The organism is Serratia sp. LTN-2, assembly GCF_059740205.1.
The window spans coordinates 520422-575628 of record NZ_JCAXDO010000002.1 but is presented as its reverse complement, the minus strand read 5'-3'; the positions used below and the strand labels follow the sequence as shown (position 1 = coordinate 575628).

The window sequence follows — 55207 nt, the reverse complement described above, 5'->3', positions numbered from 1 at the left end:
TGCGATCGGCGGCGGTGAACCACTCGTGCCATCCCGGCAGAAACTGGCTCTCCTTGCCCCAGTCAACGTGGAGAAGCGGCTGCTGCGTCCAGTCGCCGCGATCGCGCAGCGCCGGGCTGCACACCGGCTGTACCCGATCCTGAAACAGCCGCGCCTTTTCCAGCAGCGGGTAATCCTGATCGCCGAAGCACAGGGCGAAGTCCGCCGCCGAATGGGCGAAATCGACCGCCGCATGGGTGGCGTGCAGCCGCAGATCGCCGTCGGGGTATTGCGCCAGCCAGGCGTCCAGCGCCGGGTTCAGCCACTTGGAGGCCAACGCCGGCAGGGCGAACACCGTCAGCGCCTGCTTGCCGCGCTGGCGTTCGACGTGCTGCTGCGCTACGCGCAGCGTTTCAAACGCTTCCTGAACATATGCCAGGTAGTCCGCGCCCTGTTCGGTCAGCGTGACGCCGCTTTTGGCGCGGATGAACAGCGTGATGCCCAGATGCTGTTCGAGCTGGCGGATCTGCTGGCTGACGGCGGCGGCGGTCAATGCCAGCGCATCCGCCGCGCGGGCCAGGCTGCCGGTGCGGGCGGCGGTTTCGAACGCCAGAATGGCGCTCAGTTTGGGCAGGCGAGCGCGAGACGGTGAGTGCATGGGCAGGGTTATCGCTAAGAATTGGTTAACTTATCCATAACGTATTTTTGTTATGGCGGCAATGCGCCATTCGCTACAGTGAGAGGCATCCGGCTATCGCACTCGAGGGGAACGTCATGCCGCAACTTGCCGATATTATCGATCTGTCCGCCCATCCCATTGGCGACGCCGTGTTTCGCGCCCGCTGCAGGCAAACGCTGGAGAGCGCAGGCGCGCTGGTGCTGCCGGGATTTTTGCGCGACGCCGCGCTGGCGACGGTGCGGCTGGAAGGCGCCGAACAGCACCACGCGGCGTTTTACGCCACCAGCAAGCACAACGTGTATCTGCGGCCGCAGGACGACGCGCTGCCGGCCGATCACGCGCGCAACCGGCTGGTGGTGTCGTCCAAGGGCTGCATTACCGACGAGGATATTCCGCCGCAGTCGCCGCTGCGCGCGCTGTACGACGCCCCGGCGTTTCGCGAGTTCCTTTGTGCGGTGCTGGATGAGGCGCAGCTCTATCCCTACGCCGATCGGCTGTCGTCGATCAACCTGCATTACGCGCGCGCCGGCCAGGAGCTGGGCTGGCACTTCGATAACTCGTCGTTCGCCATCACGCTGCTGATCCAGAAACCGGCGGCGGGCGGGCGTTTCGAATATGTGGAGAAGCTGCGCGACGCCGACCGCGGCGAGATGAACTATGCCGGGGTTGCGCAGGTGCTGGACGGTAAACGGGAGGCCAAGCGGCTGGCGATCGAGGAGGGGGATCTGGTGCTGTTTCGCGGGCGTAATGCCCTGCACCGGGTGACGCCGACCGAAGGCGACGCTACGCGCATGCTGGTGGTGCTGGCCTACAATGCGCAGCCGGACGTGATGCTGTCGGAAAGCGCCCGAATGACGTTTTACGGCCGGTTATAACGGATAAAAAAACCGCCCCGGAGGGCGGCTTGTCGATTCAGCGTTGGCTCTGTTCTTCGTGAGCCTGCTGTTCCAGTTTCACTTCCTGCGCCCGTTTGCGCAGGCCGAACCAGCCCAGCGTCAGCAGCACCGCCAACACCGGAATGGTGGCGATGGTCCAGGTACCGTTCGGGTAGTCGAACGCCATCATCACCACCACGGTCAACAGGAACGCCAGCGTCAGCCAGGAGGTGAACGGCGCGCCCGGCATTCTGAACGAGACAGGCTGAGCGCGGCCTTCGCGGATGGCTTTGCGCAGGCGCATCTGGCAGACGATGATAAACGCCCAGGAAGCGATAATGCCCAGCGAAGCGATGTTCAGCACGATCTCGAATACCCGCGACGGCACCAGATAGTTGAGCACCACGCCGATCACGTAGATGCCGCAGGTGACCAGAATGCCGGCGTAAGGCACCTGTTGGCTGCTCATCTTGGCCATCAGCTTCGGCGCGGAGCCGCCCATCGCCAGCGAGCGCAGGATGCGGCCGGTGGAGTAGAGGCCGGAGTTGAGGCTGGAGAGCGCGGCGGTCAATACCACGATGTTCATCACGGTGCCGATATAAGGCACGCCCAGCTTGCTGAAGAAAGTGACGAACGGGCTTTGGCCGGCCTGATAGGCATTCCACGGCAGCAGCAGCACCAGCAGCACCACGGAGCCGACGTAGAACAGACCGATGCGCCAGATCACGCTGTTGATCGCTTTGGGCATCATTTTGGCCGGATCCTTACACTCGCCGGCGGCAGTGCCGATCAGCTCAATGCCGGCGAAGGCGAAGATCACCCCTTGCACCAGCACCAGCGCGGGCAGCAGGCCGTGCGGGAACATGCCGCCGTTTTCGGTGATCAGATGCAGACCGGTGGTATTGCCCGCCACCGGAGTGCCGGTACCGAGGAACACCACACCCACAATCAGGAACAGCGCGATGGCGGCCACTTTGATCAGCGCGAACCAGAACTCCATTTCGGCGAACCATTTCACGCCGATCATGTTCATGGTGGCGACGATGCCGAGCGCGCCGAGGGCGAACAGCCATTGCGGCACGTCGGCGAAGGTGCCCCAGTAGTGCATGTACAGCGCCACCGCGGTGATGTCGACAATGCCGGTCATCGCCCAGTTGAGGAAGTACATCCAGCCGGCGACGTAAGAGGCTTTTTCGCCGAGAAACTCGCGGGCGTAAGAAACGAAGCTGCCGCTGGAAGGCCGATGCAGCACCAGTTCGCCCAACGCGCGCAGAATGAAGAAAGAGAAGATCCCGCAGACCAGATAGACCAGCGCCAGGGCCGGCCCGGCCAGCTCGAGACGGCCGCCGGTACCGAGGAACAACCCGGTGCCGATCGAACCGCCGATGGCTATCATTTGGATCTGCCGCTTACCCATGCTTTTGTGGTAACCGGATTCATGGGAGTCCAGCCAGCGTCTTCTGGCGGCGTGTTTGTCATCCGCCGACTTGTTTTGTGAGTGCATTATCCGTCCTGTTTACCTGTCTGTGATTAACTCCGCCCTGAGCTGCAGAGCAATCGATTGCCATCAGCAATCGTAATGAGAATGAGGTCGTGGCATCATTCCGCTGTTTATTGTGTATACAGCCGCCGTTAAATAACGGCGTGGCATGCTACCGTTTCCCGTTAAATGTGGCAAAAAAACCTGTGTGCAAATAGTGATCAAGTGTGTTTGTTTTTTAAACTGAAAACAAAAGCGCATATTATTCAGTAAGATGAGTCTCATTATCAACACGGAAATATCGAACGATAAAAGTGATTGAAATCACAGAATAATAATTACCTCGCAAATTAAAGGGATTTGGCGGTTATTTGGCACGGAGGAGAAGGGGGGCGAAAAATAAAGCGGTGGCGCCTGCGCAGCGATGGGCGTGCGCAGGCGAATAGGACGAGGGTTATTCTCAGGCGGATTCACCGGCCGGCAAAGCCGAAGCCGGCAGGCCGAATAGCTTGTCGAACGCCCAGTTAAACAGGAAGGTGTAGCAAGGAATGATGACGATCAGCGCCATATCCAGCAGCAGCGCTTGCCACAGCGTGATGCCCATCCACCAGGCGATCAGCGGGATCAGATACACCACCAGCGTCAGCTGAAACCCGACCGCGTGCAAAATGCGGCGCTTGAGGGTGCGGGCGCGCGATGCCTGGCGGCTCTCCCACCACTCGAATAAGTAGTTGTAAATGAAGTTCCAGCTGACGGCGATAGTGGTGATCACCACCGCCAGCGGTCCGGTGCTGGTCGGCGCGTGGCCCGACAGCAGCGCCAGCCCCAGCGCCGAGATCGTCATGCCGATGATTTCATAAGCGGTGACATACACCAGTTTGCGTTTGACGCCCTGCATTGTTTTCTCCCGATCTGTTTTTAGTTGCCTCTGCGGCGACGGCGGCTAAGATAACGTCAATCACATTGATAGAAAAAGTCAGGAGCTATCAGTTTTACTGATAGATTGAACGATGAATTTTTCCAGCGACAACATCGAGCTGTTTCTGGCGGTGCTCGATCGCGGTTCGTTTTCCGCCGCCGCCCGCGCGCTGCGGCGCGTGCCTTCCGCCGTCAGCATGGGCATCGCCAACATGGAGGCGGAGCTCGGTTTTGCCTTGTTCGACCGTTCTCACCGCGAACCGACGCCGACCGCGCTGGCCCTGGCCCTGGCGCCGCATGCCCGACTGATCGCCGGGCAGCTCAAGCAGCTGCAGGTGCACGCCATCGAACTGTCCCAGGGGCTGGAGAGCACGCTTTCGATCGGCGTGGCGTCGGATATCAACGGCGCCGGGCTGCTGGCGGCGGTGAAAACGCTGTCGCAGCGTTATCCGCTGCTGAACATCGAAGTGCTCAGCGCGCCGCAGGACGACGTGTTGCACATGTTGCACCAGGGGCGCATCGGCGTTTGCCTGGCGTTCGGCGGGCTGAACGTCAACAGCGCGGAACAGTTCCACTTCGTCGGCGCGGAATCGCTGGTGGCGATGTTGTCGCCGCAGCATCCGGCGCTGGACGGCGCTGCGGGCGAGCTGTTTCTCGAGGATCTGGTCAACGTGCGGCAGATCATGGTGGCCAGCCGTGACCTGCCGATCGGCGATCTGCGTCCGCAGGTGGCGGAGGCTTACTGGCGCACCGATAGCCTGCCGATGGCGCTGAATATGGTGGAAGCGGGGCTGGGGTGGGGGAATTTCCCGCTGTCGCTGGCCGAGCCGCTGCTGGCGCAGGGCCGGCTGGTGCGGCTGAAATTCAAAAATACCAAGAACGAGCTGCGCTTGCCGATGCATTTGATCTGGCTGAAGAACCGCCCGCTGGACAAGGCGGCGCGCGAGCTGGTGGCGCTGATGCGCGAGGCGCCGCAGAAAAGCTGACGCCGGGTGCGCTTGCTCACTCCGCGTGGCGTTTGCGCCACCAGAAGCGCACCAGCAGAATGGCGGCGATCGCCAGGGCGACAAACAGCAGGCTGGAGAGTTTTTTGTCGAAGCCGGTAACGAAGCTTTCGATCGCCTGGCCGCCAAAATAGCCGAGCATGACGAAGATCGTCGCCCAGAGAATGGCGCCGAGGATGTTAAGCGGCACGAAGCGCGAGGGCGGCAGACGGCTGGCGCCGATCAGCACCGGGCCGATGATGCGGAAACCGTACATAAAGCGCACCCCGATAACGAACAGCATCGGGTGGCGGGCGATCAGCTTTCTGGCGCGCGCGATGCGCTTTTCCTGCCCTTTAAGGCGTGAGATCACCCGGCCTTCGAACCGGCGGCCGGTGAAGTACAGCAGCTGATCCCCCAGCGTGCCGCCGAGCGCCACCACCGCAATCACCCACGGCCAGTGCAGCAACCCTTCGTGGGCGGCGATGCCGCCCAGCAGCGTGATGGTCTCCCCCTCAGCCAGGCAGCCGATAAACAACGCCCAGTAGCCGTAGTCCGTAATGTAGTGGGCCAAATCGGTCATTCCTTACTCCTTATGTGACTGACGCATAAGGGCAAGTATACGCCCGATCGCTAGCCTTGGGCGATCTGGGCCACCAATGCTCTGCGCCGCTGCAGGCTTTCCGCCATCTGCGCCTGCACTCTGGCGTAAATATGCGGCGGGGCCAGCTCCGGCGTGCCGCCCGCGAACGGTGGCGCCGGGGCGTATTCCAGATAGAGCTGGATCATCTGGGCGGTGTCTTCGCCGTGCAGTTCGGCGATCAGCGCCAGCGCGAAGTCGATACCGGCGGTGACGCCGCCGCCGCTGATCACGTGGCCGTCGCGTTCCACGCGCGCTGCGCTCGGCACGGCACCGAACAGCTTCAGGCTGTCGCGCATCGACCAGTGGCAGGCGGCGCGTTTGCCTTGCAGCAGACCGGCGGCGGCCAGGATCAGCGAACCGGTGCATACCGAGGTCAGGTAGCGGGCATCGGCGCCCAGCCGACGGATCTGCTGCATGAACGCCTGATCCTGCAGCGCCTGCGTGCAGCCGCTGCCGCCCGGCACGCACAGCACGTCGCAGCGCGCGATCTCCGGCAGCGGGCGCAGCTGGGTGAAGTGCAAGCCTTCAGACTCGACATCCGCGCCGTCTACCGAGGCGACGATGATTTCCGCGCCCGGCATGTGGCGCAAAAACTGCAGCGGGCCGGTAAAGTCGAGCTGAGTGACGCCTTGATAGATGGGAAATACAATCACTAATGGTTCAGACATGATATTCGCCTCATTTTTATCGTTGGACCTGGGTCATAATAGCCGCCCTGTTTTTGGCTGATATGACAGATAACCCTCAAAAAGCGCCATCATGAAAACGATCGGTTTTGTGGTTTTTCCCGGTTTTAACCTGCTGGATTTTGCCGGGCCGCTGGCGGCGTTCGATAACGTCAACCAGTTCACTGACCCGCCGGCTTACCGCTGTGTGGCGATCTCGCCGCAGGGCGGCATGGTCGCCAGCTCGGCCGGGGTGGCGATCGCCACGCAGCCGTGCGGCGACGAGCGTTTTGATACGCTGGTGGTGGCCGGCGGCAGCGGCAATGTGATGGCGGCGCAGTCACCGGCGTTGGCGGCGTTTCTGACGGCCCACAGCCGGCGAGCGCGGCGCATCGCCAGCGTGTGCACCGGGGCGTTTATTCTGGCGGCCTGCGGTTTGCTGGACGGCAAACGCGCCACCACCCACTGGTATCACGCGGCGCGCTTGCAGCAGAACTACCCGCGCATTCGCGTCGACAGCAACCGCATTTTCATCCGTGACGGCGATATCTGGACTTCGGCGGGCATCAGCGCCGGTATCGATCTGGCGCTGGCGCTGATCGAGGACGATCTCGGCGCTACGATAGCGGCGGGCGTGGCGCGGCAGCTGGTGGTGTACCACCGTCGCCCCGGCGGGCAGTCGCAATATTCTCTGTTGCTGGCGTTGAATCCGCCGTCGGATCGCATGCGCGCCGCGCTGTCGTACGCGCGCGAGCACTTGCATCTGCCGCTGTCGGTGGCGGATCTGGCCGACGCCGCCTGCCTGAGCGAGCGGCAGTTCGGCCGGTTGTTCCGTGCTGAAACCGGGCAGACGCCGGCCAAGGTGATCGAGCAGCTGCGGGTCGAGGCGGCCAGGGTGCGCATCGAAGAGGGCGCCGAGCCGCTGGAAGCGATCGCCCGTTCGGTGGGGTTCAGCGATCCGGAACGCATGAGGCGGGCGTTTATCCGCGTATTTGGCCTGTCGCCGCAGGCGATCCGCCGGCTCGGCCGCGCGGTATAACTTTTTTGCCACGCCTGGCGGCGGGGCACACCAGAGGAGCAACGGATGTATCAGGATTTTGACAGTGAATTGAACTGGGCGATGCGCCATATGCCGCGCACCCGGGCGGCGGTGGCGGCACTGCCGGACCTGCACGGGGTGCGGCTGGCGTGCAATATGCACCTGGATCTGAAAATGGCGCCGCTGGTGGCCGGCCTGCTGGATAAGGGCGCGGCGATCTTCCTGACTACCTGCAATCCCACCACGGTGCAGAACGACGTGGTGGCCTGGCTGGAACGGCGGGGGGCGCAGGCCTATGCCTGGCGCGACATGAACGCCAGCGAGTGGTCGGAATCTTTCGATCGCGCGCTGGATTGGCAGCCGACCCACCTGTGCGAAATGGGGGCGGATCTGACCACCCGTCTGCACCAATCGCCGAACGGCCCGCAGATCGTCGCCGGGCTGGAAGCCACCGGATCGGGCATCAGCCGGTTAAACGGCGTGGCGCCGCGTTACCCGATCTTCAATTGGGACGATCTGCCGGTGAAAGAGGGGTTGCATAACCGGCACATGGTTGGGCTGACCGCCTGGCACACCTTCTTCCAGACCACCCATTTGACGCTGCACGAAAAGCGCGTGCTGGTGATCGGCTACGGCCTGGTCGGGCAGGGAACGGCGGCGGCGGCCAGGGCTTACGGCGGCCAGGTGATGGTGGCGGAAATCGACCCGGCGCGCGCGCTGCAGGCGCGTTATGACGGCTGGCAGGTGGTGGATCTGGCGAGCGCGGTCGCTCAGGCGGACGTTATCGCCACGGCGACCGGCGCGAAAAACGTGCTCTCGGCGCAGCATCTGCAACAGTCGCAGGACGGCGTGTTTATCCTCAACGTCGGCCACGTGGCGGAAGAGATCGACGTCGGCTTCCTGAAAAGCCTGCCGCACCACGAGCCGATGCCTTATGTAAATGCTTACCAACTCAATGAGAAGACGGTCTATTTGCTGGCCAATGGCTCGATGTTCAACCTGACCGCCGGCTATGGCGATAGCCTCAACGCCTTCGACGTGACGTTGGCGGTCATGGCGGCCGGCATCGGCCATATCGTCGGTGCAGGGGCGCGGCAAACGCCGGGGCTGTACCTGCTGCCGCAATCGGCGTGGCAGCCGGCGCTGTAACTTTTTCTACGCGGGCGCTCATCCCAGAGCGCCCGCGGGCTGTGCCGTTTTTCGGCCGACAGAATTTGTCACAAATCCGCCCTACAATCCCAGTGCCAAGCGCCGCACCCTCACATATAATTCGCTGAGTTCAAGCCCCCATTTCAGAGTAATGCCTGTGAAAATACGTGTTTTGGTTCTGACCCTGCTCGCTTTGCAGGCGGGCGCAGGCTTTGCGCCGCGCGCGCTGGCCAGCGACAACGCCGCCGCTCTGCACGCCACCCAGCCGGAGCTGGCTTCCGGCAGCGCGATGGTCGTCGATATGCAAACCCATAAAGTGATGTATGCGCGCAACCCGGATGAAGTGGTGCCGATCGCCTCGATTACCAAGCTGATGACCGCCATGGTCACGCTGGACGCACACCTGCCGCTCGACGAGATGTTGTCGGTGGATATCCACCAGACGCCGGAGATGAAAGGGGTCTATTCGCGGGTGCGGCTGAACAGCGAAATCAGCCGCAAGGATATGCTGCTGCTGGCGCTGATGTCGTCGGAAAACCGCGCCGCCGCCAGCCTGGCGCACCACTATCCGGGCGGCTACAACGCCTTTATCAAAGCGATGAACGCCAAGGCCAGGGCGCTCGGCATGACCAATACCCATTACGTCGAACCGACCGGGCTCTCTATCCACAACGTGTCGACGGCGCGCGATCTGACCAAGCTGCTGATCGCCACCAAGCAATATCCGTTGATCGGCCAGCTCAGCACCACCACCGAGCGCATGGCCAGCTTCAAGGATCCCAACTATACGCTGCCGTTCCGCAACACCAACCACCTGGTGTACAACCCGAAATGGAACATTCAGCTGACCAAGACCGGTTTCACCAATCAGGCGGGCCACTGCCTGGCGATGCGCACCGTGATCGGCAACCGTTCTGTGTCGCTGGTGGTGCTGGACGCCTTCGGCAAATATACCCACTTCGCCGACGCCAACCGGCTGCGCAGCTGGATTGAGACCGGCAAGGTGACGCCGATCCCGGCCGCCGCCCGCGACTATCGCCGCCAAAAAGACGCCAGCCTGGCGAAAAACGCCACCGAATGACCCCGCCTGGCGGCCTGCCCGTTGGCGGCAGGCCGCTATCGGCCCTCGGGCCGCCTGATGACAAATCCCCGCTCGCGATCGCCGTCGAACCCGGCTTTGAGATAAAGCTGATGCGCGCCGGTGCGTTGCTGCCCCGACAGCAGCATCACCTTGTAACAGCCCTTGCGCCAGGCCAGCTGCAGCGCGTATTCAATCATGGCGAGCGCCACGCCGTGGCCGCGATAGGGCTCCGCCGTCACCACGTGTTCGATGACACCGAACGGCTGTGCCTGGTGCGCCAGCCCTGGGATCAGCGCCATCATGCAGGTGGCGATCGGTTGTTCTTCCTTTGCCGCCACCACCAGACGGATCGCCGGATCGTCCAGCAGGCGCTGCAGGGCACGGCGCGCATCGTCGGTGCGCAGCGGCGCGTCCTGCGGACGCAGCTCGCGATACAGGGCCAACAGGCCGTTGAGATCGTCTGGCTGCGCCAGACGATGAATGATGCTCATGGTTGCTCCTTTCCGCCGCTTCAGCGGTAATCCGCTATCCTCCATTAATACCACAACGTTTGTCGGAGGGGATGTTATGAGTCAGGTGTCGACTTTTGTCATGTTCCAGGGAGAGGCGCAACAGGCGATCGACCTCTACAGCCAGGTGTTCGAGCGTTTTCGGCTCATGCAGGTGCAGCATTACGACCCGACGCCGGACGGCCGGCGGTTGATCAAGCATGCCACCATCGATTTCGACCGGCAGAACCTGGTGTTTATCGACAGCCCGATCAGCCATGACTTCAGCTTCACCCCGGCGGTGTCGCTGTTCATCAACTTGCCTAACGAAGAGGCGCTTGAACAGGCCTTTCACCGCCTGGCGGAAGGCGGCAAGGTGCTGATGCCGCTCGATGATTACGGCTTCAGTGCCCGTTTCGGTTGGCTGAACGATCGTTTCGGCCTCTCCTGGCAGCTCAATGTGCCGGCGGGCGATCTGCCCTGACGCCAGGGGCGTGCAAAAGGCATGGTAGTGCCTGCAGTTGTTTCATATGCTTACCCCCGTGGTGGCAGGGAATTCTGCCGTGGGCAATACCGACAACATTCATGGAAAGGTGCGCTTTGATTGATTTTGACCGCTATGTTGAGCAAGCGAAGTCTTACGGCGAGTGGCCGGGCGGGCACGTGGATATGTCGTCCGGTCGCGTTGAGGGATTGAGCTATCGCCTGTATCGGCAAACTGCCGCGAGTGAAGACGTGATGGTGGTGTATCACGGCGGCGGGGTTAACAGCGCTGCCGGGTATGACGTCCTGGCGCGCCAGTTGGCGGCCGAGCCAACGCTCGCGGTGTGCCTGGTCGATATTCGCGGACATGGCGATTCCGCCGGAGAGCGGGGAACGGTTGAGCGGCCTGAGCGTATTTGGCGCGATGTCGATGTCATCCTGGCGGAAATGCGCCTGCGTTTTCCGTTGGCGCGCAGGCACCTGCTTGGTCATTCCAGCGGCGCCGGGATGTTGCTCAACTACTTGACCCGTTATCCTTGCGAGCAGCAGGCGGATAGCCTGATCATGCTGGCGCCTGAGCTGGGGCCATTTTCCGGGATAGCCCGCGATCTGACGGCGGCGGCCCGTTTTGCTCAGGTGCGCCAATGGCCCTTTGTGGCCAATGCGCTCAGTGGTGGGCGATGGTTCGGGCAATCTCGGGCGGTCAGCCTGAATTTTCCCCCGGCCGTGCTGGCCACCTCCCCCGATTTTGTCTGCCAATACAGTGTCAATATGGCTAACGCGTTGACGCCGCGCGCCCCGGCAAAGCAATTGGCGGCGTTGCGATTACCGACTTTGCTGCTGGCGGCAGCCCAGGACGAGTTGTTCAATGCGCAATCGATGCAGCGCTTTGTCGAACAGCATGGCAGCGTGTATGTGGCATTTGGTTTGCTTGAGGGCAGTACGCATTTATCGTGCGTATTTGATGCCCATCGCCCGGTCCTTCAACATATTTCGCGTGCGTTCACGATCGCCTCCGATTGCGACGCACCTATTTAACTGCTTGTTTATTACACACTTCTTCTCCGTCATTAACTGGACGGAGGAGTAGTGATTGAGATCACGAAACTGGTTAATAAATCTTTATGATTTTGAATGCAAAATGTTAACATCCCGCCGCTTTCATTAGGCTTGCTAATGATATTCTTATTGTCAAGGAATGCTCAGGATGGATTACCAAAACGTCTTTCAATTGACGGATCAGGAACGAAACGAGTTATTTTCGGCATTAGATAAAATTGCTTACGATCCCGCTGGCGGCGATGCTTATATTCACGCCATACGCTCGACCATGATCACCCATTTGCCCCACAGATTAAGCGCCGCATTAAGCCAGCAAAAGGCGTCGATCAAACCACGGCCTTATCTTATTTTAAAAAATGTGCCGGTGGATAAAGAAGTGTTCTTTTCCCCTTGCCCGAACCAATATACGCCTTCGGCTAAATCCGGCAATATCAGCGAAAACCTGTTGGTCGGTATCTCTTCGCTCATCGGCGAACCCTATTCGATGTATTTCGAAGGGAAAGAACTGATCAATAATCTGATCCCTAAACGCGAAGCTAAAAAAGAATATACCGGTCTGGGATTCGATGTTGAACTGGACTTCCATATTGAAAATGCGGCCCTGAAACACCTGGAGCAGTTTAACGTTTCGCCGATGGGCCTGCTGTTGGCCGGCGTGCGCCGCGATCCGCACAGCCCGATGACGCGCATCTCCGACTCGCGTCTGGCGATCGCTCAACTGAGCCGCGAGGACGTCGAAACGCTGGCCAGCCCGCTGTACAGCATCAAGCTGCCGTACCGCTGGCGCCAATCCACTCAGGCCGGGCGTGAAGAAACCGCGCTGGTGCCGCTGATCTCGCAAAACCACGTGTTGCCAGATGTGAGCGCGGTCTTCTATCCCGGCATGATTGCGGCCAGCACGCCACGGGCGGAAGCCGCGCTGGAACGTTTCTATGGTCTGGTGAAAGAAAACGCCATCGGCATCGATATTTGCCCGGGCGATTTGGTTTACATCGACAATCGCTTTGCATTGCATTCGCGCGATAAGTTTACGCCTTCCTTCGATGAAAAAGATACGCCGTTGCGCTGGGTGCAACGGGTCTTCATTTCGGCAAGCTTGTGGAATCACCGCAACCTCAATCAGGTTGAAGAGCGTATTTTCTCGATTTAAGGTTATTATTCATGCTGAACGTTTTTCTTTCTATATTGCCGATTTTTTTGTTAATTGTGCTGGGCTATTTGTCAAAGCTTTATGTTAAAGATGTCGCCGTTTTTTGGGGCTTTTCTGACAAATTCGTTTATTACCTGTTTTTTCCGGCGCTGTTGATATTGGATATCAGCGAAGCGGACTTTAGCGGCGCGGACAGCTTCTATCCCGTTGTGGCGACCATTATTTCCACATTGGCCATTGCGTTGATTATTTTCGTTGGCAAGCTGTTTTTCAATACATCGGCGGATCTGTTTACCTCCATTTTTCAGGGGGGAGTCAGGTATAACTCTTATGTGTTCATCGCGCTGTCGCAATCGCTGTTCGGCAGTGAGGGGGTGGCGCTGTCCGGCTTCTTCGTGGCGTACATGATCATTCTGACCAACATCATGAGCGTGTTGGTGATGAACCACTACGGCACCGGCAGTAAGAAAAGCCTGAGCGGCGCGCTGCTGGCGCTGACGAAGAACCCGCTGATCATCGGCGCGTTGTTCGGGGTGTTGATGAATCTGTGCAACCTGCATATCACCGGTGCGCTAAAACAGCTGTTCGTTTATCTCTCCAACGCCGCCACGCCGCTGAGCCTGATGTCGGTCGGTGCAGGGTTGATCGTCAGCATGCATATCCGCAAATTGGTTTCCATCTCTTATGCGACCGTGCTGAAATTGGTGGCCATGCCGCTGATTACCATCGCGCTGGTGCACTATTTTGGCGCCACCGGCGTGCCCGCCAGCATCGCCATTCTCTATTCCGCTGTGCCTTGCGCCGGCAACGCCTATATTCTGGCGCGGCAAATGGGGGGCGACCATGAAGCGATGGCTTCCATCATCACCTGGACGACGCTGCTGTCGGTCATTACCGTCACCTTCATTCTGGGCAGCGTAGCGCTGTAACGCCGGCGCCGGGCGGCAAGCGCCCGCCCGGCGTTTCCGATATCCTCCCATATCCTTTCATCACGCTTTACCGCTATGCTAAACGGATAGTGAATGTGAAAAGGATGAATCATTTTGGCAGGAAGTAGCTTACTTACCCTTATCGACGACATCGCTTCGTTGCTGGACGATGTCTCTTTAATGACCAAGATGGCGGCCAAAAAAACCGCCGGTGTGCTGGGGGACGATCTGGCGCTCAACGCGCAGCAGGTGACCGGCGTTAAAGCCGATCGCGAGCTGCCGGTGGTGTGGAGCGTTGCCAAAGGGTCGCTGATCAACAAGGCGATCCTGGTGCCGTTGGCACTCTTGATCAGCGCCTTCGCGCCCTGGGCGATTACGCCGTTGCTGATGGTGGGCGGCGCCTACCTATGCTACGAAGGGTTCGAAAAGGTGTTCCACAGCCTGAGCCCCGGCAAGCCGGCGCAGGAGGATAAATCCGACGGGCCCGGCGCCAATGAGGACGCTGCAGCTTATGAGAAGCGCAAGGTGAAAGGGGCGATACGTACCGACTTTGTGCTCTCCGCCGAGATTATCGCCATCACGCTGGGCACCGTCGCCGGCGCCACCTTCAGCCAGCAGGTGATCGTCTTGTGCGGCATCGCCGTCGTGATGACGCTCGGCGTGTACGGCATCGTCGCCGGCATCGTCAGGCTGGACGATCTGGGGTTGTATCTGAGCCGCAAAGGCAGCGCGTTGGCGCGCTCCCTCGGCGGCGGCATCGTGCGCGCCGCGCCTTATTTGATGAAAACGCTGTCGATCGTCGGCACCGTCGCCATGTTTATGGTCGGCGGCGGCATCCTGACCCACGGTTTGCCGCCGGTACATCATCTGTTCGAAGACTGGGCCTCGTACACCACCGTGGTGCCGACGTTTGGCCATATTCTGCAGGGTGTGGTTCCGGCGCTGTTGAACGTGGCGTTCGGTCTGGTGGCCGGCGGCATAGTGCTGGCGGTGGTGTCGGCGCTGGGCGCAACGCGCGCGCGTTTCAAGGCATGATGAAAAGTCTCGCCCCGGGAGGGGCGAGGCGTTTTAAAAAATCAGTTTGAGAACGCCGGTAATCGTCAACAAACCCACGATAAAGATGATGGCGACAATCCACAGAATAATTTTCATTTGATTCTCCCTTACCCGTTAAATGTGGCGCGCGGTTGGCGCTAACTCAATGAAATCATTCTTCACTATAGACGCTATCTCCCCATCGCGCGTCGCCATGCATTCAAGGATGCTGTTTATCACCCGCGCCCAGCGCGCGCTGCATGATGTGGGTGTCGCGCCACTCCCCCAGCTTGAACCCTACCGCTTTTAACGTCCCGACGCTGGTGAAGCCGAGCGACTGGTGCAGTGCCAGCGAGCCGCGGTTGGCGGCGGAGTCGCCGACGATCGCCAGCATCTGGCGCCAGGGGCCTTGCTCGCAGCGGGCGATCAGCGCGCTCAGAAGTGTTTTGCCGACGCCTTTACCCTGTTGCCCCTCGGCGATGTATACCGAGTCTTCTACGGTAAAGCGGTAAGCCGGCCGGGGGCGATACGGCGTGGCATAGCAGTAGCCCACAATACGGCCTTCGCTTTTCGCCACCAGCCAGGGCAGGCCGGCTTCCTGCACCTTGCTCAGCCGCAGCTGCATTTCCGCCAACGTCGGCGGCTGTTCTTCAAACGAAGCCGCGCCTGTCAGCACGTGGTGGGTGTAAATACGCAGCACGGCGACCATATCGTCCGGCGTGGCGTCGAGGAGGCTGAGTGCGGGGGCTAAGAGCGTCATGGCGGGTCTGTTTACCTTGAAAATCAGCGGATAAACGGCATTATGCGCGCCGCCCGCCGTCGGGGTAAATCGGGTTTTGTTATGGTGAGATAAGACAACCCTATGGGAACGTTCGCCGCGCATCGGTCAGGGTAGAAAGGCTGAGGGGGCAAGAGCGGAAAGATAAGAAATCAGTGGGCGCTTGATAGGCAAAAGCCCAGCTTGGTGGCTGGGCTTCGCAGGTCCCTGAAAGGGAGGGTATAGCATAAGGGCCTTTATCGGCTACGGCGACAATTTCACCTGATTTGTCTGTTTTGTCAACAACAGCGTACTGGTCAGAACAGCATATTGCGGGCATTGATCGACTTAATGACGGCGCGTTGGATGTCAGCAACAAGCTCGCGTGACAGACACTGGGTAAGAAAACCTCTCTCTTTACGGGCTCTGCTCAGCCGTTGACGGCTGACTTGCTGCACCAGATCGCCCTTTGCCCAACGCGTTTGCGGATGAAAGAATCTCATATCTTCGATGAGTTCTCGTGTGATCTCTATGTGCAACCCTTGTTGGATCTTATTCGAATCTCTGGTGGTCGACAGCGGTACGATAATGCAGGCATTGCCGTTAATTTTGCCATTTAACACAACAACTAAACGGTTCTTCACCATTTCTGGCGGAATGTGGCCATCATAAAAGCCGGCTTCATGCGGTTGGCAGAGTGATAGTGGGTAGTTGCCATAGTTGCACTCAAGAATTTCCCCGACCTTGGGGGAAAATTTGATCGGCATCGATACACTCCTTTGTTGCGAACAATCCGTGTTATGGAGGAATGAGCATGCGGGCGTTTTGCGTTGAGAGAAAGGTGTGGCGTAAGGAAACGGCAAATGAAAGTGAAAAATTGCGGATTCGTACGCAGAATCCGCCTTGATGGTGGCCGAATTTACCAGCCTTTCACCGCGCCGCCGTTGAAGATTTTCTCGGCGGCCTTGGCCACTTCGTCCGACTCATAGGCCTTGATGAAGTTCTGCACGTTCGGCGCGTCCTTATTGTCTTCGCGGGTGACGATGATGTTGGTGTACGGCGAGTTTTTATCCTCGATGAAAATGCCGTCTTTGGTCGGCGTCAGGCCGGTTTGATTGATGTAGGTGGTGCTGATAACGGCGACGGTGACCTTCGGATCGTCCAGCACGTGCGGCAGCTGCGCGCCTTCCAGCTCCATGATCTGGTAATGATGCGGGTTGGCACTGATGTCCAGGGCGGTGGGCAGCAGCCCCTTGCCTTGTTTCAGGGTAATCAGGCCGGTTTTTTCCAGCAGCAGCAGGGCGCGCCCCAGGTTGGTCGGATCGAGCGGAATAGCGATCACCGCGCCGTCCGGCAGCTCTTTGAGCGATTTTATCTTTTTGGAGTAGCCGGCCATCGGGAAGACGAAGGTGTTACCGACCGCTACCAGCTTATAGCCGTGATCTTTGTTTTGCTGTTCGAGGAACGGGCGGTGCTGGAACACGTTGGCGTCCAGTTCGCCTTTGTCGGTGGCGTCGTTCGGCAGCAGCGAACCGCTAAAACCCACCAGCTCGACCTCCAGCCCGTATTTTTCTTTCGCCACCTGTCTGGCGACCTCCGCCACGTCCTGTTCCGCGCCGTTGATGACGCCGACTTTGATATGGTTTTGGTCGGTTTTTTGATCGCAGCCCTGAAGCGCCAATACGGCGGCGAAGGCCGCCGCCAGAGGGGTGATACGCCAGCGTAAGGTCATCGAAGTCTCCCTGAAAAGAACAATAAAATCAGTTGTTTTTTGTTCTTACAGCTAAGCCTGAACTGCCGATGAAGTCAAACGCTCGTTCAGCATAAACGGCTATAGCTTATAGCCGTTATGCGGCGGGGGGATTATCGGCTGAGCGAACGCAGCACCACGATGCCCGGCGTAGCCATCACGTAATCCATAAAGGGCGAATCGACCACCTGCATGTTGGCCTTGCGCGAGGAGGCGTTGCGCAGCACCGGGCCGTTGTCGGTCATCACGTAGATGCCGGTGTGGGTGACATCCAGCCCGTCCAGGTTGGTGTAAATGCCGATATAATCGCCGGTGCGCAGTTGGGCCAGCACCTTGTCGTCGATGTTGTCGCTGGGGATATAGGTCACGCTGCGCTGTACGTTGGGCAAACCGGGCAGGTAGCTGCTGCCGTCCGCCTTCTGGTTGAGGTTTTTCACGAGGGTGACGGCGTGCGGGCTGAGCTGCGCGGTGATGTCTTCGGCCACCTTGTGCGGCCGCTGCGCCCAGTCTGTGAAGAAGTGCTTGCGCTGCGGGAAGGCGATTTTGCCGTCGACGTAGCGGATGTCTATCAGCCGCTGTACGAACTCGCCCTCGCTGCGGGCGGTGCTGAGCGCTTCCACATAATCGATGTAGGTGAAGCAATCCAGCCCGCGGAAGTCGATCACCAGCTGCTCGGGCGTGTTCTGCGAGCCGACCAGGCGATTGGCGAGATAGGGGGTGGCGAGAAACTCGCGCGAAATCAAATCGACGGTGCGGCCATGTGGCTGAGCGGCGGGCCAACCGGCGCGCAGCGCGAGGATCTCACGCAGCTTGCTGCGGGTGCTGGCGTCCATCTCCGGCTGCACGCTCGGCGGCGCAACGGTGACGTCAGGCGGCGGCGTGGCCGGGGTGGGGCGCTCGGCGCATCCGCTCATGGCGATAGCTAACATCAGTAAAACAACCTTGTTCTTGTTCATACGGCCCTCCATGGGTGTCGCTGGGTTATCATAGTAAGTGATAACAGTTCTCATCCGATGGTAGGGGTTAAAAAGTAAACATAACCTCAATGAGGCCCGATAAATCAGTAACCGATTTCGTTATTGAACGGCAAATACCAGAACAGTGCGATCTCGTGATCGGCGATCTCCGGCTCGGCGCGATACAGTAAACGATCGATGCCGCCGAGGATAAACCCGTAATGCTGGTAGCAGCGGCAGGCCGCCAGATTGTTGTTCTGCGTTTCGAGCATCATACCTGAGGTTTCCTGCAGCCGTGCCCACTGTTTGGCGCAGTCCAACAGCGCCCCGGCGATGCCCTGACGGCGCGCGTGAGCGCTGACGGCGATCTCATCGATCAGGGTGTAACCGTTCCAGTTTTTGCTCAGCGTGATATGGCCAACGGCTTCGTTCTGGCGATACGCCAGAAAGGTGACGCTGTCGTCGTTGGCGAGCGGCGCCAGCGGATACTGTTTGCGAAACGGCGCGACCGGGCGGGTTGGCCAGCTGTCGACCGGGCTGTCGAACTGCGGCAGGGCGTAGCTGGCGACGGTAAAGCTGAAATCGCCGCAGGCCAAATAATCGGCGGGCAACGCCTCAATGGCCGTGATGCGGATGGCCGGGTTCATGACGGCAGCTCCCGCAGCAGGCGCGCCGGGTTGCCGGCATAGATCCCCTTGCGGGTGATATCGCGGGTCACGACCGCCCCGGCGCCGATCACCGCGCCACTGCAGATCTCCACCGCCAAGACCGTGGCGCCGGAGCCGATGGACACCCGATCGCCGATGCGCGTGCGCCCCCAGCTGGCCGGATCGGCATTGGGCGCACCGTCTTTGAACAGATCGTTGGCGAAGGTGACGCCGTGGCCGACAAAGCACTCTTCGCCGAGCGTGACGTATTCGCAGATAAAGCTGTGCGACTGAATTTTACTGCGCGCGCCAATGCTGACGTGGCGCTGGATCTCGACGAACGGGCCGACGAAGACATCGTCGCCGAGCCGGCAGCCGTACAGATTGCAGGGCTCGACAACGGTGACGTTACGCCCGGCGTCGACGTCGACGATCCCCGCCTGGCGGGTGGTGATAACGGATGGCATAACCTTCCTCACAGTCTGGATTTGATGGGGGGAGTATAAGACAAAGCGCCGCGGCGTTGCGCTTTCCGCACGTTTTTTCGCCGAAAGACTATAATTAGTACAGGGGAGAGAGCCCCGTGGCCGCAATCCTCGCACGGGTAGCTGTCCGTCGGAGGTGTGAAATTCGTTCGCCGATCGCGGCCTACGGCGAGATAGGAGGTGTCTCATGGTCAGTCATGTTTGGGGACTTCTGGCGCATCCCAGCGCCGAGTTCGAACAGATCAAAAGCGAGAATGAAAGCGTCTCGCACCTATACACCCATCACGTGTTGCTCTTGGCAGCAATCCCGGTGGTCTGCGCCTTTATCGGCACCACCCAGTTGGGCTGGCTCTCCGGCGAGGGACATGCTATCAGGCTCGACATGTTTACCGCGTTTTATACCGCCGTGGCGTTCTACCTGCTGATGCTGGCGGGCGTAGCGGCCATGGGGAAAGTCATTCACTGGATGGCGCGGCGTTATGAATCGCGCCCAAGTCTGCACCGCTGCATGGTGTTCGCCGGCTACGTGGCGACCCCGATGTTCCTCAGCGGGGTGGTGGCGCTTTATCCGGTCGTCTGGCTGTGTCTGTTTGTCGGCATTATCGGCCTGTGCTATTCGGGCTATCTGCTGAATCTGGGGATCCCGCACTTCCTGAATATCGACAGTAAGGAAGGGTTCATCTTCTCCAGCTCGACCTTCGCTATCGGCATCCTGCTGCTCGAGCTGCTGCTTGGGGTGACGGTGCTGCTGTGGGGGTACGGTTCCTGGTTGTTCTGAGTTAACGGTAGTTGTTGTCGCCCCCGCGCCGGTGGAACGGCGCGGGGGCTTTTGCTTTTATGCGCGGCGGAAAACCAGCATCACGCCGAGCACGATGCCCGCCATGCCCAGCAGGCTCAGCGCGGCTAACGCGTGGCCGAGCAGCAGGTAATCCAGCAGGGCGGTGACCGCCGGGATCAGATAGAACAGGCTGGTGACCTGCACCAGGTTGCCGCGCTGGATCAGGCGATACAGCAGGAAAGTCGCCAGCACCGAGATCACCACCGCCATCCACAGCAGCGGCAGCACGAACTCAGGCCGCCATTCGACCCGCAGCGGCTCAAACGGCAGCGCCAACGCACACATCAACAGACCGATAGCATACTGCAGCGGCAAGACCGCCAGCGGCGGCTGGGCCATGCCCTTTTGCAGCAGGGTGCCGGCGGTCATGCAGCCCAGAGCGATAAAGGCGAACAGCATGCCGCTCGGCGAGAAGTTGGCCACCATCAGGCTTTGGTACACCACCAGCGTCAGCCCGGCCAACGCCAGCGCCAACCCGCAGGCGCGCAGCCCGGCACAACGCCTTTCGGTGATGAACTGGGTGAGGATCGGCTGTACGCCGAGCAGCGTCGCCAGCACCCCGGGCGTAATGCCCTGTTCCAGCGCCAGCAGATAACAGATCTGATAGCCGCCGATCATCAGCACGCCGATCAGCGCGACGCGTCGACGGGTGCCGGGGGCGGGCAGGCACTGGCGCCGCCACAGGCCGATAGCCAACAGCACCGCCAGTGCGATGGCGCAGCGGAAGAACAGAAAAGCGAAGGCGGAGGCGTGCTCCAGCCCCCAACGGGAGAAAATAGCGCCGCTGCTCCAAAGCAGGACGAACAGCGTAGCCAGGCCGGCATTGGCCCAGAGAGAAGGTAATCGCATATCAATTTCACCTGTCGTGAAAATTACAGGCTCCGGCGCGCGCGGCGGTCTACGCCTGAACGCAACAGATCAACATAAGCCGGAGGTAAAAAGTCGGTTTGGCTTAGCGCACGACCACAATGCGTGGCGGGTAAGCGGCAACCGCTGAAACGACAGAGGAAACGGCGGGTGGAGCGGAGGAAGCACACAGCAAAACGACGGCCGGGGCGGTCGCGTTGGTGGGATCTATGCTGTGCGCAAAGTGAGTCATTTAGCTTCCTGCACATCGGGAATGAAATTAACCGTTTCAAACATAACCAAGTTCGCCGTGGGACGCAATCGTAAATCGCAGGCACTTTAATGATAATGAAAATCATTATCATTAATTAAAGGATATGTTATGTTGCTTTAACGGCGCAATTTTGACGCAAAAGCAAGCCGCAGCGGAGTGGATACCCTGTTCCGGCTTGCGCGCTGAGTGCGTATGGCAAGAGACGTTGCGATTCGCTTTTGCAGAGGGCGGGCAATCGTGATAGAAATAATGATATGTTATAATATAACAAATAATGCATGATGAACCCAATTCACGACATCCTCCACGTTGATGGGGTGAGCCTGACCGGTCACGGCGGGGCATTGATACTCGACAACATTCATTTCGCGCTCCGCCCCGGTGAGAAGCTGGCGGTGATCGGCCCTAACGGCAGCGGCAAGTCGAGCCTGTTACGCACCCTGATCGGCGAAACGCGGCCGGACAGCGGCGGCATTTACTGGCGCGGGCGCGCCTTGTCAAACTGGCCGGCGGCGGAGCGCGCCAAAAGCATCGCCTTTCTGGCGCAAAACGATCTGCCGGATTTGCGGCTGTCGGTTGAGGATTACGTGGCGTTGGGCCGTTTACCGCATGGCGAACGCTCTGCGACGGGAAAGCGCATCGTTGACCAGGCCATCGAAGAAACCGGGCTGGGGCCGCTCAGGCGCCACCCGCTGGGGCGGCTCTCGGGCGGCCAGCGTCAGCGCGCTGCGCTGGCCCGGGCGTTGGCGCAGTCTCCCGACCTGTTGCTGCTGGATGAACCGACCAATCACCTCGATCCGCCCGGGCGCTCGGCGCTGCTGTCGTTAGTAAAAAATAAAGATATTGCCGTGATTGCGGTGCTGCACGATCTGCCCGTGGCGGAGGCGTTTGCCGATCGGATCCTGGTGCTCAACGAAAGCCGCCAGGTGGCCTGCGGTTCGCCCGAGGCGGTGTTGCAAACGCCGGTGATTTTGCCGGTGTTCGGCATGCAAAGTTTCAATGTAGCGCATCCCGTCAGCGGGAAAACGCTGCGTATTTTTGACGTTCCCCATTGCGCTTGATAAACCAGAGAGAAACATGAACACACGCGTATTCATCCTGCTTATGCTGCTGGCCGCCAGGTCGGCGGCGGCCGAAAGTTTTCCCGTCACCGTAGACAGCTGCGGTACGCCGGTCACCTTTAACCAGGCACCGCAGCGCGCCGTTATCAACGATATCAACATGGCTGAGATGGCCTTTGCGCTCCACCTGCAGGATCGGATCGTCGGGCTGACCGGCATCACCGGTTGGTACAAACTGGCGCCTGGCTTCAAGGCGGCGATGGGCGCGATTCCCGAACTGGCACCGAAATATCCCGCTTTGGAAACGTTGCTGGCGGCGCAGCCGGATTTCTTCTTCGCCGGCTGGAATTACGGCATGAAGATCGGCGGCGACGTCACGCCGGAGAAGCTCGCCCCGTTCGGCATCAAAACGCTGGTGCTGAGCGAGAGCTGCGTACAGGCCGGTGGCCGGCCGCAGAAGGCAGATATGAACCTGCTGTATGACGACGAGCTGAAGCTCGGCAAGATTTTCGGCAAGCAGCGAGAGGCCGCCGCGTTGGTTGAGGGCTGGCAGCGCCGGTTAGCTGCGCTTCCCGCCAGGCCGGCGGGGCAGGCGCCGCTCAAGGTGTTCGTCTATGACTCGGGAGAGGAGAAACCTTTCACCAGCGGCAGATACGCCATGCCGACGGCGATCATCGAGGCGGCGGGGGGCCGCAACGTGATGGACGGTTTGCCGGCGAGCTGGACGACGGCGTCCTGGGAGGCGGTGGCGGCGGCAGAGCCCGACTTCATCATTCTGCTGGATTATCAGACCGGGTCAGGCGCCGATGCGCTGCGGCGTTTCCTCGAGTCTCATCCGTTGATGAAATTGACGCCCGCGGTACAGCATCATCGTTATCTGAAACTGCAGTATGCGGAGCTGACCCCGGGGCCGGCCAACATCGGCGCGGTTGAAAAGCTGGCGCGGGCGCTGTACGCGCCGGCTAGTGAATGAACTCGCCGACCGGGCGGTTTATGCTGCTCGCGCCGTTGGCGTCGTTGGCATTGTGCGGGTTAATGATCTGGAGCCTGCAGCTGGGCAGCGTCGTACTGTCATGGCGGCAAACGATGGCGGCATTGGGGCTTTCATCTGCGCCCCTCTCCGGCATGTTGGACACCATCGTCGTGCAGTTGCGCGTGCCCAGGGCCCTGTTGGCGGCGCTGACCGGCGCCGGGCTGGCGATGACCGGCGCACTGCTGCAGACCACCACCCGCAACGAACTGGCCGATCCTTTTCTGTTTGGGCTCTCCTCCGGCGCTTCCGCCGGGGCGGTGCTGGTCATCACGCGCTTCGGCGATGCGTTGGGCGCGCTGACGTTGCCGCTGTCCGCTTTCGTCGGCGGCATTCTGTCCGCGATGGCGGTGATGATCCTGTTTCGCGTCAGCCGGGTCAGGCGCGCCGATCAGCTCATCGTCTGCGGCCTGGCGGTCTCGTTTTTGTTCAGCGCGCTCACCAGCTACCTGGTGTTTTCCGGCGATCAGCGAGCGGCCGGCTCGGTGTTGTTCTGGTCGCTCGGCGGATTGGGGCTGGCGCGTTGGGATAACCTGGTCATTCCGCTGGCGAGTTTCGTGCTGCTGGCCGGGTTTACGGCGCTGCGTTGGCGGGCGCTGGACTCGCTGCTGGCGGGCGAGCAAACCGCCCACTCGATGGGGGTCAACGTGGCGCGCCTGCGCACCGAGACCTTTCTGTGCTGCGCGCTGTCTACGGCGTTCCTCGTATCGCTGACGGGGGTGATCGGTTTTGTCGGGCTGATGGTGCCTTATCTGGCCCGGCGCCTGGTGGGCGTGCGCCACCGTTTGTCCGTGCCGATGTGCGGCCTGCTGGGGGCGATGCTGCTGACCGGCGGCGACATGCTCAGCCGCAGCCTGATCCCCAATCAGGAACTGCCCATCGGCATCATTACGGCGGGGCTGGGGGGCGCGTTCATCGTCTCCTTGCTGCTGCGTGCAGAGCGGTGAGCGCCACCCTGCGCAGGTAACGTTGTTTATCGAAGGCCCGCGCCGGGTGCGGCGGCAGGCCGGGGTACGCCGTTTAGCGGGGGCCTTCGGCCCAGCCCTTGCGTTTGCTGGTTTTGCCGATGCCTGGGTTGAAGCTGTTGGTCGGATCGGCGGTGCGGTAGAACGCCTGCAGATCCGGTTTGGCGTGGTAGAGATGGCCGACGTTATGCTCCGCCGGATATTCGGCGCCGCGCCGGTTGAGGATTTCGAGCATCTTTTCTTTCAGCGCGTGGCTGTCGACGCCTTTTTTCACCACGTAATCCTGGTGGAACACGTGGCACATAAAGTGGCCGTAATACAGCTTGTGCACCAGTTGGCTATCGATCTCCGGCGGCAACGTTTCGAACCAGTCGGTGTCGTTACGGCGCAGGGCGATGTCCAGCGCCAGAATATCCTCCACCTTGTCGGCGTGCACCGCGTGGTAGCGCACGGCGGCGCCGGCGGCGGCGAAGCGGTGCAGGAAAGCCTTTTTGCCCTCGTCAGGCGTGCAGGCGAAGAAGGCGCCTTCGGCCTGGGCGAAATAGTCGGTCAGGTAGCGCTGGGCCTCTTCCACGCCGGGGCCGGCCATCTTCAGCAGCAGATGGTGTTCGAAACGTTCACGGTATTCCTTCATGCGTTTCGGCAGGTGGCTCGGCGCCAGATGGCTCAGGCCCTGCATCAGCCGGTCGGTCAGGTTGTGCGGCAGCAGCGGCAGCTTGTTGAGGCTGGCGTCCATGCGGCCTTTCAGGGTGAAGAAGCGCGGCATCTGATCGGTGCCGAGCTTGTCGATCATCATAAAGGTGTCTTTGCCGTAGACCTCGGCGATGTCGAAGATATCGCGGTGCATGTATTCACCGGCCACCGGCAGGTTGTCGAACCGGCTCAGCATGTGGCGGCGCAGTTCGGTCAGCACCGCGGTGTCGTTGGTGCCGATATAGAACACCTGCTCTTTGCCTTCCTTCTCGAAGGTGTCGAGCCGCACCGCGAACACCGCCAGCTTGCCGGCGCAGCCGGAGGCTTCGTACAGACGGCGTTTATCGGCGTTGAAGCGGGAAGGGGTGTCGGCGTCGACGTCACGCACCCGGCTGGCGTACTCGTTATCCGAGGCGCGCAGCTCGCCGAATTCGACGTCCTCCGGGCGGTAATCGCCTTTTTCCAGCCGGGTGAGGATCTCTTCAGGCGTGTCGCCGAGGCGGATGCCCAGATGGTTCACCAGGCGCAGCTGGCCGTCTTCACCCAATTGAGCGTACAGCGCCATTTCGGTATAGGCCGGGCCGCGTTTCACCAGCGAGCCGCCGGAGTTGTTGCACACGCCGCCGATCACCGACGCGCCGATACAGGAGGAGCCGATCACCGAATGCGGCTCGCGGCCGTAAGGCTTGAGCAATTTTTCGAGGTGATGCAGGGTGCTGCCGGGAAAACCAACCACCTGCTTACCGTTATCCAGCACCTGAATATGATCGAGGCGCAGGGTGCTGACGATGACGATATCGCGATCATAGTCGTTGCCGCTGGGGGTTGAACCTTCGGTCAGGCCGGTGTTGGCGGCCTGCATGATGACGATTTTGTCGGCGGCCACGCTGGCCTGCAGAATGCGCCACAGCTGCAGCAGGCTGGTGGGAAACACCACCGCCAGCGCCTGGCCTTCGCCGGAGCGGAAGCCCTTGCGATACCGTTCGGTGTTGCGATCGCCGGTCAACAGCTGCGGGCCGCCGACGATGTCTTTAAGCTGGTTGAGAAATGCCTGATTGCCTGACTGCATGCTGCCTGTCTCCCTGTCATCTCCGCTGTTTTAGCTACGGCGCCGAAGTGGCGTATGGCAATAATATGTCAATGGCGGCGCTTCAGGGGAAGCGTTTTTACTTTTGGTCGGCGGTCAGATTGCTTATCAGCAACGTTAGTTTGGCGTAGGAGAGCGGCGATATCGTTCCTGGGTGGGATCCCCGCAGGGCGTGCGCAAAATCGGGGTTCTGCGGGGAACCTGCTGCTCAAGCCTGTAACAGATTAATGAGATCTTTGGCCAAATGTGCATTTTTGGCCGTTAACAAATTACCGCTTGTTAATATTCCTTGCTGGTTGCCATTGAGATCCATAACGGTGAAGCCGGCTTCTCTGGCACAAATAATGATGGCCGCACTGTCCCAAGGTTTCATTATCGTATCAATCGCCGCATCCGACGAACCATTGAATACGGATACATGCTGGATACAATCCCCTGAGAACTTAAACAGTTTCGCACTTTCTAGCACAGCAATGAGATTCCAGGGGGTGTCGCCGTTCTCAAGCCATGTCGAGGTGCCATGGATGCCTGATGCCGTTATTGTCGCTTGTTCTACCCGTATCGCTTCGGCCCGATCCGCATCAGTGAACAATCTCCTGACACTATTGTCACCCGTATGGATAAAGCACCCTTCATTTTTACCGGCATACACTAAGGTATTGATTGCAGGTAAACCTATGGTGCCAATCACCGGCTCTCCTTCTTTGACTAAAGCAATGAGAGAGCCATATACCGGGATGCCTAACTTATACCAGGTCGTGCCGTCTATGGGATCTATCAGCCAATATAACTGACAGTCATTGGCAATCTCACAGCCTAACTCCTCGCCATAAACGGGGATATCAGGGGTTAATGCCTGTAGTCTCTCCCTTATATACGCCTCAGTTTCAATATCGGCCTCACTGACAATGCTGAAATCCTTCTTTTCAAAAAACGTCACTTCATTTTTTTTGCCTTCAATTATTGAGAAGGAGGACAAGGCGATCTCTTTAACTTTTTGTAATAAACCGCTGAATTCCAATTTGCTCACTATTCCATTCCATATCAATTAGTTAGTGGTAACGCGGCCCGTAAAAGTGCCCTCGAAAAGGCACTTGAGAAATACCACGAAAGGCGAAAAAGGGGCCTGACGCCCCAAAATATACCGATTGGCTAAGATAACAGCATGGTTTTTTCTGCCATGCGTACCACGGCAGGATCGTCGGTGATGGATTTGACTTCACTAATGGGTATCCATTCCAATTTCGTCGATTCTTTGGAAAGCGCGGTTTCGGCGTGTTTATCTGCGATCAAACACAGGGTGATATCATAATGAAGATGGGCTGCGGTTTTAGGGTTTTCAGGTATTGAATGTATGTCGATATCAATCACAAAGGCCCCATCAGCCGCTATGTTCTGGATACCGCTTTCTTCCTGCGCCTCTCTTAGGCAGGCGTCTAAAAATGTTTTATCGCTGCGCTCGATGTGCCCACCCAGTTGGAACCATCGATTTAACTTTGCATGCAGTGTCAGCAATACTTTAGTCTTATCATGATTTAATACCCAGGCGGATGCCGTAAAATGCCCAAGTTTAGAGGTTTCAAATAATACATCATCTCGGCTTTGCAGAATACTCAACATATTCAGCTTGTGCTCTTGCTCTTTCTCATAGTCGGTTTGGTAGTTTTTCAATAAACTGTAAATTTCATTTTTCATAGCGTCAAGCTCACTTTGAATTAAAATGATGTCACCAATAAAACATTAAAATGCATCATAATAGATGTCTTAAACAGGGGGAAATAGCCGATGCTTAGCGACTAAGGCGTTAACTACATGGCGGCTAGCCAGTTTTTTGCCGCTTTATGGGCCAGTGAAAATAGCTCGTCATGATTCAGGTTACTATGAGCCAGACTGACAAAGGAGTTGTGCCCCTCCATAATCAGCAAACCATTCCGCATAAGCTCACTCTTCAAGCGGCCCCTCAACATAACGTCATTGACCAGCTCTTGACTAAACACCAGATCAAAAAGGGCGTTATTGAAAAGTGGTTTAGCGATCAATAGATTATCGGTTCCGGCTTCTTTAAAGGCGGAATTCAACGTCGTCACGATGGCTCCACCGGCTTGTGAAATCAGATTATAGCCATCGCACTCTTTCATGATTTCCGCCACGGCAAGGGCCGCATGGGGGGAAAGTATTTCTTTGGTGTGTGTTCCACCAATACGCGCTTCGCGGTAGATGGCAATGCTGTCAGGTTTCCCGATCAGAACAGCAAGAGGCAAGCCATTTCCTATCGCCTTACCTAATACCACATAATCAGGATCGAAATCTGGATGGTTCGCCAAGTAACCGCCAGGGTTGGTTCTTCCCGCTGTTTTCGTTTCATCCAACAGTATTTTTATGCCATAAGTCTTGCACATTTCTATTGCAGACTTAATCTTCTCTTCGGGGAAGAACGCCAGTTGATACACGTCCAGTGCAAATATGGCAATGTCGTTTCCATGTTCCTGAAGCAGTTTATCCAACTCAGACAGGTCGCCATTAATCCAGTTGAAAACGGCCTCTTCACCAGTGACACCGCGCATGCCTTTTACATAACGTAAATCGTTTCTTTTGGCGCTGCCCAAGGCTTCATGCCAGCTCGGCGACATATAGAGCTGGGCGTCATGCCATCCCAAGAAACCGCACCTCAGGATCTTTTTACGCTCGGTTTCCATCATTGCGCAGCGGAACGATGCCGTTACGGCCTCAGAGCTGGTTTTAAATAAGGAGATAACTTTGGAGCCGACATAGACACTTTCAAACAGGTCGGATAGCAGGCTGTGTACCTCGCCGAACCCAGGGAAAGACAATCCCAAACAGAGAGCATCACTCAATTTTTTATTAAAACCAGGATGGCTGTGTCCCAATATAACGGGGCCTATGCCTAAAACGAAATCCAGATACTCATTGCCGCGAGTATCTTCGATTCGGTATCCTTTTCCCTTTCTAAATTGAATAGGGTGCCCGTTTGCATCTAAAAGTCTGTCACTGCCCACTAATGGTGAAAACATTCTAATTAATCCTTATCAATCAAGCCAAAACAACGTGTTGTTTTTCCGGGAGGTGTTTGAGTTTTTTCCACGAATTATGTGAAAAACCATACATTCTAATCAACCAGCGATCATTCCCGTCATAATTTGCCGAACCGGAAAGGTTATCTCTCCCATGCAGGGCGATTCTGTTGTTGATGATGAGGATGTCCCCAGGCTGCAAAACAACTTTGTTGATATATTGAGGATCAGACAGGTGCTTTCTTAGTTTTTCCAATGCTTCATTAGCAGCATCGTTGATCCCGACAAGTTTAGAATTGCTGTATCTAATCACCAGTCTGCCGTTGATATCACCAATAACACTGACATTCTCTATTTTTGAGTCAACGTCAAAACTGGATTGGCTATTGGCGATATATTCAGGGCGCATTAGTTGTTCTATGGTCGCATAACTTAAATTGTTAAGAATGTCATCCAATGACCAAATTGTTGTTGCCGCTTGAATCGGGTTTCTCAAACACGCCAGTGCAAACACCTCAGGAGCAATAATCTGATTTTGGGTATCGTCAGGCAGCATTTCCGACCAGTGGCCATTGACGACCTCAGTATGTGGAGATAACGACTTTGTGGAGCGAACCCAAGACTTTTCGTTGTTTTTTGCAGGCATAACCATATGCGCCAACCGGCCTTGCATTTCATTCAGGTAAGAAGAAACGGTGTGTCCAGTAACACCTAGCATGGCCATTAACGTTGACGCGGGTTCAATCCATAAACTTGTATCAGGTGCTTCATCATTGCATGGGGTAGGGGGAAGTGCTTCGGTCGAAAAACAATTACGCATTAATAAATATCCGTATTTTTGTCTTTCAGAAAACCATGACAATTCGGAGTAAACATTGTAGTCATTGGCTAGCTGCTTGCGAATATTTTCCTCTGCGATGCTTTTTACTATATACGGACTGATTTCTTGATTGTAAATCGTGAACTTACTTTTTGTGATTATATCTTTAAGGTTAAAATTAGATAAATCAAGCGTTAGCCCTAACGATGACAATTTGACATTCCGTGATAAATGCCTCACACATTATCTCCTTTGAGGTGACTTAACAATAAAAATATTTATGCACTATTATTTAACACCATATAAATTCTGTATTATAAAAACTGTACTGCATTGAATATGCGTACTTTGAATTGCCATGCGAGATTGATAGCCGGTTATATATTCAATGACGAAAATAAAAAAAGATGGTTTGCAGTAAAAGCCATGAGGCAGATAATTCCCCTCACACAGTCAAAGCCATCATCCATCCTGGCATAACAATATCCCTATCTCGCTTAAGAGCACGGTAAATTGTAAATAAAATGATTTTTTTAATTACAAATCACGAAAAAATTATACAAATACATAACGTAATGTAAAGTTATTTTTTATATTCATACTTAACCATAGTGATGGATATAATTTACAAATCAATAATACCTGCATGTAATTAAAAAGCCCTTGATTTATCTTGTAAATAAAACCATGCTCACTACCGCGATGGATCTTGCACAAATCAAAAAAACTTCAGGTGATCATATGGCTATGATTTTTATCATAAAAATAAAAAACACACCGCTGTCAGGGGAGTGATACAACAAGGTATGCGTAGTCTTTAATTGGGCTTTTCTGGTTTAGTGACTCTTTCTTAATTAGTTTTATTTATATTTTTATGCTCTGGAACTGTCAGGAACTCTGTATGCGTAAATGTCTTACATGCTGTCTTATGTTAATTTTAATTTATCCTTTGGGTGTGGACTTATATCTTGTAGGCTTACCTGATATTGCCAGGGATCTGAATGCTTCTGCCGTCGACCTGCATACCGCATTTTCAATTTATTTGGCGGGTATGGCATCAACCATGATTATCGCGGGGATAGTCTCCGATCGGTTTGGTCGAAAACCCATTGCGTTATTGGGTGCGCTTATTTTTTCCTGTGCTTCATATGGCGCAGCCTTGACTATCACGGCCGATCAGTTTCTTTTTGCTCGGTTTTGGCAAGGCGTCGGTGCCGGTTTCTGTTATGTCGTCACTTTTGCTATTCTGAGGGATGCTCTGGACGATGATAAGCGTTCAAAAGTGCTCTCCGTGATTAACGGCATTACCTGCATTGTTCCCGTTATCGCCCCAGTGCTGGGGTATTTACTGTTAATGAATTTCAAATGGCCAAGCCTCTTCACCGGTATGGCCATTTTCGCCGGAATATCATGTTTTGTCTGTTTAGTCTGGCTTGATGAAACCTACCATAAGAATAAAGACGCACATCAAACAACAGACCTCAGTGGTGAAAGTCTGCTCTCATCATTATTTATAAGCCGTTTATTCATAACCTGCCTGTCAATCACAGCGATCTTGACCTATGTGAATACCTCGCCAATTATTTTAATAACCCAAATGGGGTTTTCTACCGCGCAATACTCTATATCGATGGCTGTGCTTGCAAGCTTTAGCATGATCACTTCATTTTTAATGCCTTACTTGCTTTCTCGGTTGGGCCAAACAACGGTTCTTTTTCTGTCTCAGATGTTGTTTTTAACCTGTGCCTGCGTATTTTTCTTTACGCAGGCGCTCTACCTGAGCACCTATTTAAATCTCGTTGGATTCGCCATGATTGGCGTGAGTTTCGCTATGGGGTTTGGGGTCTTAATGAGCCAGGCGCTTAAGCCGTTTAAACAAAATGCCGGCTTGGCGAGCTCCGTACTGGCGATTTGCCAGATCGCGTTTTCTGCAGGCTACATCTGGATTATGGGAATGCTTGGCGTGAGCGCAGTAAATATGCTGATTATACTGTTGGTGTTTTCCAGCATCGCAAACTCGATCATATTGATCGCTGTACCCAATCAACAACGCAGCCTTCAGGTGTAAAGGCCGCGTCGTTCGGCGTATCCCTTTCTTCTGGACAAACCTCGGCAGAAGAAAGGGCGTGAGTGCAGTCGGGTTCGCTATGCTGGCGTACTGCGTTCATAAGCTAATGGCTTATTGACTTAGTAGCGTTCTGTATAGCCGGCCTGACGCTCTTCGTCGCGCAGCGTCAGGATCTCCACGCCGTCGGCGGTGACCGCCACGGTGTGCTCCCACTGCGCCGACAATTTTTTGTCGCGCGTCACCACCGTCCAACCGTCTTTCTTCTGCTTGATGCGGCGATCGCCCTGGTTGATCATCGGCTCGATGGTGAACACCATGCCTTCCTGCAGCACCATACCGCTGCCGGGTTGGCCGTAGTGCAACACCGCCGGCTCTTCATGCATGTCGCGACCGATGCCGTGGCCGCAATATTCCCGTACGATGCTATAGCCGGCCTGTTCGGCGTGCCGCTGGATGGCGTGGCCGATATCCCCCAGGGTGGCGCCCGGTTTTACCGCGCGAATGCCTTGCCACATCGACTCATAGACGTTGTTCACCAGCCGTTTGGCCAGCGGCGTCACCTGGCCGATGCAGTACATCTTGCTGGAGTCGGCGATGTAGCCACCGTTTTCCAACGTGATGTCCACGTTGACGATCATGCCGGAACGCAGGATTTTGCTGGCCGACGGCACCCCGTGGCACACCACGTCGTCGACTGAGGTGTTGAGCACATAGGGGAAATCATACTGCCCCTTGCTGGCCGGGCGCGATTTCAATTCTTCGACGATAAACGCCTCGGCGCGGTCGTTGATCTCCATAGTGGAGATGCCTTCGACAATCACCTCATCGAGCATAGCGAACACTTTAGCCAGCAGGGCGCCGGAATGGCGCATTTTGGCAATCTCTTCCGGCGTTTTAATCACAATCTGTTTCACCCGACAATCTCCTTCAGCGTCAGCGCGTTATCTTTCATCATTTTTTTTACCAGTTGCGGGTAGGTCAGCTCCGGATGGAACTCCGCCAGCATGCCGATCTTGATCCAGTACTCGGCCTGCGCGTTGATCGAGCGCGTCATGGTGAGGCTGGCGAGGCGCAGATCGTCATGCAGCGCGTCTGAAATTTTTACGATGCCCATCGGCGTCTCCCTAAGTGAACAATATATGAAGTGTATACGTTTAGGATGGTGGCGATGTGGCATTCTGTGGCGTAAGAAGATTCTGGCAACAACGATTGCCGCCGCCAGGCAATGCGTTTATTGTGATGAACGACTTTTTTGCCATGATTTTTCAGAAGGATTTAAGGCGTGACTAAACTACGTGTTGGGGTGATTTTTGGCGGTAAATCGGCGGAGCATGAGGTGTCGCTGCAGTCGGCCAAAAACATTGTGGATGCAATCGACAAAGAGAAGTTCGATGTCACGCTGCTGGGGATCGACAAACAGGGGCAGTGGCACATCAATGACGCCTCCAACTACCTGCTTAACGCCGAAAACCCGGCGCTGATCGCGCTGAACCGCTCGAACAAGAACGTGGCGCTGATCCCGGGCCAGGAAAAGCAGCAGCTGATCGAAGCGGGCAGCGCCGGCGCGCTGGGCCAGCTAGACGTCATCTTCCCGATCGTGCACGGCACGCTGGGGGAGGACGGCTCGCTGCAGGGGCTGCTGCGCATGGCCAATATGCCGTTCGTCGGTGCCGGGGTGCTCGGCTCGGCGGTCAGCATGGATAAAGACGTGACCAAACGCCTGCTGCGCGACGCCGGGCTGGCGGTGGCGCCGTTCGTCACCCTGACGCGCGCCAACCGCGTCGGGTTTACGTTTGAGCAACTGAGCGAGCGCCTCGGCCTGCCGCTGTTCGTCAAGCCGGCCAACCAGGGCTCGTCGGTCGGGGTCAGCAAGGTGGAAAACCGCGCTGAGTTCGATGCGGCGGTAGCGTTGGCCTTCAGTTTCGATCACAAGGTGCTGGTGGAGTCGGCGATCGTCGGCCGCGAGATCGAGTGTGCGGTGCTGGGCAACGACGATCCGCAGGCCAGTGTGTGCGGCGAGATCGTGCTGAGCGATGCCTTCTACTCCTACGACACCAAATACATCAACGAGCAGGGCGCTCAGGTGGTGGTGCCGGCGGCGATCGCGCCGGAAGTGAGTGACCACATTCGCGAGGTGGCGCTGAAGGCGTTCCGCGCGCTGGAGTGCTTTGGGTTGGCGCGGGTGGATGTGTTCCTGACGCCGGACAACCAGGTGGTAATCAACGAAATCAACACGCTGCCGGGCTTCACCAACATCAGCATGTATCCCAAGCTGTGGGCCGCCAGCGGCGTCAGCTATCAGGCGCTGATCACGCGTCTGATCGAATTGGCGCTGGAGCGTCATCAGCAGGATCGTGCGCTGAACAGCTCAGTGTTCGATCGCTAAACGCGCTGGGGGGCGGCGGTGCCGCCCCCGTCCATCACTTCACCGTCACGTCGATATCGCCGAAATACTTCTTCGACAGCGCCGCCACCGTGCCTTGCTGTTTCACTTTGGCGATGGCGGCGTCCAGTTTTTTCTTCAGCGCCTCATCCCCTTTGCGCAGGCCGAAGGCGATGCCTTCACCGAGGATCTTGTCGTCGTGCACCGCCGCGCCGACGAAGGCGAAGCCCTTGCCATCCGGCTGCGACAGGAAGCCGCTTTGCCCCGACGGTGCCATTACCAGCGTGGCGTCGAGCCGACCGGCTGCCAGATCGAGATAAACCTGATTCTGATCCTGATACGACACCACGTCCACACCCGCCGGCGCCCAATGGGTTTTGGCGTAGATCTCCTGAATCGATCCTTGCAGCACGCCCACGTGTTTGCCCGCCAGCGTTTTGGCGTCCGGCAGCAGGCCGCTGCCCGCTTTGGCGATCAGGCGGTTCGGCACCTGATAGATGGCGTCGGTAAAGGCGATCGCCTGACGCCGCTGTTCGGTCACGTTCATCGCCGAGTTGATGGCGTCGAATTTGCGTGCCTGCAGCGCCGGGATCAGGCTGTCGAACGAGGTTTCCACCCAGCTGCATTGCAACTGCGCGGCGGCACATACCGCGTCGCCCAGTTCAATGTCGAATCCTTCCAGTTTGCCGCTGGCGGATTTGGATTCGAACGGCGGATACAGTGCTTCCACGCCGAAGCGCAGGCTGTTTTCCGCCGCGGAGGAAGCGCCGGCGGCCAGCAGGCATCCGGCGGCGAACAGCGTTTTCAGAGCTTTCATAGGCAGTGCCCCTTTCCCATGGTCGGACAAAAAATTACACCTGGCTCAGGCGGCGCGCGCCTTCCAGCAGGGTCTCGTTATCTTTGGAAAAACTCAGCCGGATTAGGCCGGTATCGGTGCCGTCGCTGTAGAACGCCGACAGCGGGATCGTCGCCACCTTCGCTTCGCGGATCAAGCGCACGGCGAAATCATTGTCGCTTTCGTGACTGAAGCCGCTAAAACGGGCCAGCATGAAGAAGCTGCCGCGGCTGGGCAGCAGCTCAAAGCGTGAATCCTGCAGGGCGCTGGCCAGCAGATCGCGTTTTTGTTGGTAAAACGCCGCCAGCCCCAGGTAGCTCTGCGGGTTGGCGAGCGCGGCAGCGAAGGCGTGCTGCATCGGCGTATCGGCGGAGAACACCATGAACTGGTGCACTTTACGGATCTCGTCCATCAACGCCGCCGGCGCCAGGCAATAGCCGACGCGCCAGCCGGTGACGTGGTAGGTTTTACCGAACGACGACACGATCACGCTGCGTTCCGCCAGCTGCGGGTAACGCGCCATGCTGTGGTGAATATCGCCGTCGAACACCACGTGCTCGTAGACCTCGTCGGACAGGATCACGATGTCGGTGTCGCGGGTCAGGGCGGTCAGGCGTTCGATGTCGTGCTCGTCAAACACCGCGCCGGTCGGGTTGTGCGGCGTGTTGACGATGATCATGCGCGTTTTGCCGTTGATGGCGGCGGCCACTTCGTCCCAGTCGACGCGAAAGTCCTGCAGCGAAAGCTTGATCGCCACCGGCGTGGCGCCCTGCAGGCGCACGATCGGCGCATAGCTGTCGAACGCCGGTTCGAAATAGATCACCTCGTCGCCGGGGTGCACCAGCGCGCTGATCGCCGAGTACAGCCCTTCGCTGGCGCTGGCGATCACCGTGATTTCTTCGTCGGCGTCATAGCGCGCGCCGTACAATCGTTCAGCTTTTTCCGCCAGGGCAGCACGTAACGCCGCCACGCCGCTCATCGGCGCGTATTGGTTATGACCTGCACGCATGGCTTGCGCCGTTGCCTCGACAAGTTGCGGATCACCGGCGAAGTTGGGCGCGCCCTGCGACAGATTGAGGGCCTGATGTTCGGCGCTGAGTTGGCCAATGACGGTGAAAATGGTGGTGCCGACGTCCGGCAGCTTCGAGCGGGAAGAGCAGGCGCTCTGCATGATGGGCTCCAGGCAAACAGGGAAGTGTTGAGCGATTAAGCATCAGCCGGCGTAGGCGGACAAGGGAAAGTTTGTCATACTTGCCATGCATTCAGATCATGGCTAATCGAGGCACGCTATGCCGATATCCCTGCCGTCGCTCGACGTGTTGAAAACCTTTGTGGTGGTGGCGCAACGCCTCAACTTTACCCATGCCGCCCGGCAGCTGCACCTGACGCAGGGGGCGGTCAGCCGGCAAATCCTCGGGCTGGAGCAGCGCCTGGGCTATCCGCTGTTCAGCCGCCAGGCGCGCGGTCTGGCGCTGACGCCGCAGGGCGCGCAGTTGCTGGCGCCGGTGCAGCAGGCGCTGGGGCAGTTGGATGAAGCCCTGACGCGGGCCGCCGCCCCGCCAGGGGCGCTGCGCATCAAATGCCCGACCTGCGCCATGCGCTGGGTGTTGCCGCGTATCATTCGCCTGCAGAATGAACGGCCGGACATGCACATCGAGCTGACCGCCTCGGTGTCGCACGGCCTGGATTTCAGTACCGAGCAGTTTGACGCCGCGGTGGTGTTCGGCCGGCCGCCGGGTAAAAAGCTGACCGCGCACCTGCTGTTCGATGAAATTCTCACGCCGGTCTGCACGCCGACGTTTCTGCCGCCGACGCCCCGGCTGGCGGATTTGACGGACCAAACCCTGCTGCACCCGACGCGCGATCGGCGCGACTGGCTGCGCTGGCTGAAGGCGGCGGGCGCCGATGCGCTGCCGTCCGGCAAGGCTCAGCATTTCGATACCCTCGATCTGGCGATGAGCGCCGCGCTGCAGGGGTTCGGCATCGCCATCGGCGATCTGTGCCTGCTGGAGGAGGATATTCAGGCGCAACGCATCGTCACGCCGTTCCCGCTCTGCGTCAGCAGCGGCGCGGCCTATTATTTGGTCTATCCTGAACGCACGGTGGCGCCGCCGGCGTTGACACAGCTTATCGATTTTCTGACGGTTGAGGCCGCCGGCAGCCGCGCCCGGTTACAGAATTACCTGCCGATAACCTGTAATGCTTTGTAAACATTACCGATGCGAATTCCCTTGGCGATGAAACAGAGTGTGGCAAACTGTTTCTTCACTCCGATTAAACTCCGCGGCGTTGGCGGCGGAAACACGCCTGAGATAAAACAAGATGAAATGGCTTTGTGTGGTGAGTATGTTGTCCGGTCTGGCCCTCAGCCCGGCTTTTGCGCAGGAAACGCCGATAGCGCAGGGCATCCACGCCCAGCAGCGCGACGCCTTCGTGTCCCATTTGATGAAGCAGATGACGCTGGAAGAGAAGATCGGCCAGCTGCGGCTGATCAGCGTCGGGCCGGATAACCCGAAAGAAGCGATCCGCGAGGGCATCCGCAACGGGCAGATCGGCGCCATCTTCAATACCGTCACCCGGCCGGATATCCGGGTGATGCAGGATCAGGCGATGCAGCTCAGCCGCCTGAAAATTCCGCTGTTCTTCGCCTATGACGTAGTGCACGGCCAGCGCACGGTGTTCCCGATCAGCCTGGGGCTGGCGGCCAGCTTCGATCTGGAGGCCATTGCGCTCAGTGCCCGGGTGGCGGCGCAGGAGGCCAGCGACGACGGCCTCAACATGACCTTCGCGCCGATGGTCGATATCACCCGCGATCCGCGCTGGGGCAGGGTCTCCGAAGGCTTCGGCGAAGACACCTGGCTGGTATCGAAAATCGCCAAAGTGATGGTCGACGGTTTCCAGAACGGCGATCCGGCCAAGCCCGGTTCGGTGATGGCCAGCGTCAAGCACTTTGCGTTGTACGGCGCCGTCGAAGGCGGCCGCGATTACAACACCGTCGACATGAGCCCGCTGCGCATGCATCAGGACTATCTGCCGCCTTACAAAGCGGCGGTGGATGCCGGCAGCGGCGGGGTGATGGTGTCGCTCAACTCGGTGAACGGCGTGCCGGCCACCGCTAACCCGTGGCTGCTGAAAGATCTGTTGCGCGACCAGTGGGGCTTTAAAGGCATCACCATCAGCGACCATGGCGCAATTAAAGAGCTGATTAAACACGGCGTGGCCGCCGACGCGCGTGACGCGGTGCGCCTGGCGATCACCTCCGGCGTCGATATGAGCATGAGCGACGAGTTTTACGACAAATACCTGCCGGGTCTGGTGAAAGACGGGCTGGTGCCTGAAAGCGACATCGATCGCGCCTGCCGCGACGTGCTGAACACCAAGTACGACATGGGGCTGTTCAAGGATCCGTATGTGCATCTGGGGCCGGTGGGTTCCGATCCGCAGGACACCAACGCCGAAAGCCGCCTGCACCGCGCCGAAGCGCGGGTGGTGGCGCGCAAGACGATGGTGCTGCTGAAGAACGATAAGCAGACGCTGCCGTTGAGCAAGCAGGCGACCATTGCGCTGGTCGGGGCGATGGCCGACAGCCAGCGCGACGTGATGGGCAGCTGGTCGGCTGCCGGGGTGGTCAAGCAGTCGGTCACCCTGCGCGAAGGGCTGGAGCGGGCGGTGGGCGACAAGGCGCGCATTCTTTACGCCAAGGGCGCCAACGTCACGCAGGATAAAGGCATCATCGACTATCTCAACGAGTATGAACCGGCGGTGGCGTTCGACACCCGTTCGCCGCAGCAGATGATCGACGAAGCGGTGCAGGCGGCGAACAAGGCCGACGTGGTGGTGGCGGTGGTGGGCGAATCGCAGGGCATGGCGCATGAGGCCTCCAGCCGCGCCGACATTACGATTCCGCAGAGCCAGCGCGATCTGATCGCCGCGTTGAAAGCCACCGGCAAGCCGCTGGTGCTGGTGCTGATGAACGGCCGGCCGCTGGCGCTGAGTTGGGAGAGCGAGCAGGCGGACGCCATGCTGGAAACCTGGTACAGCGGTACCGAAGGCGGCAACGCGGTGGCTGATGTGCTGTTCGGCGACTACAACCCGTCGGGCAAGCTGCCGATGACCTTCCCGCGCTCGGTCGGCCAGATCCCGATGTACTACAACCACCTGAACACCGGCCGGCCGTTCGGCAAGGAGAACCCCGGTAAGTACACCTCGCGCTACTTCGATTCGCCTAACGGCCCGCTGTATCCGTTCGGTTACGGCCTGAGCTACACCACCTTCAGCCTGTCGGATCTGAAATTGTCCAGCCCGACGATGGCGCGCAACGGCAAACTAACTGCCAGCGTCACGCTGAAGAATACCGGCAAGTACGACGGCGCCACGGTGGTGCAGCTGTACCTGCAGGACGTGACCGCCTCGGTCAGCCGGCCGGTGAAGGAGCTGCGCAACTTCAAGAAAGTGACGCTGAAGGCCGGTCAGTCGCAACAGGTTGAGCTGCCGATTAGCGAAGAGGATCTGAAGTTCTACAACGCCAGCCTGAAGTGGGGGGCGGAGCCGGGTAAATTCAACGTGTTCGTTGGCCTGGATTCCGACAACGTGCAGGCGCAAAGCTTTACGCTGAAGTAAGTCTTCCCCCTCTTTCACTGCGGTGGGAGAGGGGCACCATCCATTCCCGCCAACGTCATCGGAGCCTGTCTCATGAAACGTTATCTGGACTGCAGCGCCAGCGATCTGGCCGATATCGGCAAAGCCGATCTGCTCTATGCCATCCGCGCCAGTGAAGGACGCATTCTGGTCAGCGAAACCATTGCGGTCACTCAGCCGCTGCTCAATAACGTCACCAACGCCGAACTGGCGGCCAGCCAGGGCGCCGACCTGCTGCTGTTGAACCTGTTCGACGTCGATCAGCCACACATCGCGGGCCTGCCCGCCGACGTGCCGCCACAGGAGGCGCTGCGCACGCTGCAGCGGCTGACCGGGCGGGTTATCGGGGTGAATCTGGAGGCCGTCGATCCGGCCTTCGCCACCGAACATAACGATTTCTGGCAGATGACGGCGGGCCGCGCCGCCACCGCCGAGAATGCGCGCAAGCTGTATCAGCTCGGCGCGCGCATGGTGGTGCTGACCGGCAACCCGAACAACGGCGTCAGCAATCAGGCGATCGCCGCTGCGCTGAAAGCGATCCGCGACGAAGTGGGCGACGAGATGGTGCTGGTGACCGGCAAGATGCACGGCGCCGGCATCGTGCGCGAAAGCGGCAGCCAGCTGATCGGCGAGCAGGATATCGCGCTGTTCGTGGAGAACGGCGCGGACATCGTGTTGTTGCCGGCGCCGGGCACCATTCCCGGCATGTCGCAGGAGAAAGTCGCGGCGTTGATCGCTTTTGCCCAGCGGCAGGGCGCGCTGGCGATGACGGCGATCGGCACCTCGCAAGAGGGCGCCGACGTGCAGACCGTGCGGCAGATCGCGCTGATGAGCAAAATGGCCGGGGCGGATCTGCACCATATCGGCGATACCGGCTATCTGGGGCTGGCGCTGCCGGAAAACATCTTCGCCTACAGCGTGGCGATCCGCGGCGTGCGCCACACCTACAGCCGCATGGCGCGCTCGGTGAACCGCTAAGCCTGGGGTTTTTGCGCCGTTACGATGCTGTAGTAGCCGAGCGACGGTATCACCTGCGGCGTAGTGAAGCCGACGTCGCGCAGCAGGTCGCTGATTTCCCTGCCGGAGTATTGGCGGCCCTGCGTCGTCCAACTGAGCATCAGAAGATTGTAACCGGCGAGAGTTGGCGGGCCGCCGTCGTCGTCGAATAGCGCCTCGTGTATCACTATTCTCCCGCCGACGGGCAGTGCGTCGTAGCTTTTCTGCGCCAGAAAACGGTTTTTATCCGGCCTCCAGTCGTGGAAAACATTGGAATACACATGCAGATCGGCGGCGGGATAAGGATCTTGCCACATGTCGCCGCAGCAGCTGGTGATACGCGAGCTTAAACCGTATTGCCGGGCGTAGTCGTCCGCCAGTGGGCCTATTTCCTGCAGGTCGAACACGATACCCATCAGCTCGGGCCAATGAGTTACCAGGCCGATGGCGTGTGCGCCGGAAGCGCCGCCGATATCCAACGCCACGCGATGCGCTGCCAAAGGAAGCCGCGTCGGCCAAACGCAAGCGGAACCGATGCTCAGGCTGTGCATGGCGCGCGTGAATTGGCGCGCTTTTTCCGCATCGAACTCGTGCGTGGCGAAGACTTCTGGTTCGCCATAGGCCTGTGAGGTGTTTTTCCGAATGGCGCACTCCATATTTTTTAACGAGAAGGTTTCACTGTTTTCATACAGTAAATCCCAATAGTAACCAAAGTAATGAGGGCTCTTTTTTAGCAGAAAGCTTTCGGTTTCGGGTGCGAGAGTCAATTTTCCGCCGATGGGGATAATTAATTTTAAAGATTGCAACGCCGTCATCAAGGCTTCAGCCGGTCGTCTCTCCAGATGCGCTGTGAAACAAATGTCTGTTAACGTGCGGGGATATTCAGCGATAAACTCAAATATACCTAGGCGATGCGCGATAAGCACCGCCGGATAAAGATATAAATTCATCGTGATATCGAGAATGCTCTGGTTGTCGCATTGCGGCGGCAGGATGGCCTGTTGCATGTGAGCCCTCTCTCACTGTGCCATGGGGCGTTCTAACAGGCTATGCCAAGCCAGTGGTTTTCGCAAAGCGCGGCGCGGAGACGAACGCTTTCGTTGAAAATAATCTCTTCATGAAATTATTTATTATTCGTATTTTTAACGATAATGCCTGACGAGAGAGAAATAGCGCAGAGCCGGGGATTATTACCCAATCATGCGTTTTTATTTTATCAGAGGTTAACTTAATCACAGTTATTAACGCGTTAGGGTTGTGTTAATCTAGGCCGTCGTTATACCGTACCGGTATTCACATTCTTTTTGTGAATAATTCAAACTTAAATACTTCATTATTAAAACGAGTTAACAATGAAAAAAACTATTCTGACCGGCGTGATTGCCGCGACCCTGGGCCTGTTCAACACCGCTAACGCCGAAGGGATGGACCCTGCCGCATTGAAAAACGTCTATGACATTACGCGTAATACCAGCGGGCTGATGTCTTACTGCGTCGATAAAGGTTTCCTGAAAGCGGACAGCATCGACAACGCCAAGAAAATGGTGGCCTACGTGGCCGCCATTCCCGGCGGTGTCGACACCCGCGATGGCGACAAGCGTGAAGCGATGGGCCGTGAAGGCAATGTGCTGAACGACGACGGCAAAGTGGTTGCGTTGGAAAAGGAAGCGCCACAGGGTCTGCAGGCGTGGTGCCAACAGGCTGACGAAGGCATTCGTCAGGGGCTGACCTCTATCGGCCAATAAGCGTTTTTCACGCATTCTTTGCGCTCTCAGGCTCCGCCGGCGTTACGGCGGAGCGCTGCTTTAGTCAATGTTCCCCCTCACTTTTCTTCCTGTACACATGGCGTGAGGCTTGATCTCGCTGATTGTTTCGCCATGCTCATCGCTATATCATTAGCTATATAACGATAGTCAACCGGTCACTGCCATGTTTAACTCTCTCCCGCGCCTGCTGTTGGCGCTTGCGTTGTTTTCCACCGCCGCCCTGGCGGATCGCCAGGTCACCGATCAGCTCAACCGCCAGGTCACGCTGCCCGATCACATCACCCGCGCCGTGGTGCTGCAACATCAGACGCTGAACCTGCTGGTGCAGCTTGATGCGATGCCGCAGGTGGTCGGCGTGCTCAGCAGTTGGAAAAAGCAGCTGGGGCCAAACTACCTGCGGCTGGCGCCGACGTTGGCAACCTTGCCGATGCCGGGCGACCTGACTTCGGTGAATATCGAAAGCCTGCTCGGCCTGCATCCGCAGGTGGTGTTCGTGGCCAACTATGCGCCGCCGGAAATGATTGCGCAGATCGAACGGGCGGGGATTCCGGTGGTGGCGATCTCGCTGCGTCGCGAAGCGGCCGATCAGGCGGGCAAAATGAATCCACAGCTGAGCGATGAGGATCGGGCCTATACGTTGGGCCTGCAGGACGGAATTCGCCTGATTGGCGAGGTGATGGAGCGGCAGCCTCAGGCTGAAGCGCTGATCAAGGACGTCATTCAACAGCGCGCGCTGGTCGCCGAACGGCTGCGCGATCTGCCGGAAGACCAGCGGGTGCGGGTTTATATGGCCAACCCCGATCTCACCACCTACGGCGCCGGTAAATATACCGGGCTGATGATGCAGCACGCCGGTGCGCTCAATGTGGCGGCGAAAGATATTCAGGGGTTTAAGCAGGTCTCTATCGAAGATGTGTTGCGCTGGGATCCGGCGGTGATCTTCGTGCAGGAGCGTTACCCGGACGTGGTGAAACAGATCCTGACGGCGCCGCAGTGGCAGCCGATCGACGCGGTGAAGAATAAGCGGGTCTACCTGATGCCGGAGTACGCCAAGGCCTGGGGATATCCGATGCCGGAGGCGATGGCGCTGGGTGAATTGTGGATGGCGAAAAAGCTTTACCCGCAGCGTTTTGCCGATATCAATCTGCAGCAACGGGTCGACGCTTATTATCAACGCTATTATCGCGCCACCTGCTGCCAGAGCGGGCAATGAGGCTGGGCTGGCTGGCGCTGCTGACGCTGTGCTGCGCGCTGTTTTCGCTTGGCGTCGGCCGCTTTCAGGTGCCGATGACGCACAGCCTGATGATCCTGCTGGAGCCGTTCACCGGGCAGCATTATGCAGGCATCGACGCCATTCAGCGCCAGGTGATCCTCGGGGTGCGCGTGCCGCGGGTGCTGTTGGCGATGGGCGCCGGCGCGGCGCTGGCCCTGTGCGGCGCGACTTTGCAGGGCGTCTTTCGCAACCCGCTGGTCGATCCGCATATTATCGGCGTGTCGTCCGGCGCCGCCTTTGGCGGCACGCTGGCTATCCTGCTCAGCCTGCCGTTGGCGGCGCTGCTGTTGTCGGCTTTTGTTTTCGGCATGGCGGCGCTGCTGCTGATTTTCACTCTCACCAGCGCCATTGCGCGGCGCAATATTCTCACTTTGGTACTGGCGGGGGTGATCCTCAGCGGCTTTTTCTCCGCCTGCGTCAGCCTGATGCAATATCTGGCGGATACCGAAGAAAAGCTGCCGAGCATCGTGTTCTGGCTGCTCGGCAGCTTTGCCACCGCCGATCGGCAAAAGCTGCTGATGCTGTTTGTGCCTTTGCTGTTGGCCGGCGGTTTGCTGCTGGCGCTGCGTTGGCGCATCAATCTGCTGTCGTTGGGCGATGAGGATGCCGGTGCATTGGGCATCAACGTTGAGCGTACCCGCTGGCTGATTTTGACGCTGTGCGCCGCCATTGTGGCCGCCCAGGTGGCGGTCAGCGGCAGCATCGGTTGGGTCGGTCTGGTGATACCGCACGTGGCAAGGCGGCTGGTGGGGCCGGATCACCGGCGTCTGCTGCCGGCTTCGCTTTGCCTGGGTGCCCTGTACATGCTGTTGATCGACGATTTGGCGCGCACGCTGAGCAGCGGTGAAATCCCGCTGGGCATTCTGACCGCGCTGATTGGCGCGCCGCTGTTCGCGCTGCTGCTGCGCCGCGCGCAAGTGAGAGGCTGGCATGACTGACACCTTATTGGCCGCCAGGGGGGTGAGCTTCGCCTGGCCGGGTGAGGCACCGCTGTTCCAACACCTGGACATTCAGCTGCGGCGCGGCGAAGTGCTGGCGGTATTGGGCCCCAATGGGTGCGGCAAGAGCACGCTGCTGCAGCTGTTGTTAGGCAGCCTGACGCCGCAATCCGGCGAGATTGAGCGCTACGGTGAGATTGGCTTTGTCCCGCAGCACTTTTCGCCGCCGTTTGCCTATCGGGTGCTGGATATCGTATTGATGGGGCGGGCGCGCCATGTCGGCCTGTTCCGTTCACCGTCAGCCAAAGATCATCGACTGGCGAGAGAAGCGTTGCAAACGTTGGGTTTACAAGAGCTGGCGGCGCGAGAATTCGGCAGCCTATCTGGCGGTCAACGTCAATTAGCGATGATCGCCCGCGCGTTGGCGATGCGCTGCGAGGTGTTGATTTTGGATGAACCGACTTCGGCGCTGGATCTGCATTACCAGGATCGGGTGTTGAGCCTGATGGCGCGCCTGGCGCGGGAGCAGCAGTTGGCGGTGGCGTTCTCCACCCATCAGCCCAACCATGCTCATGCGGTGGCCGATCGGGCTTTGCTGCTGGGCAAGGAAGGGCGTAGCCAGCTCGGTGCCTGCCGCGAGGTGTTAACGGCGCAATCCCTGTCGCCCTTGTTTGAACTGGCGATCGAACGGGTGCCGTTGACGGTGGCGGGCCGCCGTTACGCGACGCTGGTGCCGTTGTATCGCAGCCAATTGGAGCGACATGATGAGTGATATCCTGCTGTTTGCCGCCGGCAGCCTGCGGCTGGCGTTTGCGCCGCTGCTGTCGGCGTTTCAGCGCGACACCGGGCAAAAGGTCTCGGCGGAATTCGGCCCGGCGGGGCTATTGCGCCAACGGATAGAGAACGGTGAGCGGCCGCAGCTGTTCGCCTCGGCCAACGTGGCGCATCCGCAAAGGTTGGCGGATCTCGGTATCGCGGGCGCGGTGCAGATTTTTGCGCACAATCGACTATGCGCCACGGTGCGCAACGTGCCGGCATTAACCGAGCGTCCGCTACCTGAGGTGTTGTGCGATCCGCGCTGGCGGCTTGCCACCTCGACGCCGGGAGCCGATCCCTCCGGCGATTATGCGCAGCGGCTTTTCGAACGCTGTGAACAATCCTGGCCGGGGCAAGGGGAAGCGCTGCGCCGGCGGGCGTTGCCGCTGGTTGGCGGGATAGATTCCGCACCGGTACCGGCGGGCCGACTGGCGGCGGAGTATCTGATAGCCAGCGGGCAGGCGGACATTTTTCTCGGCTACGCCAGCTATGCGCCGGCGTTGGCGGCCTACCCGACGTTGGTGGTGCGAACGTTGCCGCCGCCGCTGGACATCGAGGCGGATTACGGCCTATGCCTGCTGGATGAAGAAGCGCAGCGGTTGGCCGCATTTATCTTGAGCGAACAGGGGCAGGAAATATTGAGCCGGCACGGGTTTATGCGGCGCCAGGCATGACTCGCCGGGCCTGACGGCCCGGAGAATCTCACCAAAACAGCGGAGTGGTGTTTTCAGCTAAAAACGCCAGCAGCGTTTCGTTGACCGCCGTCGGGTTTTCTTTGTTGCTGATATGGCCGGCGTTGGGGATCAGCACATGCCGACAGCCGAGAAGATCCGCCATGCGCTGGCCTTCCGTCGGTGGACGCGGTTTATCCTGCGCGCCGGTGATGACGATACTGGCGGCGGTGATGTTTTCCAGCAGCGCCAGCTTGTCGGGGCGACCGAAGATCATCCGGCCCAGCGGCACGATGCTGTCGCGCAGCCGATCGGCGGGCAGGTTCTGCAGATGGGCCAGCAATGGCTGTGACAGCGCATCGGGCACCTCGTCGGAATAGAACTGCGCGGCGATATATTCCAGCAGAGGCGACGTGATGGCACCGGCCTGTTCCACGGCGGCCAGCATGCCCATATAGCGCTGCCGTGCCTCCGGCGTTTCGTCGCCCAGGTAGCTGTCCAGCAGCGCCAACACTTTCACCCGCTCCGGTGCCAGCGCCGCCAGTTCCGCGCCCCACATGCCGCCGACGGACAGGCCGACGATGCCGAACTCTGCGATATCCAAATGATCCATCAGCGCCAAATGATCGGCGGCGATATCCGACAGGCTGTTTCGCCCAGGCGGCAGCGCCGGGGAGTCGCCGTGGCCCCACAGATCAGGCACGATCAGGCGGTAACGTTTGGCCAGCGCCTCGAACTGCGGTGCCCACATGTTCAGATCGAACAGATAGCTGTGGCCCAGCAGCAACGGAAAGCCTGAGCCCACGTCGAGATAATGCAGGGATTTGCCCATCGTTGGCATCTTGTCGGTTCCTTATATAAAGAGAGTTCGGCTGCTTATATCACACTCATATTCAACCTGCGGTATTAATTTACCTTAAATTACTTAGGTAAACCCTTATTTTTAATTTCTCTTGATAACAAGACGTCAATGAAAGGTGACGCTAAGGATAATATTCTGGTGACGATAAGCGCCTTGGTTTATGCTGGCGCTCCTTTCGGTATGGAATAGATAAACAGGACGTCGCGATGAAAAGACTTTTCAGACTATTAATTATTTTGCTTGCCATTTTGCTGCTGGCGGCAGTGCTGTGGTGGTTCTTCGGGCGCGGCAATCCGAATGCGCTGTGGCAAATCGTCAGCCAACAGTGCGTGCCTAATCAGCAGCAACACAACGATCCGGCACCCTGCTTAAAGGTTGATTTAACCGAGGGTTATGTGCTGTTCAAGGATAGCAAAGGCCCTTACCACGATCTGGTGATGCCGACTGAAAAGGTCAGCGGTATCGAGAGCCCGGCATTGCAGGCGGAGCACGCGCCGCCTTATTTCGCTCAGGCCTGGAATAACCGTGAACATATATCCGGCGAGCTGGGTAAACCGTTAAAAGATGCGTGGATGTCTCTGGCGGTCAATTCGAAATATGGTCGCTCTCAGGATCAGCTGCATATTCACGTTGCCTGTTTGCGCCAGGATGTCTATAACGCGTTGGGTGAGCAGGCGCAGCAATTAGATCAACAGTGGCGGCCGCTGGCGGTGAAATTGGTCGGCCATCAATACCTGGCCAGAAAATTGGCGGGCACCGATTTAACCCAGGAAGATCCTTTCCGTTTGCTGAACAACTATGTGGTCGAACAGGGTGACAGCATCGGTAACTATGGCCTGGCGCTGGCGGTCAGCCCACAGGGCGAGATGCTGCTGTTGGCGAACCGTTTGAAGCTGACCGACCTTAATCTGGGCTCGGCCGGTGAAATTCAGGACTACCACTGCGCGGTGGCGGGGAACTGAGTTTTTCTTATCGCTCCCCGTTGTCGGGGAGTGAATCCGTTAAAATACGTTATATCGATCTGTATTAATTACATTTTATTTTATTCTGCGACATCTGCTTGATCCCATCAGAACGTTCGATCTACTATTTGTTTGCACAAGCAAATAAATAATCGAGAGCCATCCGATATGTCTCAACCACGTAAACTTCCTGCTGCATTGGGCATCCATCTGGATGTCACCAACCGTCTATGGCGCACGGCGATGGACCAGTCGGTGAAAATGACCAATCTGACGCGCCCGCATTGGCTGGCGCTGAGTGCGATTGCCGATCTGGGTGATGGCTGCACGTTGAAAGACGTTTCGCAGCATTTGAACGCCGAAGTCTCGACGATGTCGCGCGCGCTGCTGTTTCTGGAAAAAAACCGGCTTATCGCTCGCGATGCCCTGTCCGAAGATAAACGCGCCAAAGGGGTGAGAATGACCGAGGCCGGGCAGGAGATGCTGGCGCAGTTGGATCATTCCAGCCAACAAGCGCGCCAAAAATTGCTTAACGGCATTTCGGCCGGCGATCTGGAGGCTTTTTACCGCGTATTGTTTGGCATCAAGCATAACGCGGTCGCGATGCTCGAACAGGAAAATCTGTTGCCGGACGAGTTTGCGCTGCTTGCGGAGGAACGAGCGGATGCGATGAAACCGGAGGGTGAAGCGTGAACGGCCGCTGGCGGAGAGCACGACAGCTGTGCGTTATCGTGTTGGGGATCTTTTCCTGCCCGGTCTTCGCCAGCCACAATGACCAACAGCTCATCGCACGCGGAAAATATCTGGCTATCGCCGCAGATTGCGCGGCTTGTCACCGCGGCAGCGCCCAACAGGACGCCCCCTATGTCGGCGGTTATGCCATCGCTTCGCCGATGGGCGATATCATCGCCAGCAATATCACGCCCGCCAAGGGGACCGGCATTGGCGACTACAGTGAGCAAGAGTTTCGCCGCGCGTTGACGCAGGGTATCCGGCGGGACGGCCAACCCTTGTATCCCGCCATGCCCTATACCGCTTATCGGGGATTGAGCGATGACGATCTGCACGCGCTGTATCGCTATTTTATGGCCGGGGTTGCCCCGGTCGATCGTGCGGTGCCTGAGAGCCAACTGGCGTTCCCTTTTTCCTGGCGTTATGCGATTCACGGCTGGAACTGGCTGTTTCTGGAAAAAACGCCCATCGATGAAGAGCAGAAGAAGGCGCGTGGTCGCTATCTGGTAGATGTTTTGGGGCATTGCTCGGCGTGTCACAGCCCGCGTAACGGGCTGATGGCGGAACGCCGCGATCGCTATCTGGCTGGGGGGGAGGCCGGCGGTTGGATCGCGCCGAATATCACCTCGGATCCCGTCAGCGGCATCGGCGGCTGGAGCCAGAAAGAATTGGTGCAGTATCTGCGCACCGGGCGCAATGACAAAGCCCAGGCGGCCGGCGGCATGGCGGAAGCGGTGGAGCATAGTCTGCGTTTCCTGAGTGACGACGATCTCGACGCCATCGCCGACTGGCTTAAACAGACGCCGCCGATCGTCACCGTGCAAGGAACGAAAGCGGCCTATGACTATCAGGGAGGCGGTGAAGGCCGCGCAGCCGGGCAGGCGTTGTATGCCGCTGCCTGCGCCAGCTGCCATCGCCTGGGCGGCGAAGGCGCCTACGACGGCCATTTTCCTTCTTTGACTCACAACTCCACCGTAGGCAACGAACAGGCCAATAACCTGATCATGGTGATGCTGCATGGCGTGCAGCGTCAGGGGGAGACGCTGAAAACCTGGATGCCGGGATTCGCCGATAGCCTGGATGACCGGCAACTGGCCGAGGTGGGTAATTACGTATTGCAGCAATTCGGCAATCCGGCGGTCAAGATAACGCCGGAGCAAGTGGCTCGGCAGCGGGCGGGCGGTGAAAAACCGTGGTTGATCGCGTCATTGCCTTATTTGTTCTGGGGCGGTGTGTTGCTGGTATTGATCGGCATCGGGACGTGGGTGAAGCGTCGGATGAAGCATTGATTGGGGAGAGGATGGCATGAAGTTCAATCTGAACGGCCAGGCGGTCGAATTTAACGGCGAGCCGGATACGCCGCTGCTGTGGGTGATTCGGGAACATTTTAAGTTAACCGGCACCAAGTTCGGCTGCGGTATCGGCGCCTGTGGCGCCTGTACGGTACATGTCGACGGTAAGGCAGTGCGTTCATGTTGCTATCCGCTGCAATTGGTGCGCGATCGGCAGGTGACCACCATCGAAGGGTTGTCCACCGATCGCAGTCATCCGGTGCAGCAGGCCTGGATTGCGGAGGATGTGCCGCAGTGCGGCTACTGCCAATCGGGCATGATCATGGCGGTCAGCGCGCTGCTGGCGGAGCACCCGAGGCCGGACGACCGGCTGATAGATACGGGCCTGACCAATCTGTGCCGCTGCGCCACCTACCACCGTATCCGCGCGGCGGTGCATCGCGCCGCCGACAAGGGAGAACCCTAAGCATGGCGATCACCCGCAGAACCTTGATTAAAGGCAGCGCGTTGGCGGTGGCCGCCATGCTGTTGCCGATATCGACGCGCAGCGTGGCGGCCGTGGTTTCGCAGGACGCGGCGCCTCCGGACAACCAGTATGAATTGAACGATTGGATCTGGATCGATCGTGAAGGGCGCATCGTCATCGGCGTGTCGCAATGCGAGGTCGGGCAGGGGATCTATACCGGCCTGGCCGAGGTGGTGGCGGCGGAGATGGATGCCGATTGGGCGCAGGTGACGGTGAAATTCGTCACCGGTCGTGACGCCTACCGTCAGGTTGCCGGGGGCGAGGCTTTTGCACAGTTTGTCGCCGCCTCAACCTCAATGACCAAATTTTATCAGCGCGCCCGGTTGGCCGGCGCACAGGCGAGAGATTTCTTTCTGCGTGCCGGCGCAAAACATTTTGCGCTCTCACCGCAGCAGTGCCGCACGGAGAAAGGCTGGGTGATTGAAGAGGGCGGGCAACGCAAGATCGCCTATGGCAATCTGGTGGGCTATGCCGCCGAGCTGCCGTTGGATCCGCAGCCGGGATTGAAGAGCGAGGCGCAAGAGCGGGATGGCTTTATTGGTCAGCCGCTATTGCGGGTCGATACGCCGGAAAAAGTGGACGGCAGCGCGATTTACGGTATTGATATCGACCTGCCTGAGATGCTGATCGGCGTTCCCTGGATGGTGCCCGACCTCAGCGGAAAGCTGGTTGCCGTGCGTAATGAACGACAGGTTCGGGCCATGCCGGGTGTGGTGGATCTGGTGCTGACCCGGCAGTGGTCGATGAACAATATGGTCGGTTTGGATCACGATATGTCGCTCAATACGGTGGTCGTGGTGGCGGCGAGCTACTGGCAGGCCAAAAAGGCGGCGGATTTGCTGGAGGTCGACTGGTTGCCGGGGGCAGGACAAGCGCTGACCGACAATGTGATTGCGGCGGAAAATCTGACGATGCTGGACGGCGATACCTTGGTGTCGGCGGTCGATCGCGGTGAGGCGTTGGCGTTGATCCACGACGCTGAGCGGGGGGCGTGCCTGCATGAGGCTCGTTACAGCGCGCCTTATGTGGCGCATGCCACTATGGAGCCTTGCAACGCCACCAGTCATTACGGCGAGGGCCGTATCGAAACCTGGGGCCCTTTCCAGGGACAGGATATGGTGCGCAACGTTCTGGCGAAAATGTTTGGGCTGACGCCCTCGGATGTGGTGGTGAATACGACCTACCTGGGTGGCAGCTTTGGGCGCAAATATCTGCCGGATGCCGTGATGCATGCTACCGCCGCCTCACGGGCGGTAGGAAAACCGGTCAAAGTGATCTATCCGCGCGAGATCGACATGCGGCATGAATACTATCGTCCGGCCTGCATCAGCCATTATCGGGCGCTGTTGGATGAAAACGGCTACCCGCAGGCATTGTGGGCGCGCTATGCCGGGCAGTCGCTTTTCTGGCAAATGCGGCGCGAAACGGTAAAAGAGGCCGGTGGATGGGATGAAAGTATGGTGGAGTGCGTTTACAGCACGCCATATCGCATCCCTCACCTGAAGGTAGAGGCCGGCATCGTCGAACAGCCGATCTCCCTGAGCTATCTGCGCGGCGTCGGCAGCGTCGCCAGCCTGTTTTTTTTGGAAAGCTTCATCAGCGAACTCAGCCATAAGGCCAACCGGGATGAGTACCAATATCGGCGGCATCTGTTGCAGGACAACCCGGAAGCGTTGCGTGTACTGGACGCTACCGCGGCGGCGGCAGGTTGGCAGCACGAACCGCCGCCGGGCGTTTATCGCGGTATGTCGTGCAATATTTGGGTCGGCCGCAATAACGCTTTCACCACCTACGTCGGTTTGGTGATTGAAATCGCCATTCAGGAAGGGCGACTGCGGGTGCTCCGTGCGATATGTGCGATTGACTGCGGCAAAGTGATAAACCCGAATCTGGTGCGCGCCAACGTAGAGGGGGGCATCGGTTTCGCGTTGACCACCTGTCTGCACAGCGAACTGCATTTCGAACGGGGCGGCGTGGTGGAAGGGAATTTCGATCGTTATCCGCTGCTTGCGCTCGCTGAAATGCCGAGGGTGGAAGTGGTCGTGCTCGACAGCGCGCGTGCGCCGCAGGGATGCGGGGAAGTGTCGACTGCGGTGGTCGCCCCGGCGATGGCCAGCGCGCTGCATAAGGCTACAGGCAAAACCTATCGTACTATGCCGTTCCCGCGCCGGTTTTCATCCGTTTAACGGCCCGCCGGCCTGGTCAGCCGGCGGCTGCCGTGCGGTCAGAGCTTTTTCAGCAATGCCAGCAGTTGCGCTTCGCTTTTTTCTGCCAACCCGTCGATCGCCAGCTTGATGATGTCTGAGCGGGTGATGCGCACGATGCCGCTGCGCGCCGCCTGCACGATCACCTCATCGATAGCTTCGATGTGGTTGTCCGTCAGGCTGACGGAAATCGCTTTGTAGGTGCGTTTGCGGCCGGCCGGCTTGGTTTCCGGCGCGGGCGCCGCGACCGGCAACGTGTGCGAGGTGGCGCTGTTGATGAATTCGTCTTCCGACATGCGGTGGGTGGGGGTGCGCTTCTTCACAGGATCACCTCTTTCACCAGGCATTCGATCTCGGCCTGCGCCTTTTCGTTGTTCGCCTCATGCACGGTGATGGCTTCGCCCCAGGCGTCACGATAAATTTTGCGGTCGCACAGGCGGTTGCCCACCAGGGTGAATTCCGGGTATTCGCTCAGTACCTGCGCCGCTTCGTTGGCTTCATTAATGAAGATATTGGTCGGGCACATGTTCAGCACGATATAACCTTTAACCTTCTCGTTATATTCCTGCGCGGTGGAGAACATCTCCGACAGATAGCCGATGGTGTCGAGATCCATCTGCGAAGGGCGCAGCGGCGAGAGGAACAGGTCGGCGGCCAGCAGGCCGGAGCGCAGTTCGGCGCTGTCGCGGCCGGCGGTGTCGACGATCACGTAGTCGTAATGGCGATCGAGCTCCAGCAGCGTTTCCTTGATTTTGCCCGATGCGGCCACCACCGGAATATGCGGCAATCCCTCGACGTTCTGACGGTCGTTGTACCAGGTCATGATCGATTTCTGGTCGTCGGCATCGACGATGATCGCCGTCTTGCCTTGCTTAAGAATCAGATACCCGGCGATATTCACCGCTTTCGTCGACTTGCCGACGCCGCCTTTTTGCGAGCCAATCAGAACAATCATGCTGCCATCTCTCAAGTTATTAAGCTGATAACTTATTAAGTTAATGCGCTTATTAGGTTGATAATCAAACAGGTTAACAAGAACAACTCGCGAACAATATGCACCAACTGCGGCGGCTTGCCAAGCCAGTATGTCGTTAACTGCGCAGCTTATTTTGCGGTGAATTGCCCGGGTGGGTAAGTAGGAATTTTCTGGGAAGTCGCGGAGCGGATAAGAGGATGTTAATTTAACAGCTTAATAAGTTATTTTCTTATTAAGCTGTTTTCGGCATTACTTCTTCATCATCGCCTTCAGATTGGCGAACGGATTGTGGGTGGCGACGCCGATATCTTTCTGGGCGTCTTCACCCGCCACTACCGTGGAACCGTATTGATCGGCCTCGGTGTATTTCGAGTGTTCATGGTCGTGACAATACAGGCACAGCATCTCCCAGTTGCTGCCGTCTTCCGGGTTGTTGCTGTGATCGTGATCGATATGGTGCACCGTCAGTTCGCGCAGGTTGGAATACACGAACTCGCGCGAGCAGCGCCCGCACACCCAGGGGAACAGTTTCAGCGCTTTTTCGCGGTAGCCGGTTTCCAGCTTCGCATAGTTTTTGGGGATGTAGGCCATGGTGGTTGTCCGTCGGGAATCAATATGCGGTAAATAATACCACACTGCATGCGGCTACAACGTGCGGCTCATCACCGTGACGGTTTCACCGGCGACCCGGCGCTGCTCCAGAGGGCGCCAGCCGAGCTTTTGATACAGCGCCTGCTGGTCGGGCGTGTACAGATAGAGCTCGTCGATGCCTTGGCTTCGGCCGTGCTCAATGCAGCGCGCGATCAGACTGCGGGCGATGCCTTGACCGCGGTGCTGCGGGTGGGTGAAGACTTCGCTCAGCCAGTATTGGCGCTCCGGTTTATCCGCCAGCTCATAAAGCGTCAAACTGGCGGTGCCGAGGATCTGCCGTTGCGGCGACAGCGCCAGCAGCACGATGCCCCGATGATGTCCGGGCTCGCTGCGCTCAGCCAGACGCCGGCTGATGGCGTCGCGGTTGCTCCACTGTGCAAAGGCGCCCCATTCCTGATGCAGTAATTCGGCCAGTTCGTCAATGCGCTGACGATGTGCGAGCAGCGGTTCGATATGCATGGTTTGCCCGTTTTTATTGTCCGTAAGAGAAGCCACTATAGCCGGGGCGATCGGTTAATGAAACGTCTCCATCGCCCAGTCGATAAACGCCCGCAGTTTGCCGCTGAGGTGGCGATTGGACGGATAGACGACATACATCTGTTCCGGCGGCGGTTGCCAGTCGTGCAGCAGGCTGACCAGCTCGCCGGCATCGAGGTGCGGCTGCGCCATAAAACGATAGGTCTGGATGATGCCCAGGCCGGCCAGGCTCGCCGCCAGCAGCGCGTTGCCTTCATTGATG

59 protein-coding genes (2 of these 59 only partly in view) are annotated in these 55207 nt (G+C 58.4%); 29 read left to right on the top strand and 30 right to left on the bottom strand.

Going from position 1 to position 55207, the window contains the following annotated elements; all coding sequences use genetic code 11:
- Positions 1–637: the 5' portion of a LysR substrate-binding domain-containing protein gene (locus AC6BYQ_RS06500; RefSeq protein WP_211129938.1), read on the bottom strand. Its footprint begins 260 nt before the window's first position; 637 of the gene's 897 nt are visible here — the first part of the coding sequence; its start codon is at positions 635–637; its stop codon lies off the left edge, out of view.
- A 116-nt stretch (positions 638–753) separates the two neighbouring features.
- Between AC6BYQ_RS06500 and AC6BYQ_RS06495 the strand changes: the two genes are divergently transcribed.
- Complete coding sequence (locus AC6BYQ_RS06495) at positions 754–1533, top strand: HalD/BesD family halogenase (protein WP_498056530.1); 780 nt, start codon at positions 754–756, stop codon at positions 1531–1533.
- Positions 1534–1570: 37 nt separating this feature from the next.
- On the opposite strand, the gene ansP is transcribed toward AC6BYQ_RS06495, so the two are convergent.
- Both ansP and AC6BYQ_RS06485 read right to left on the bottom strand, forming a co-directional pair.
- Complete coding sequence (gene ansP / locus AC6BYQ_RS06490; RefSeq protein ID WP_019453964.1) at positions 1571–3037, bottom strand: L-asparagine permease; 1467 nt, start codon at positions 3035–3037, stop codon at positions 1571–1573.
- A gap of 436 nt (positions 3038–3473) precedes the next feature.
- The gene (locus AC6BYQ_RS06485) at positions 3474–3911 is read right to left on the bottom strand and encodes a PACE efflux transporter (RefSeq protein WP_019453963.1); all 438 of its coding nucleotides are present in this window, start codon (positions 3909–3911) and stop codon (positions 3474–3476) included.
- A 112-nt stretch (positions 3912–4023) separates the two neighbouring features.
- Here AC6BYQ_RS06485 and AC6BYQ_RS06480 point away from each other — a divergent pair, with 112 nt between their 5' ends.
- Positions 4024–4917: a LysR substrate-binding domain-containing protein gene (locus AC6BYQ_RS06480; protein ID WP_440528685.1), complete on the top strand. Its 894-nt coding sequence runs from the start codon at positions 4024–4026 to the stop codon at positions 4915–4917.
- A 16-nt stretch (positions 4918–4933) separates the two neighbouring features.
- Here the strand turns inward: AC6BYQ_RS06480 and AC6BYQ_RS06475 are convergent, their stop codons facing one another.
- Together AC6BYQ_RS06475 and AC6BYQ_RS06470 are read right to left on the bottom strand one after the other, a co-directional pair.
- Positions 4934–5497 carry a DedA family protein gene (locus AC6BYQ_RS06475; RefSeq protein WP_197667310.1) on the bottom strand — a complete coding sequence of 188 codons (564 nt, stop codon included), beginning with the start codon at positions 5495–5497 and terminating at the stop codon, positions 4934–4936.
- Between the two features lie 50 nt (positions 5498–5547).
- Positions 5548–6225, bottom strand: a complete 678-nt coding sequence (locus AC6BYQ_RS06470) for a DJ-1/PfpI family protein (protein WP_019453960.1) — start codon at positions 6223–6225, stop codon at positions 5548–5550.
- Between the two features lie 91 nt (positions 6226–6316).
- Here AC6BYQ_RS06470 and AC6BYQ_RS06465 point away from each other — a divergent pair, with 91 nt between their 5' ends.
- From AC6BYQ_RS06465 to pbpG, 3 genes are all read left to right on the top strand, one after another.
- A complete protein-coding gene (locus AC6BYQ_RS06465) occupies positions 6317–7261 on the top strand; it encodes a GlxA family transcriptional regulator (protein ID WP_498056528.1) in 945 nt (314 codons plus the stop codon).
- 45 nt (positions 7262–7306) lie between these two features.
- Positions 7307–8410, top strand: coding sequence for an adenosylhomocysteinase (locus AC6BYQ_RS06460; RefSeq protein ID WP_019453958.1), 1104 nt, complete (start codon positions 7307–7309; stop codon positions 8408–8410).
- Positions 8411–8561: 151 nt separating this feature from the next.
- The gene (gene pbpG, locus AC6BYQ_RS06455) at positions 8562–9491 is read left to right on the top strand and encodes a D-alanyl-D-alanine endopeptidase (protein WP_025160019.1); all 930 of its coding nucleotides are present in this window, start codon (positions 8562–8564) and stop codon (positions 9489–9491) included.
- Positions 9492–9526: 35 nt separating this feature from the next.
- Here the strand turns inward: pbpG and AC6BYQ_RS06450 are convergent, their stop codons facing one another.
- Positions 9527–9982: a GNAT family N-acetyltransferase gene (locus AC6BYQ_RS06450; RefSeq protein WP_019453956.1), complete on the bottom strand. Its 456-nt coding sequence runs from the start codon at positions 9980–9982 to the stop codon at positions 9527–9529.
- 76 nt (positions 9983–10058) lie between these two features.
- Between AC6BYQ_RS06450 and AC6BYQ_RS06445 the strand changes: the two genes are divergently transcribed.
- The 5 genes from AC6BYQ_RS06445 to AC6BYQ_RS06425 all read left to right on the top strand — a co-directional run bounded on the left by AC6BYQ_RS06445 (position 10059) and on the right by AC6BYQ_RS06425 (position 14638).
- On the top strand, positions 10059–10463 hold the full coding sequence (locus AC6BYQ_RS06445) for a VOC family protein (protein WP_019453955.1): 405 nt from the start codon (positions 10059–10061) through the stop codon (positions 10461–10463).
- Between the two features lie 116 nt (positions 10464–10579).
- On the top strand, positions 10580–11500 hold the full coding sequence (locus AC6BYQ_RS06440) for an alpha/beta fold hydrolase (protein ID WP_498056527.1): 921 nt from the start codon (positions 10580–10582) through the stop codon (positions 11498–11500).
- 388 nt (positions 11501–11888) lie between these two features.
- The gene (locus AC6BYQ_RS06435; RefSeq protein WP_235049932.1) at positions 11889–12674 is read left to right on the top strand and encodes a TauD/TfdA family dioxygenase; all 786 of its coding nucleotides are present in this window, start codon (positions 11889–11891) and stop codon (positions 12672–12674) included.
- An 11-nt stretch (positions 12675–12685) separates the two neighbouring features.
- Positions 12686–13603 carry an AEC family transporter gene (locus AC6BYQ_RS06430; RefSeq protein ID WP_019453952.1) on the top strand — a complete coding sequence of 306 codons (918 nt, stop codon included), beginning with the start codon at positions 12686–12688 and terminating at the stop codon, positions 13601–13603.
- Positions 13604–13717: 114 nt separating this feature from the next.
- A complete protein-coding gene (locus tag AC6BYQ_RS06425) occupies positions 13718–14638 on the top strand; it encodes a DUF808 domain-containing protein (RefSeq protein ID WP_498056526.1) in 921 nt (306 codons plus the stop codon).
- A gap of 33 nt (positions 14639–14671) precedes the next feature.
- Here AC6BYQ_RS06425 and AC6BYQ_RS06420 read toward each other — a convergent pair whose 3' ends face one another.
- The 7 genes from AC6BYQ_RS06420 to AC6BYQ_RS06390 form a co-directional block, all read right to left on the bottom strand.
- Positions 14672–14755: a small membrane protein YohP gene (locus AC6BYQ_RS06420; protein WP_016928643.1), complete on the bottom strand. Its 84-nt coding sequence runs from the start codon at positions 14753–14755 to the stop codon at positions 14672–14674.
- A gap of 103 nt (positions 14756–14858) precedes the next feature.
- On the bottom strand, positions 14859–15398 hold the full coding sequence (locus AC6BYQ_RS06415) for a GNAT family N-acetyltransferase (protein WP_025160016.1): 540 nt from the start codon (positions 15396–15398) through the stop codon (positions 14859–14861).
- A gap of 314 nt (positions 15399–15712) precedes the next feature.
- A complete protein-coding gene (locus AC6BYQ_RS06410; RefSeq protein WP_019453949.1) occupies positions 15713–16162 on the bottom strand; it encodes a type II toxin-antitoxin system PemK/MazF family toxin in 450 nt (149 codons plus the stop codon).
- A gap of 152 nt (positions 16163–16314) precedes the next feature.
- Positions 16315–17127 (bottom strand): MetQ/NlpA family lipoprotein, encoded by an 813-nt coding sequence (locus tag AC6BYQ_RS06405; RefSeq protein ID WP_019453948.1) that lies wholly within the window; start codon positions 17125–17127, stop codon positions 16315–16317.
- Positions 17128–17258: 131 nt separating this feature from the next.
- Entirely contained in the window at positions 17259–18101 is an 843-nt protein-coding gene (locus tag AC6BYQ_RS06400; protein WP_498056525.1) for a DUF1460 domain-containing protein, read from the bottom strand.
- Positions 18102–18205: 104 nt separating this feature from the next.
- Positions 18206–18748, bottom strand: coding sequence for a GNAT family N-acetyltransferase (locus AC6BYQ_RS06395; protein WP_019453946.1), 543 nt, complete (start codon positions 18746–18748; stop codon positions 18206–18208).
- Complete coding sequence (locus AC6BYQ_RS06390; RefSeq protein ID WP_019453945.1) at positions 18745–19215, bottom strand: acyltransferase; 471 nt, start codon at positions 19213–19215, stop codon at positions 18745–18747. Before AC6BYQ_RS06390 ends, AC6BYQ_RS06395 begins: the two co-directional genes overlap by 4 nt.
- Before the next feature lie 205 nt (positions 19216–19420).
- Between AC6BYQ_RS06390 and AC6BYQ_RS06385 the strand changes: the two genes are divergently transcribed.
- Positions 19421–20011 (top strand): Yip1 family protein, encoded by a 591-nt coding sequence (locus tag AC6BYQ_RS06385; protein ID WP_019453944.1) that lies wholly within the window; start codon positions 19421–19423, stop codon positions 20009–20011.
- A gap of 57 nt (positions 20012–20068) precedes the next feature.
- Here AC6BYQ_RS06385 and AC6BYQ_RS06380 read toward each other — a convergent pair whose 3' ends face one another.
- On the bottom strand, positions 20069–20920 hold the full coding sequence (locus AC6BYQ_RS06380; protein WP_198635653.1) for a DMT family transporter: 852 nt from the start codon (positions 20918–20920) through the stop codon (positions 20069–20071).
- A gap of 615 nt (positions 20921–21535) precedes the next feature.
- Here AC6BYQ_RS06380 and AC6BYQ_RS06375 point away from each other — a divergent pair.
- Genes AC6BYQ_RS06375 through AC6BYQ_RS06365 form a run of 3 tightly spaced genes read left to right on the top strand, consistent with a single transcriptional unit; the run spans position 21536 to position 24229 of the window.
- Complete coding sequence (locus AC6BYQ_RS06375; protein WP_498056602.1) at positions 21536–22252, top strand: ABC transporter ATP-binding protein; 717 nt, start codon at positions 21536–21538, stop codon at positions 22250–22252.
- A 16-nt stretch (positions 22253–22268) separates the two neighbouring features.
- The gene (locus tag AC6BYQ_RS06370; protein ID WP_498056524.1) at positions 22269–23225 is read left to right on the top strand and encodes an ABC transporter substrate-binding protein; all 957 of its coding nucleotides are present in this window, start codon (positions 22269–22271) and stop codon (positions 23223–23225) included.
- A complete protein-coding gene (locus AC6BYQ_RS06365; RefSeq protein WP_498056523.1) occupies positions 23222–24229 on the top strand; it encodes a FecCD family ABC transporter permease in 1008 nt (335 codons plus the stop codon). The genes AC6BYQ_RS06370 and AC6BYQ_RS06365 overlap by 4 nt, the downstream gene beginning before the upstream one ends.
- 73 nt (positions 24230–24302) lie before the next feature.
- Here the strand turns inward: AC6BYQ_RS06365 and dld are convergent, their stop codons facing one another.
- From dld to AC6BYQ_RS06340, 5 genes are all read right to left on the bottom strand, one after another.
- Positions 24303–26009, bottom strand: coding sequence for a D-lactate dehydrogenase (gene dld, locus AC6BYQ_RS06360; protein WP_498056522.1), 1707 nt, complete (start codon positions 26007–26009; stop codon positions 24303–24305).
- Positions 26010–26235: 226 nt separating this feature from the next.
- Positions 26236–27057, bottom strand: coding sequence for an FIG domain-containing protein (locus AC6BYQ_RS06355; RefSeq protein WP_498056521.1), 822 nt, complete (start codon positions 27055–27057; stop codon positions 26236–26238).
- 122 nt (positions 27058–27179) lie between these two features.
- Positions 27180–27722 (bottom strand): NUDIX hydrolase, encoded by a 543-nt coding sequence (locus tag AC6BYQ_RS06350; RefSeq protein ID WP_154746733.1) that lies wholly within the window; start codon positions 27720–27722, stop codon positions 27180–27182.
- Positions 27723–27835: 113 nt separating this feature from the next.
- Positions 27836–29059 carry an aminotransferase class III-fold pyridoxal phosphate-dependent enzyme gene (locus AC6BYQ_RS06345; protein ID WP_154746734.1) on the bottom strand — a complete coding sequence of 408 codons (1224 nt, stop codon included), beginning with the start codon at positions 29057–29059 and terminating at the stop codon, positions 27836–27838.
- 19 nt (positions 29060–29078) lie between these two features.
- A complete protein-coding gene (locus tag AC6BYQ_RS06340; protein ID WP_498056520.1) occupies positions 29079–30119 on the bottom strand; it encodes a Fe(II)-2OG oxygenase family protein in 1041 nt (346 codons plus the stop codon).
- 661 nt (positions 30120–30780) lie between these two features.
- Between AC6BYQ_RS06340 and AC6BYQ_RS06335 the strand changes: the two genes are divergently transcribed.
- Entirely contained in the window at positions 30781–31947 is a 1167-nt protein-coding gene (locus AC6BYQ_RS06335) for an MdtL family multidrug efflux MFS transporter (protein ID WP_154746736.1), read from the top strand.
- 119 nt (positions 31948–32066) lie between these two features.
- Here AC6BYQ_RS06335 and map read toward each other — a convergent pair whose 3' ends face one another.
- Both map and AC6BYQ_RS06325 read right to left on the bottom strand, forming a co-directional pair.
- A complete protein-coding gene (gene map, locus AC6BYQ_RS06330; protein ID WP_198635649.1) occupies positions 32067–32861 on the bottom strand; it encodes a type I methionyl aminopeptidase in 795 nt (264 codons plus the stop codon).
- On the bottom strand, positions 32858–33061 hold the full coding sequence (locus AC6BYQ_RS06325) for a ParD-like family protein (protein WP_006324220.1): 204 nt from the start codon (positions 33059–33061) through the stop codon (positions 32858–32860). The genes map and AC6BYQ_RS06325 overlap by 4 nt, the downstream gene beginning before the upstream one ends.
- A gap of 168 nt (positions 33062–33229) precedes the next feature.
- Here AC6BYQ_RS06325 and ddlA point away from each other — a divergent pair, with 168 nt between their 5' ends.
- Positions 33230–34333 (top strand): D-alanine--D-alanine ligase, encoded by a 1104-nt coding sequence (gene ddlA, locus AC6BYQ_RS06320; protein ID WP_440529336.1) that lies wholly within the window; start codon positions 33230–33232, stop codon positions 34331–34333.
- 34 nt (positions 34334–34367) lie between these two features.
- Here ddlA and AC6BYQ_RS06315 read toward each other — a convergent pair whose 3' ends face one another.
- Together AC6BYQ_RS06315 and AC6BYQ_RS06310 are read right to left on the bottom strand one after the other, a co-directional pair.
- Positions 34368–35147 carry an ABC transporter substrate-binding protein gene (locus AC6BYQ_RS06315; RefSeq protein WP_019453935.1) on the bottom strand — a complete coding sequence of 260 codons (780 nt, stop codon included), beginning with the start codon at positions 35145–35147 and terminating at the stop codon, positions 34368–34370.
- Positions 35148–35181: 34 nt separating this feature from the next.
- A complete protein-coding gene (locus AC6BYQ_RS06310) occupies positions 35182–36336 on the bottom strand; it encodes a pyridoxal phosphate-dependent aminotransferase (RefSeq protein WP_074054797.1) in 1155 nt (384 codons plus the stop codon).
- A 118-nt stretch (positions 36337–36454) separates the two neighbouring features.
- Here AC6BYQ_RS06310 and AC6BYQ_RS06305 point away from each other — a divergent pair, with 118 nt between their 5' ends.
- The 3 genes from AC6BYQ_RS06305 to AC6BYQ_RS06295 all read left to right on the top strand — a co-directional run bounded on the left by AC6BYQ_RS06305 (position 36455) and on the right by AC6BYQ_RS06295 (position 40781).
- Entirely contained in the window at positions 36455–37375 is a 921-nt protein-coding gene (locus AC6BYQ_RS06305; protein WP_074054796.1) for a LysR substrate-binding domain-containing protein, read from the top strand.
- 112 nt (positions 37376–37487) lie between these two features.
- Entirely contained in the window at positions 37488–39785 is a 2298-nt protein-coding gene (bglX, locus tag AC6BYQ_RS06300) for a beta-glucosidase BglX (protein WP_498056519.1), read from the top strand.
- A 72-nt stretch (positions 39786–39857) separates the two neighbouring features.
- On the top strand, positions 39858–40781 hold the full coding sequence (locus tag AC6BYQ_RS06295; protein WP_019453931.1) for a DUF7916 family protein: 924 nt from the start codon (positions 39858–39860) through the stop codon (positions 40779–40781).
- Here the strand turns inward: AC6BYQ_RS06295 and AC6BYQ_RS06290 are convergent.
- Complete coding sequence (locus tag AC6BYQ_RS06290; RefSeq protein ID WP_019453930.1) at positions 40778–41806, bottom strand: methyltransferase; 1029 nt, start codon at positions 41804–41806, stop codon at positions 40778–40780. The two genes, AC6BYQ_RS06295 and AC6BYQ_RS06290, sit on opposite strands and share 4 nt — an antisense overlap.
- A 345-nt stretch (positions 41807–42151) precedes the next feature.
- On the opposite strand from AC6BYQ_RS06290, the gene AC6BYQ_RS06285 reads away from it, so the two are divergent.
- The 5 genes from AC6BYQ_RS06285 (at position 42152) to AC6BYQ_RS06265 (ending at position 46266) form a co-directional block, all read left to right on the top strand.
- Positions 42152–42544, top strand: coding sequence for a hypothetical protein (locus AC6BYQ_RS06285; protein WP_019453929.1), 393 nt, complete (start codon positions 42152–42154; stop codon positions 42542–42544).
- Between the two features lie 184 nt (positions 42545–42728).
- A complete protein-coding gene (locus tag AC6BYQ_RS06280; protein ID WP_198635643.1) occupies positions 42729–43778 on the top strand; it encodes an ABC transporter substrate-binding protein in 1050 nt (349 codons plus the stop codon).
- Positions 43775–44776, top strand: a complete 1002-nt coding sequence (locus AC6BYQ_RS06275) for a FecCD family ABC transporter permease (RefSeq protein WP_498056518.1) — start codon at positions 43775–43777, stop codon at positions 44774–44776. Before AC6BYQ_RS06280 ends, AC6BYQ_RS06275 begins: the two co-directional genes overlap by 4 nt.
- On the top strand, positions 44769–45548 hold the full coding sequence (locus AC6BYQ_RS06270; protein WP_498056517.1) for an ABC transporter ATP-binding protein: 780 nt from the start codon (positions 44769–44771) through the stop codon (positions 45546–45548). The genes AC6BYQ_RS06275 and AC6BYQ_RS06270 overlap by 8 nt, the downstream gene beginning before the upstream one ends.
- Entirely contained in the window at positions 45541–46266 is a 726-nt protein-coding gene (locus tag AC6BYQ_RS06265; RefSeq protein WP_080356215.1) for a substrate-binding domain-containing protein, read from the top strand. The genes AC6BYQ_RS06270 and AC6BYQ_RS06265 overlap by 8 nt, the downstream gene beginning before the upstream one ends.
- Positions 46267–46294: 28 nt before the next feature.
- On the opposite strand, the gene AC6BYQ_RS06260 is transcribed toward AC6BYQ_RS06265, so the two are convergent.
- Entirely contained in the window at positions 46295–47095 is an 801-nt protein-coding gene (locus AC6BYQ_RS06260) for an alpha/beta fold hydrolase (protein ID WP_019453923.1), read from the bottom strand.
- Between the two features lie 236 nt (positions 47096–47331).
- Here AC6BYQ_RS06260 and AC6BYQ_RS06255 point away from each other — a divergent pair, with 236 nt between their 5' ends.
- The 5 genes from AC6BYQ_RS06255 (at position 47332) to AC6BYQ_RS06235 (ending at position 52823) form a co-directional block, all read left to right on the top strand.
- Positions 47332–48087 (top strand): CDP-diacylglycerol diphosphatase, encoded by a 756-nt coding sequence (locus AC6BYQ_RS06255; RefSeq protein WP_498056516.1) that lies wholly within the window; start codon positions 47332–47334, stop codon positions 48085–48087.
- 168 nt (positions 48088–48255) lie between these two features.
- On the top strand, positions 48256–48780 hold the full coding sequence (locus tag AC6BYQ_RS06250; RefSeq protein WP_025160011.1) for a MarR family winged helix-turn-helix transcriptional regulator: 525 nt from the start codon (positions 48256–48258) through the stop codon (positions 48778–48780).
- Positions 48777–50108, top strand: a complete 1332-nt coding sequence (locus tag AC6BYQ_RS06245) for a c-type cytochrome (RefSeq protein WP_498056515.1) — start codon at positions 48777–48779, stop codon at positions 50106–50108. Before AC6BYQ_RS06250 ends, AC6BYQ_RS06245 begins: the two co-directional genes overlap by 4 nt.
- Positions 50109–50124: 16 nt before the next feature.
- Positions 50125–50577 (top strand): (2Fe-2S)-binding protein, encoded by a 453-nt coding sequence (locus tag AC6BYQ_RS06240; protein ID WP_019453919.1) that lies wholly within the window; start codon positions 50125–50127, stop codon positions 50575–50577.
- A 2-nt stretch (positions 50578–50579) separates the two neighbouring features.
- Positions 50580–52823 (top strand): xanthine dehydrogenase family protein molybdopterin-binding subunit, encoded by a 2244-nt coding sequence (locus tag AC6BYQ_RS06235; RefSeq protein ID WP_498056514.1) that lies wholly within the window; start codon positions 50580–50582, stop codon positions 52821–52823.
- A gap of 38 nt (positions 52824–52861) precedes the next feature.
- Here AC6BYQ_RS06235 and AC6BYQ_RS06230 read toward each other — a convergent pair whose 3' ends face one another.
- The 5 genes from AC6BYQ_RS06230 to AC6BYQ_RS06210 form a co-directional block, all read right to left on the bottom strand.
- Positions 52862–53164: a hypothetical protein gene (locus AC6BYQ_RS06230; RefSeq protein WP_063918969.1), complete on the bottom strand. Its 303-nt coding sequence runs from the start codon at positions 53162–53164 to the stop codon at positions 52862–52864.
- Positions 53161–53796 (bottom strand): division plane positioning ATPase MipZ, encoded by a 636-nt coding sequence (locus AC6BYQ_RS06225; RefSeq protein ID WP_019453916.1) that lies wholly within the window; start codon positions 53794–53796, stop codon positions 53161–53163. Before AC6BYQ_RS06225 ends, AC6BYQ_RS06230 begins: the two co-directional genes overlap by 4 nt.
- A gap of 270 nt (positions 53797–54066) precedes the next feature.
- Entirely contained in the window at positions 54067–54408 is a 342-nt protein-coding gene (gene yajD / locus AC6BYQ_RS06220) for an HNH nuclease YajD (protein ID WP_004939576.1), read from the bottom strand.
- Between the two features lie 54 nt (positions 54409–54462).
- Positions 54463–54927: a GNAT family N-acetyltransferase gene (locus AC6BYQ_RS06215; RefSeq protein ID WP_019453915.1), complete on the bottom strand. Its 465-nt coding sequence runs from the start codon at positions 54925–54927 to the stop codon at positions 54463–54465.
- 54 nt (positions 54928–54981) lie between these two features.
- Positions 54982–55207: the final stretch of a LysR family transcriptional regulator gene (locus AC6BYQ_RS06210; protein WP_063918970.1), read on the bottom strand. Its footprint extends 668 nt past the window's final position; only the last 226 of its 894 coding nucleotides appear in the window; the start codon falls outside the window, past its right edge; it ends in the stop codon at positions 54982–54984.

Bases quoted from the DNA above. Each gene is read 5' to 3' on its own strand.
- AC6BYQ_RS06365 (WP_498056523.1), top strand. From the start codon at position 23,222: ATGAACTCGCCGACCGGGCGGTTTATGCTGCTCGCGCCGTTGGCGTCG.
- AC6BYQ_RS06405 (WP_019453948.1), bottom strand. From the start codon at position 17,127: ATGACCTTACGCTGGCGTATCACCCCTCTGGCGGCGGCCTTCGCCGCC.
- AC6BYQ_RS06250 (WP_025160011.1), top strand. From the start codon at position 48,256: ATGTCTCAACCACGTAAACTTCCTGCTGCATTGGGCATCCATCTGGAT.
- AC6BYQ_RS06305 (WP_074054796.1), top strand. From the start codon at position 36,455: ATGCCGATATCCCTGCCGTCGCTCGACGTGTTGAAAACCTTTGTGGTG.
- AC6BYQ_RS06465 (WP_498056528.1), top strand. From the start codon at position 6,317: ATGAAAACGATCGGTTTTGTGGTTTTTCCCGGTTTTAACCTGCTGGAT.
- AC6BYQ_RS06460 (WP_019453958.1), top strand. From the start codon at position 7,307: ATGTATCAGGATTTTGACAGTGAATTGAACTGGGCGATGCGCCATATG.
- AC6BYQ_RS06225 (WP_019453916.1), bottom strand. From the start codon at position 53,796: ATGATTGTTCTGATTGGCTCGCAAAAAGGCGGCGTCGGCAAGTCGACG.
- AC6BYQ_RS06415 (WP_025160016.1), bottom strand. From the start codon at position 15,398: ATGACGCTCTTAGCCCCCGCACTCAGCCTCCTCGACGCCACGCCGGAC.
- AC6BYQ_RS06350 (WP_154746733.1), bottom strand. From the start codon at position 27,722: ATGAAAAATGAAATTTACAGTTTATTGAAAAACTACCAAACCGACTAT.
- AC6BYQ_RS06420 (WP_016928643.1), bottom strand. From the start codon at position 14,755: ATGAAAATTATTCTGTGGATTGTCGCCATCATCTTTATCGTGGGTTTG.
- yajD (WP_004939576.1), bottom strand. From the start codon at position 54,408: ATGGCCTACATCCCCAAAAACTATGCGAAGCTGGAAACCGGCTACCGC.
- dld (WP_498056522.1), bottom strand. From the start codon at position 26,009: ATGCAGTCAGGCAATCAGGCATTTCTCAACCAGCTTAAAGACATCGTC.
- AC6BYQ_RS06450 (WP_019453956.1), bottom strand. From the start codon at position 9,982: ATGAGCATCATTCATCGTCTGGCGCAGCCAGACGATCTCAACGGCCTG.
- AC6BYQ_RS06345 (WP_154746734.1), bottom strand. From the start codon at position 29,059: ATGTTTTCACCATTAGTGGGCAGTGACAGACTTTTAGATGCAAACGGG.
- AC6BYQ_RS06430 (WP_019453952.1), top strand. From the start codon at position 12,686: ATGCTGAACGTTTTTCTTTCTATATTGCCGATTTTTTTGTTAATTGTG.
- pbpG (WP_025160019.1), top strand. From the start codon at position 8,562: ATGCCTGTGAAAATACGTGTTTTGGTTCTGACCCTGCTCGCTTTGCAG.
- AC6BYQ_RS06400 (WP_498056525.1), bottom strand. From the start codon at position 18,101: ATGAACAAGAACAAGGTTGTTTTACTGATGTTAGCTATCGCCATGAGC.
- AC6BYQ_RS06270 (WP_498056517.1), top strand. From the start codon at position 44,769: ATGACTGACACCTTATTGGCCGCCAGGGGGGTGAGCTTCGCCTGGCCG.
- AC6BYQ_RS06395 (WP_019453946.1), bottom strand. From the start codon at position 18,748: ATGAACCCGGCCATCCGCATCACGGCCATTGAGGCGTTGCCCGCCGAT.
- AC6BYQ_RS06475 (WP_197667310.1), bottom strand. From the start codon at position 5,497: ATGACCGATTTGGCCCACTACATTACGGACTACGGCTACTGGGCGTTG.
- AC6BYQ_RS06235 (WP_498056514.1), top strand. From the start codon at position 50,580: ATGGCGATCACCCGCAGAACCTTGATTAAAGGCAGCGCGTTGGCGGTG.
- AC6BYQ_RS06315 (WP_019453935.1), bottom strand. From the start codon at position 35,147: ATGAAAGCTCTGAAAACGCTGTTCGCCGCCGGATGCCTGCTGGCCGCC.
- AC6BYQ_RS06325 (WP_006324220.1), bottom strand. From the start codon at position 33,061: ATGGGCATCGTAAAAATTTCAGACGCGCTGCATGACGATCTGCGCCTC.
- ansP (WP_019453964.1), bottom strand. From the start codon at position 3,037: ATGCACTCACAAAACAAGTCGGCGGATGACAAACACGCCGCCAGAAGA.
- AC6BYQ_RS06260 (WP_019453923.1), bottom strand. From the start codon at position 47,095: ATGGGCAAATCCCTGCATTATCTCGACGTGGGCTCAGGCTTTCCGTTG.
- AC6BYQ_RS06390 (WP_019453945.1), bottom strand. From the start codon at position 19,215: ATGCCATCCGTTATCACCACCCGCCAGGCGGGGATCGTCGACGTCGAC.
- AC6BYQ_RS06290 (WP_019453930.1), bottom strand. From the start codon at position 41,806: ATGCAACAGGCCATCCTGCCGCCGCAATGCGACAACCAGAGCATTCTC.
- AC6BYQ_RS06275 (WP_498056518.1), top strand. From the start codon at position 43,775: ATGAGGCTGGGCTGGCTGGCGCTGCTGACGCTGTGCTGCGCGCTGTTT.
- AC6BYQ_RS06285 (WP_019453929.1), top strand. From the start codon at position 42,152: ATGAAAAAAACTATTCTGACCGGCGTGATTGCCGCGACCCTGGGCCTG.
- AC6BYQ_RS06280 (WP_198635643.1), top strand. From the start codon at position 42,729: ATGTTTAACTCTCTCCCGCGCCTGCTGTTGGCGCTTGCGTTGTTTTCC.
- AC6BYQ_RS06485 (WP_019453963.1), bottom strand. From the start codon at position 3,911: ATGCAGGGCGTCAAACGCAAACTGGTGTATGTCACCGCTTATGAAATC.
- AC6BYQ_RS06265 (WP_080356215.1), top strand. From the start codon at position 45,541: ATGAGTGATATCCTGCTGTTTGCCGCCGGCAGCCTGCGGCTGGCGTTT.
- AC6BYQ_RS06295 (WP_019453931.1), top strand. From the start codon at position 39,858: ATGAAACGTTATCTGGACTGCAGCGCCAGCGATCTGGCCGATATCGGC.
- AC6BYQ_RS06335 (WP_154746736.1), top strand. From the start codon at position 30,781: ATGCGTAAATGTCTTACATGCTGTCTTATGTTAATTTTAATTTATCCT.
- AC6BYQ_RS06445 (WP_019453955.1), top strand. From the start codon at position 10,059: ATGAGTCAGGTGTCGACTTTTGTCATGTTCCAGGGAGAGGCGCAACAG.
- AC6BYQ_RS06480 (WP_440528685.1), top strand. From the start codon at position 4,024: ATGAATTTTTCCAGCGACAACATCGAGCTGTTTCTGGCGGTGCTCGAT.
- AC6BYQ_RS06215 (WP_019453915.1), bottom strand. From the start codon at position 54,927: ATGCATATCGAACCGCTGCTCGCACATCGTCAGCGCATTGACGAACTG.
- AC6BYQ_RS06385 (WP_019453944.1), top strand. From the start codon at position 19,421: ATGGTCAGTCATGTTTGGGGACTTCTGGCGCATCCCAGCGCCGAGTTC.
- AC6BYQ_RS06470 (WP_019453960.1), bottom strand. From the start codon at position 6,225: ATGTCTGAACCATTAGTGATTGTATTTCCCATCTATCAAGGCGTCACT.
- AC6BYQ_RS06370 (WP_498056524.1), top strand. From the start codon at position 22,269: ATGAACACACGCGTATTCATCCTGCTTATGCTGCTGGCCGCCAGGTCG.
- AC6BYQ_RS06495 (WP_498056530.1), top strand. From the start codon at position 754: ATGCCGCAACTTGCCGATATTATCGATCTGTCCGCCCATCCCATTGGC.
- AC6BYQ_RS06410 (WP_019453949.1), bottom strand. From the start codon at position 16,162: ATGCCGATCAAATTTTCCCCCAAGGTCGGGGAAATTCTTGAGTGCAAC.
- AC6BYQ_RS06255 (WP_498056516.1), top strand. From the start codon at position 47,332: ATGAAAAGACTTTTCAGACTATTAATTATTTTGCTTGCCATTTTGCTG.
- bglX (WP_498056519.1), top strand. From the start codon at position 37,488: ATGAAATGGCTTTGTGTGGTGAGTATGTTGTCCGGTCTGGCCCTCAGC.
- AC6BYQ_RS06240 (WP_019453919.1), top strand. From the start codon at position 50,125: ATGAAGTTCAATCTGAACGGCCAGGCGGTCGAATTTAACGGCGAGCCG.
- AC6BYQ_RS06380 (WP_198635653.1), bottom strand. From the start codon at position 20,920: ATGCGATTACCTTCTCTCTGGGCCAATGCCGGCCTGGCTACGCTGTTC.
- AC6BYQ_RS06310 (WP_074054797.1), bottom strand. From the start codon at position 36,336: ATGCAGAGCGCCTGCTCTTCCCGCTCGAAGCTGCCGGACGTCGGCACC.